The 57,671-nt window shown below is 35.7% G+C and carries 47 protein-coding genes, 2 tRNA genes and 2 rRNA genes (2 of these 51 only partly in view); 33 read left to right on the top strand and 18 right to left on the bottom strand.

The genetic code is table 11. The features are described 5' to 3' along the window. Positions 1-150: the beginning of a DNA repair protein RecO gene (recO, locus tag CGC52_RS01910; RefSeq protein WP_095893285.1), read on the bottom strand. 567 nt of this gene lie to the left of the window's left edge; only the first 150 of its 717 coding nucleotides appear in the window; its start codon is at positions 148-150; its stop codon lies beyond the left edge, outside the window. Positions 151-255: 105 nt separating this feature from the next. Between recO and CGC52_RS01905 the strand changes: the two genes are divergently transcribed. The 9 genes from CGC52_RS01905 (at position 256) to CGC52_RS01865 (ending at position 13,996) form a co-directional block, all read left to right on the top strand. Then, a complete protein-coding gene (locus CGC52_RS01905; protein WP_095893284.1) occupies positions 256-5,706 on the top strand; it encodes an alpha-2-macroglobulin in 5,451 nt (1,816 codons plus the stop codon). Positions 5,707-5,924: 218 nt separating this feature from the next. Further along, the gene (locus CGC52_RS01900) at positions 5,925-6,443 is read left to right on the top strand and encodes an inorganic diphosphatase (protein WP_042007953.1); all 519 of its coding nucleotides are present in this window, start codon (positions 5,925-5,927) and stop codon (positions 6,441-6,443) included. Positions 6,444-6,460: 17 nt separating this feature from the next. Next, entirely contained in the window at positions 6,461-7,543 is a 1,083-nt protein-coding gene (gene gcvT / locus CGC52_RS01895) for a glycine cleavage system aminomethyltransferase GcvT (RefSeq protein ID WP_095893283.1), read from the top strand. A 510-nt stretch (positions 7,544-8,053) separates the two neighbouring features. Next, positions 8,054-8,254 carry a cbb3-type cytochrome oxidase assembly protein CcoS gene (ccoS, locus tag CGC52_RS01890; protein ID WP_042009732.1) on the top strand — a complete coding sequence of 67 codons (201 nt, stop codon included), beginning with the start codon at positions 8,054-8,056 and terminating at the stop codon, positions 8,252-8,254. Positions 8,255-8,266: 12 nt separating this feature from the next. Next, entirely contained in the window at positions 8,267-10,444 is a 2,178-nt protein-coding gene (gene ccoN, locus CGC52_RS01885) for a cytochrome-c oxidase, cbb3-type subunit I (protein WP_095893282.1), read from the top strand. A 6-nt stretch (positions 10,445-10,450) separates the two neighbouring features. Then, positions 10,451-10,648, top strand: coding sequence for a cytochrome c oxidase subunit IV (locus CGC52_RS01880; RefSeq protein ID WP_042009728.1), 198 nt, complete (start codon positions 10,451-10,453; stop codon positions 10,646-10,648). After that, positions 10,645-11,475 (top strand): cbb3-type cytochrome c oxidase N-terminal domain-containing protein, encoded by an 831-nt coding sequence (locus CGC52_RS01875; protein ID WP_095893281.1) that lies wholly within the window; start codon positions 10,645-10,647, stop codon positions 11,473-11,475. The genes CGC52_RS01880 and CGC52_RS01875 overlap by 4 nt, the downstream gene beginning before the upstream one ends. Before the next feature lie 236 nt (positions 11,476-11,711). Continuing rightward, on the top strand, positions 11,712-13,136 hold the full coding sequence (gene ccoG / locus CGC52_RS01870) for a cytochrome c oxidase accessory protein CcoG (protein WP_095893280.1): 1,425 nt from the start codon (positions 11,712-11,714) through the stop codon (positions 13,134-13,136). Positions 13,137-13,624: 488 nt separating this feature from the next. Further along, positions 13,625-13,996 carry a hypothetical protein gene (locus CGC52_RS01865; protein ID WP_095893279.1) on the top strand — a complete coding sequence of 124 codons (372 nt, stop codon included), beginning with the start codon at positions 13,625-13,627 and terminating at the stop codon, positions 13,994-13,996. 391 nt (positions 13,997-14,387) lie between these two features. Here CGC52_RS01865 and CGC52_RS01860 read toward each other — a convergent pair whose 3' ends face one another. From CGC52_RS01860 to metF, 3 genes are all read right to left on the bottom strand, one after another. Continuing rightward, positions 14,388-15,362 carry a transposase gene (locus CGC52_RS01860; RefSeq protein WP_095893278.1) on the bottom strand — a complete coding sequence of 325 codons (975 nt, stop codon included), beginning with the start codon at positions 15,360-15,362 and terminating at the stop codon, positions 14,388-14,390. 149 nt (positions 15,363-15,511) lie between these two features. After that, positions 15,512-17,815: a 5-methyltetrahydropteroyltriglutamate--homocysteine S-methyltransferase gene (gene metE / locus CGC52_RS01855; RefSeq protein ID WP_095893277.1), complete on the bottom strand. Its 2,304-nt coding sequence runs from the start codon at positions 17,813-17,815 to the stop codon at positions 15,512-15,514. Positions 17,816-17,875: 60 nt separating this feature from the next. Then, complete coding sequence (gene metF / locus CGC52_RS01850; RefSeq protein WP_042009719.1) at positions 17,876-18,832, bottom strand: methylenetetrahydrofolate reductase [NAD(P)H]; 957 nt, start codon at positions 18,830-18,832, stop codon at positions 17,876-17,878. A 346-nt stretch (positions 18,833-19,178) separates the two neighbouring features. Between metF and CGC52_RS01845 the strand changes: the two genes are divergently transcribed. The 3 genes from CGC52_RS01845 to mazG all read left to right on the top strand — a co-directional run bounded on the left by CGC52_RS01845 (position 19,179) and on the right by mazG (position 22,349). Further along, entirely contained in the window at positions 19,179-19,961 is a 783-nt protein-coding gene (locus tag CGC52_RS01845; RefSeq protein ID WP_095893276.1) for a Mur ligase, read from the top strand. Positions 19,962-20,051: 90 nt separating this feature from the next. Further along, positions 20,052-21,386, top strand: coding sequence for a tRNA (N(6)-L-threonylcarbamoyladenosine(37)-C(2))-methylthiotransferase MtaB (gene mtaB / locus CGC52_RS01840; protein WP_095893275.1), 1,335 nt, complete (start codon positions 20,052-20,054; stop codon positions 21,384-21,386). Between the two features lie 180 nt (positions 21,387-21,566). Further along, positions 21,567-22,349 carry a nucleoside triphosphate pyrophosphohydrolase gene (gene mazG / locus CGC52_RS01835; RefSeq protein WP_095893274.1) on the top strand — a complete coding sequence of 261 codons (783 nt, stop codon included), beginning with the start codon at positions 21,567-21,569 and terminating at the stop codon, positions 22,347-22,349. A 138-nt stretch (positions 22,350-22,487) separates the two neighbouring features. Here the strand turns inward: mazG and CGC52_RS01830 are convergent, their stop codons facing one another. Further along, the gene (locus CGC52_RS01830; protein ID WP_042344983.1) at positions 22,488-22,751 is read right to left on the bottom strand and encodes an Ada metal-binding domain-containing protein; all 264 of its coding nucleotides are present in this window, start codon (positions 22,749-22,751) and stop codon (positions 22,488-22,490) included. A 250-nt stretch (positions 22,752-23,001) separates the two neighbouring features. On the opposite strand from CGC52_RS01830, the gene CGC52_RS01825 reads away from it, so the two are divergent. Further along, entirely contained in the window at positions 23,002-23,292 is a 291-nt protein-coding gene (locus CGC52_RS01825) for a DUF493 family protein (RefSeq protein WP_095893273.1), read from the top strand. A gap of 109 nt (positions 23,293-23,401) precedes the next feature. Continuing rightward, positions 23,402-24,325 carry a gliding motility-associated ABC transporter ATP-binding subunit GldA gene (gldA, locus tag CGC52_RS01820; protein ID WP_095893272.1) on the top strand — a complete coding sequence of 308 codons (924 nt, stop codon included), beginning with the start codon at positions 23,402-23,404 and terminating at the stop codon, positions 24,323-24,325. Here the strand turns inward: gldA and CGC52_RS01815 are convergent. The 7 genes from CGC52_RS01815 to panC all read right to left on the bottom strand — a co-directional run bounded on the left by CGC52_RS01815 (position 24,322) and on the right by panC (position 31,589). Continuing rightward, entirely contained in the window at positions 24,322-25,842 is a 1,521-nt protein-coding gene (locus tag CGC52_RS01815; protein WP_042009706.1) for a sulfatase, read from the bottom strand. The genes gldA and CGC52_RS01815 overlap by 4 nt on opposite strands. Positions 25,843-25,974: 132 nt before the next feature. After that, the gene (locus CGC52_RS01810; protein ID WP_095893271.1) at positions 25,975-27,255 is read right to left on the bottom strand and encodes a replication-associated recombination protein A; all 1,281 of its coding nucleotides are present in this window, start codon (positions 27,253-27,255) and stop codon (positions 25,975-25,977) included. Between the two features lie 12 nt (positions 27,256-27,267). Beyond that, the gene (locus CGC52_RS01805) at positions 27,268-27,588 is read right to left on the bottom strand and encodes a translation initiation factor (RefSeq protein ID WP_042009700.1); all 321 of its coding nucleotides are present in this window, start codon (positions 27,586-27,588) and stop codon (positions 27,268-27,270) included. A gap of 5 nt (positions 27,589-27,593) precedes the next feature. Beyond that, positions 27,594-27,881: a hypothetical protein gene (locus tag CGC52_RS01800; RefSeq protein WP_042009698.1), complete on the bottom strand. Its 288-nt coding sequence runs from the start codon at positions 27,879-27,881 to the stop codon at positions 27,594-27,596. Between the two features lie 8 nt (positions 27,882-27,889). Then, positions 27,890-28,849 (bottom strand): ribonucleotide-diphosphate reductase subunit beta, encoded by a 960-nt coding sequence (locus CGC52_RS01795; RefSeq protein ID WP_095893270.1) that lies wholly within the window; start codon positions 28,847-28,849, stop codon positions 27,890-27,892. Between the two features lie 212 nt (positions 28,850-29,061). Next, positions 29,062-30,540, bottom strand: a complete 1,479-nt coding sequence (gene proS / locus CGC52_RS01790) for a proline--tRNA ligase (protein WP_095893269.1) — start codon at positions 30,538-30,540, stop codon at positions 29,062-29,064. 206 nt (positions 30,541-30,746) lie between these two features. After that, positions 30,747-31,589: a pantoate--beta-alanine ligase gene (gene panC / locus CGC52_RS01785; RefSeq protein ID WP_095894420.1), complete on the bottom strand. Its 843-nt coding sequence runs from the start codon at positions 31,587-31,589 to the stop codon at positions 30,747-30,749. 109 nt (positions 31,590-31,698) lie between these two features. On the opposite strand from panC, the gene CGC52_RS01780 reads away from it, so the two are divergent. The 5 genes from CGC52_RS01780 to CGC52_RS01760 all read left to right on the top strand — a co-directional run bounded on the left by CGC52_RS01780 (position 31,699) and on the right by CGC52_RS01760 (position 37,231). Then, the gene (locus tag CGC52_RS01780; protein ID WP_042009687.1) at positions 31,699-32,505 is read left to right on the top strand and encodes a glycogen/starch synthase; all 807 of its coding nucleotides are present in this window, start codon (positions 31,699-31,701) and stop codon (positions 32,503-32,505) included. Between the two features lie 32 nt (positions 32,506-32,537). Next, on the top strand, positions 32,538-34,121 hold the full coding sequence (locus CGC52_RS01775) for a DUF4270 domain-containing protein (protein ID WP_042009684.1): 1,584 nt from the start codon (positions 32,538-32,540) through the stop codon (positions 34,119-34,121). A gap of 94 nt (positions 34,122-34,215) precedes the next feature. Continuing rightward, positions 34,216-34,935, top strand: coding sequence for an ABC transporter permease subunit (locus tag CGC52_RS01770; RefSeq protein ID WP_095893268.1), 720 nt, complete (start codon positions 34,216-34,218; stop codon positions 34,933-34,935). Next, on the top strand, positions 34,932-36,608 hold the full coding sequence (gene gldG, locus CGC52_RS01765) for a gliding motility-associated ABC transporter substrate-binding protein GldG (RefSeq protein ID WP_095893267.1): 1,677 nt from the start codon (positions 34,932-34,934) through the stop codon (positions 36,606-36,608). The genes CGC52_RS01770 and gldG overlap by 4 nt, the downstream gene beginning before the upstream one ends. A gap of 86 nt (positions 36,609-36,694) precedes the next feature. Beyond that, entirely contained in the window at positions 36,695-37,231 is a 537-nt protein-coding gene (locus CGC52_RS01760) for a DUF4199 domain-containing protein (protein ID WP_095893266.1), read from the top strand. A 478-nt stretch (positions 37,232-37,709) separates the two neighbouring features. On the opposite strand, the gene CGC52_RS01755 is transcribed toward CGC52_RS01760, so the two are convergent. The 4 genes from CGC52_RS01755 to CGC52_RS01740 form a co-directional block, all read right to left on the bottom strand. Continuing rightward, a complete protein-coding gene (locus CGC52_RS01755; RefSeq protein ID WP_095893265.1) occupies positions 37,710-38,255 on the bottom strand; it encodes a DUF4252 domain-containing protein in 546 nt (181 codons plus the stop codon). Positions 38,256-38,269: 14 nt separating this feature from the next. After that, positions 38,270-38,770 (bottom strand): DUF4252 domain-containing protein, encoded by a 501-nt coding sequence (locus tag CGC52_RS01750; protein WP_042345769.1) that lies wholly within the window; start codon positions 38,768-38,770, stop codon positions 38,270-38,272. 18 nt (positions 38,771-38,788) lie between these two features. Beyond that, positions 38,789-39,217, bottom strand: a complete 429-nt coding sequence (locus CGC52_RS01745; RefSeq protein ID WP_095893264.1) for a hypothetical protein — start codon at positions 39,215-39,217, stop codon at positions 38,789-38,791. Positions 39,218-39,278: 61 nt separating this feature from the next. Beyond that, positions 39,279-39,806, bottom strand: coding sequence for an RNA polymerase sigma factor (locus tag CGC52_RS01740; RefSeq protein ID WP_042009668.1), 528 nt, complete (start codon positions 39,804-39,806; stop codon positions 39,279-39,281). 78 nt (positions 39,807-39,884) lie between these two features. Between CGC52_RS01740 and CGC52_RS01735 the strand changes: the two genes are divergently transcribed. The 6 genes from CGC52_RS01735 to bcp all read left to right on the top strand — a co-directional run bounded on the left by CGC52_RS01735 (position 39,885) and on the right by bcp (position 47,508). Then, positions 39,885-41,396, top strand: coding sequence for a S41 family peptidase (locus CGC52_RS01735; protein ID WP_095893263.1), 1,512 nt, complete (start codon positions 39,885-39,887; stop codon positions 41,394-41,396). A 103-nt stretch (positions 41,397-41,499) separates the two neighbouring features. After that, entirely contained in the window at positions 41,500-42,540 is a 1,041-nt protein-coding gene (locus CGC52_RS01730; protein WP_095893262.1) for a ferredoxin--NADP reductase, read from the top strand. Positions 42,541-42,686: 146 nt separating this feature from the next. Continuing rightward, the gene (locus tag CGC52_RS01725) at positions 42,687-43,262 is read left to right on the top strand and encodes a DUF3365 domain-containing protein (protein ID WP_095893261.1); all 576 of its coding nucleotides are present in this window, start codon (positions 42,687-42,689) and stop codon (positions 43,260-43,262) included. A 66-nt stretch (positions 43,263-43,328) separates the two neighbouring features. Next, positions 43,329-44,627 (top strand): Fe-S cluster assembly protein SufD, encoded by a 1,299-nt coding sequence (gene sufD / locus CGC52_RS01720; RefSeq protein ID WP_095893260.1) that lies wholly within the window; start codon positions 43,329-43,331, stop codon positions 44,625-44,627. Between the two features lie 321 nt (positions 44,628-44,948). Then, a complete protein-coding gene (locus CGC52_RS01715) occupies positions 44,949-46,844 on the top strand; it encodes an SLC13 family permease (RefSeq protein ID WP_095893259.1) in 1,896 nt (631 codons plus the stop codon). Positions 46,845-47,046: 202 nt separating this feature from the next. Beyond that, complete coding sequence (gene bcp / locus CGC52_RS01705; protein WP_095893257.1) at positions 47,047-47,508, top strand: thioredoxin-dependent thiol peroxidase; 462 nt, start codon at positions 47,047-47,049, stop codon at positions 47,506-47,508. 90 nt (positions 47,509-47,598) lie between these two features. Here bcp and hemG read toward each other — a convergent pair whose 3' ends face one another. Together hemG and hemH are read right to left on the bottom strand one after the other, a co-directional pair. Beyond that, positions 47,599-48,123, bottom strand: a complete 525-nt coding sequence (gene hemG, locus CGC52_RS01700; protein ID WP_042345396.1) for a menaquinone-dependent protoporphyrinogen IX dehydrogenase — start codon at positions 48,121-48,123, stop codon at positions 47,599-47,601. Positions 48,124-48,132: 9 nt separating this feature from the next. Next, the gene (hemH, locus tag CGC52_RS01695; protein ID WP_042346782.1) at positions 48,133-49,155 is read right to left on the bottom strand and encodes a ferrochelatase; all 1,023 of its coding nucleotides are present in this window, start codon (positions 49,153-49,155) and stop codon (positions 48,133-48,135) included. A 334-nt stretch (positions 49,156-49,489) separates the two neighbouring features. Between hemH and CGC52_RS01690 the strand changes: the two genes are divergently transcribed. From CGC52_RS01690 to CGC52_RS01655, 8 genes are all read left to right on the top strand, one after another. Continuing rightward, positions 49,490-51,130 carry a CTP synthase gene (locus CGC52_RS01690; RefSeq protein WP_042005816.1) on the top strand — a complete coding sequence of 547 codons (1,641 nt, stop codon included), beginning with the start codon at positions 49,490-49,492 and terminating at the stop codon, positions 51,128-51,130. 132 nt (positions 51,131-51,262) lie between these two features. Beyond that, entirely contained in the window at positions 51,263-53,128 is a 1,866-nt protein-coding gene (gene yidC / locus CGC52_RS01685; protein ID WP_095893256.1) for a membrane protein insertase YidC, read from the top strand. 148 nt (positions 53,129-53,276) lie between these two features. Continuing rightward, a complete protein-coding gene (gene gpmA / locus CGC52_RS01680) occupies positions 53,277-54,023 on the top strand; it encodes a 2,3-diphosphoglycerate-dependent phosphoglycerate mutase (RefSeq protein ID WP_042344794.1) in 747 nt (248 codons plus the stop codon). A gap of 307 nt (positions 54,024-54,330) precedes the next feature. Next, positions 54,331-54,591: a DUF6567 family protein gene (locus CGC52_RS01675; protein ID WP_095893255.1), complete on the top strand. Its 261-nt coding sequence runs from the start codon at positions 54,331-54,333 to the stop codon at positions 54,589-54,591. 579 nt (positions 54,592-55,170) lie between these two features. Next, positions 55,171-56,688 (top strand): 16S ribosomal RNA (locus CGC52_RS01670). Between the two features lie 143 nt (positions 56,689-56,831). Further along, positions 56,832-56,905 (top strand) — tRNA-Ile (locus CGC52_RS01665). A gap of 163 nt (positions 56,906-57,068) precedes the next feature. Further along, positions 57,069-57,142: transfer RNA gene (locus CGC52_RS01660), tRNA-Ala, on the top strand. Between the two features lie 172 nt (positions 57,143-57,314). After that, a 23S ribosomal RNA gene (locus CGC52_RS01655) occupies positions 57,315-57,671 on the top strand (it continues 2,477 nt past the right edge of the window). The 16S and 23S rRNA genes sit together here with 2 tRNA genes alongside, the layout of an rRNA operon.

Here is a 57,671-nt window from a genome sequence, read left to right as displayed (position 1 = left end):
AGCTATCTTTAAAGTTGTTTTCTTTGAGGATAATACACCTTGTAGCAGATAACTACGCATACCATATTCCTTTGTAAAACATTTGACAATCAAACTACTGTCAGTATATTTCATAGAGGAAATAACAATAGCATCGGTTTTTATATACATCGGTAGGATAAAACTTTGGTGGCAAAGATACAACTTTTTGTAACACTTTTCTTTGAGATTTTGATATTTTCTCGTACCTTTACGGCTCTTTTAAAAATAATCATTATGAAAAATAGTTTTATCATCTTATTCATCTTCTTTACAGCCTTGGGATGTAAAAAGGACGGTGCAAATTTTAACAGTAATCCATTGATTTACAAGGATTACATTACAGGATTTTCTAATGGATTAGTCTCTGCCGAATCTCACTTCAAAGTAACGCTGAATGAGGCTATCTCTCAGGAAAAGTTGGACAAAATTGATAATCTAAAACTTTTTGATATTTCTCCAAGAGTGAAAGGAAAGGTTGTGGCATTGAATAACCGACACATTGAATTTGTCCCAGAAGAACGTCTGAGTCAGGACACTGAATACAAAATTTCGTTTCAGTTGAAAAAATTATTTGACGTATCATCTGATTTAGAAGTATTTAACTTTACTGTTAAAACTTTTCAACAGGCATATAAAATTAAACAAGGAGATTTGCAGTCTTACAACGAAAACTTGTGTTTCTTAAATGCCGAATTGCTTACCAATGATGCACTTGCATATGAAGAGGTGCAGAAATTAGTAACTGCAAAAGTAGGAGACAAAAGCATTTCAGTTAAAGTATCACCACAGACGAGTGAGAATCGTTATCCAATTATTTTTGATAGTATCCCACGCACGGACAAAGAACAACGCTTGGTAGTGTCGTGGCGTAACGACCAAGTAGCCGAAGAAAACAAAGAACCTTTTGATTATTTGATTCCTGAAAAGGGAAATTTTAAAGTACTATCAATAGTTGTTGACGATAAAACCAACAAATCGTTTTCGGTGAATTTTTCAGAACCTTTGGAAAGAAACCAAAATTTTAATGGATTAGTTTCAAGTGTTTTAGGAACGGAACAAAAATACAGCACCAATGGGAATATACTGAAAGTATTTTTAGACGCTCCTGCTGAAGGCGATTACAAGTTATCTGTTTTTCAAGGTATTAAAAGTGTTTATAATAAACGTTTACGAACAGACTACACCACTAATATTTCTTTTTTACAACAGAAACCTGATTTGCGTTTTATTAAAAATGGTACAATTTTACCAAGTTCTGAAAATTTGAAAGTTAACTTTCAAGCAATCAACCTACGTGCAGTTCACGTAACAGTCTATCGTATCTACGAAAATAATGTACTTCAATTTCTACAAGAAAACTCTTTACAGTCAAGCAATTCCATTTACAGAGTAGGAAAACCTGTAGCTCGAAAAGTTATTGAATTGACTGAAAGTGCATTATATCCACTGAAGGAGTGGAACACCTATGCTGTAGACTTGTCATCAATCATCATGCCTGAACCAGGAGCTATCTATCGTGTTGAATTGGGAATGAAAAAGAATTACGCTCTTTATGGCTGTGGCAAAGATGATGAACCTTTGGATTATTCTTTTGAAGATGAACCTCTTGAAAAAGATAATTTCTATGATGATGACTATTACTATTGGGAAGGTAGTGACGATCCTTGTGAAGAATCATATTACACATATAGAAGTAAAACAACCAACATCTTAGCTTCCGATCTGGGAGTAATCGCTAAAAAAGGACAAAATAATAATTACACCATCGTAGTTAATAACATTTTGACTACTGAACCTGTAGCTGGAGCTTTGGTAGAAGTATTTGATTATCAACAGCAAAAAATCAATGAAGCGAAAACCGATAAAAAGGGAATTGCTAACTTTGATTTGTCATCACGAGCGTTCTTTGCAGCTATTAAGAAGGATAATAGCACAACCTACATTAAAATGGATGATGCTATTCCTCAGTCAGTTAGTAAATACGATGTAGATGGAATGCGTTTGCAAAAGGGATTGAATGGATTTGTTTATACAGAGCGTGGTGTTTGGCGTCCGGGAGATAGTATTTACGTTGGATTTGTACTTAACGATTTTGCTCAGAAAAACCCTGAGAAATTACCTGTAAAATTAACATTTACAGACCCTTATGGAAAAGTAGTTGCTGAACGTATGCAAAATAGCAATGAATCGAATCACTACATGTTTGGTTTAAGCACCTCACAAGATGCTCCAACTGGGAATTGGAGCGTAAATATTGCAGCAGGAGCTTCTCGCTATACCAAACAAATTAAGATTGAGACAATTAAACCTAACCGATTAAAAATAGAAAACAGTTTGCATGGACAACAAATTTCAGCACGAGGTTCCAACGCTCATTTACGTGTATCATGGTTACATGGAACACCTGCAGGAAATACCCAAGTGAGTATGAAAGCAAAATTCTATCCGATGGAAACTCTTTTCAAAGGATATGAAGAATATATATTTAACAACGAAGCATACCAGTTTGAAAATCAAGAAATTGATGTGTACGAAGGAAAAACTGATGAAACAGGGAATACTAGTTTCTTCTTTAAAACGGAGAATTTGGAAGCTCCTGGAATGTTGCGTGTCAATCTATTGACACAGGCTAGTGAAAGTGGTGGTGATTTCAGTACAGATGTTAGTACAGCGTCTTTTTCGCCATACAACAATTATGTTGGATTGGGTTTACCAGAGGTGAACAAATACGGATATTATGGTACCGAAAAAAAACATACATTCGAAACAATTGTAGTCTCTGAACAAGGTCAGCCATTACGTAACAAACACGTATCGGTTGCTATTTACAAAGTAGGTTGGAATTGGTGGTGGGATGCTTCTAATCAAAATATTTCAACTTACAACAGTTCAAGCAGTAATTCACTGTATGCAACTACTAGACTAACGACTGATGCCAGTGGAAAAGCTTCTTTTGACATAGAAATTCCTGACTCGGATTGGGGCAGATATTTCGTCTTACTTTCTAATGAAGACAGTGGACATAAGTCTGGAACTTCTGTTTATTTTGATTGGGATTCATGGAGTGGAAAATCACGTAATGTAAGTGGCGATGAGGCTGTAATGCTTACATTAGGAAGTAATAAAAAAGAATATAATGTTGGCGAAAAAGCTACTATTTCGTTCCCTTCAGATGAGGGAGGAAGAGCCTTGATTTCTGTTGAAAACGGAAGCAACGTTTTGGAAACATATTGGGTAGAAACGGACAAAAACGAAACAACCTATGATATTTCTATTACTGATAAAATGGGGCCAAATGTCTATGTTTACGTAACTTTGCTCCAACCTCATGCTAACACTGTAAATGATTCGCCTATACGCCTGTACGGAATTTTACCAATCTCAGTGATTGATAAAGAGACACAACTTACACCTGAGATAAAAATGCCTGAAGTATTGCGTCCAGAACAAAAAACGACTATCAAAGTAAGTGAAAAATCAGGAAAACCAATGACTTATTCTTTGATGATTGTAGAAGATGGTTTATTAAATTTAACAAGGTTCTCAACCCCAAATCCGTGGAAAACTTTCTTTTCAAAAACCGCTTTAGGAGTGAAAACTTGGGATGTTTATAACGATGTGATTGGTGCTTATGGAGGTACTATTAATCAAGCGTTTAGTATTGGTGGAGACGAAGATTTAGGAGGAGCTGAAGCTCAGAAAGCTAACCGATTCAAGCCTTTTGTAATCGTAAAAGGACCTTTTAAACTCAAAAAAGGAGGGACAAATGCACACGATATTCAAATTCCTAATTACATAGGATCAGCACGTGTGATGATTGTAGCATCGAATGTGGAGAAAAATGCGTATGGTTTTGCTGAGAAAAAAGAAGTGCCAGTTCGCAGTCCACTAATGTTATTAGGTTCACTGCCTCGCAAAGCCGTTCCAGGAGAGCGTATTACCTTACCTGTAACTGTATTTACAATGGAAAATAACATCAAAAATGTGTCTATATCCGTTGAAACTAATGAACAGTTCAAGGTGGTTAGTGATCGTTCACAATCCTTATACTTTGAAAAACCAGCTGAAAAAATGGCTTATTTCGAATTAGAAACCACAGCAGCTATGGGCATAGGAAGGGTTAAGATTACAGCTTCATCTGGTAACGAAAAAGCAGTTTATGAAGTGGAAATGGATGTTTATAATCCAAATCCAATGACATATCACATCAGTAAGGAAGTGATTAGCGAAGGAAAAACAGCTAATTTCTCAATGAAGGCGTTTGGTGATAAAGCCAATGCTGTATTGGAAATTTCGAGTTTCCCTGGAATTAATTTGCACCAGCGATTGAACTATTTGATTTCCTATCCACACGGATGTGCCGAACAGATTACTTCAGGAGCATTTCCTCAGTTATTCTTAACTGATTTTATGAATCTTACATCTGAAAAAATCGAAGAAACTAAGCGAAATGTAACTGCTGCAATTAGTAAACTGCACGAAAACCAACTTACTAACGGAGGATTTTCGTACTGGAAAGGTAGCAACTACGCCGATGATTGGGCAACATCCTATATTGGCCAATTTTTTATTGAGGCTGAAAAACGAGGATACGTGCTTCCTTCAGGAAGTAAAAATAAATGGTTGACTTACCAAAACAATGCAGTACGTCAATGGAAACACGAACCACGTTATAGCAATGATTTTGCCCAAGCATATCGCTTATATACGTTGGCTTTGGCGGGAAATCCAAATATAGGTGCAATGAATCGTTTACGTGAAATGAAAGAAATTTCAGTCAAAACTAAACGTATGTTAGCTTCTGCGTACGCTGTAGCGGGACAGAAGAAAACGGCTGAAAATCTGTTCCAAACGATGAGTACAGACAATGATGGAGACTATTACTACTATGGTTCGGAACTTCGCAATAAAGCGATGGCATTAGAAACAGCCTTACTTATCGGTAAAAAACAGGAGGCTGCAGAATGGGCTTTCCAAATCGCAGAAAAATTGTCTTCGACAGATTGGTTGAGTACGCAAACCACCGCCTATTCGTTGTATGCAATGGCAAAATACGTGGCTGTGAACAAAAGTGGTTCTGATTTTTCAGCAGCATATGTGCTTAACGGGAAAACCGAAAATATAAAATCTGACGAGCCCATGGCGTCAATCACTTTACCAGTCAAAGGTGAAAAACAAACCGTTCAGGTAAAAAATAATTCAAAACAAACTTTGTATGCTAAATTGATTACCAGTGGTGTACTCCCTGTTGGGGAGGAATTAGCTATGCAAAACGGATTAGCAATTTCAACTACATTCCGAACTAAAGGTCAAAACACCGATATTAGCCAATTGCAACAAAGTACCGAATTTACAGCAATTATTGAAGTTAGAAATTTGACGCAAGATTATGTAAATAATATAGCCTTAACACAATTAATTCCATCCGGATGGGAAATTGTCAATACTCGATTTACGGACTATGGAGGAACTGAACAAAATAATCTTGATTATGTTGATTTTAGAGACGATAGAGCAAACTTCTATTTTTCATTACGAGGACAGGAAGTAAAAGTAATTCAATTGAAGTTAAACGCTTCTTACGCAGGAAAATACTATTTACCTGGAACCTATGCGGAAGGAATGTACGACAATCGTTACAATACTCGAACCGAAGGCAAATGGGTAGAAGTAATAAGAAAATAATATTTAAGGGGTAAATTCTTAAAATAATCTAAAAAAAATATATATTTTTGCGGGTAAAAAGTTCTAAATAACCTTTCTGAGGAGAGGGCATAATCTCAATTAACATCAATTTTAGTTGTAATTGGAATTATTTCCTCTCCTTGGTGTTGGGGTGGGGGAGATGCAACTGCAATTCGCCCGAGTAAACGAAAACAATTATTAACATATAAAATAAAAAAATGTCTAAACAAGAAAAACTATCATTCGATGTGTTAATCGAAATTCCAAAAGGAAGTAGAAACAAATATGAATATGATTTTGATTTGAAAAAAATACGTTATGATCGTATGATTTTCTCTTCCATGATGTATCCAGCCGACTACGGTTTTGTACCTGAAACCTTAGCATTAGACTCTGACCCTTTGGATGTGTTGGTTTTGGTTTCTGAACCAACTTTCCCTGGTTGTGTTATGGAAGTTAAACCATTGGGAGTCTTCCATATGGCAGATGAAAAAGGGCCTGATGAAAAAATGATTTGTGTACCAGTTTCTGATCCAGTTTGGAGTAAATTAAACACCTTAGAAGATGTTAATCCACACTTGATAATGGAAATTGAACATTTCTTTCAAGTGTACAAAGATTTAGAAAAAAAGAAAGTAGCTGTCAATGGTTGGGGAAATTTAGATGAAGCAATCGAGATTTACCACGAGTGTAGAAAACGCTATGAAACGAGTGAAAAGAAATATTCTATTCGATAATTTAATAAAAATATAAAATGAAAAATACAACTTTAACCGATGTACACATTGCTTTAGGAGCTAAGATGGTTCCCTTTGCTGGGTATAACATGCCTGTTCAGTATGAGGGGGTAAATATCGAACACGAAACCGTTCGTAATGGTGTTGGAGTGTTTGATGTAAGCCACATGGGAGAATTTTTCCTAAAAGGAAAACACGCTCTAGATTTAATTCAAAAAGTAACCTCAAACGATGCTTCAACGTTATTTGACGGACGTGCTCAGTACAGTTGCTTACCAAACAACGAAGGCGGAATTGTAGATGATTTAATTGTTTACAAAATAGCTGACGAACATTATTTACTGGTCGTTAATGCTTCAAATATCGAAAAAGATTGGGACTGGATTAGTAAACACAATACTTGGGGTGTGGATATGGAAAATGCTTCTGACCAGTATTCTTTATTAGCAATTCAAGGGCCAAAAGCCATAGAAGCAATGCAAAAACTTACACCTGTGAATCTTGGGGACATTAAATATTATCACTTCGTTATTGGAGAATTTGCAGGAGTTCAAGACGTGATTATCTCCGCAACTGGCTACACAGGAAGTGGAGGAATTGAAATATATGTTAAAAATGAGCATATTAAATATGTTTGGGATAAAGTTTTTGAGGCAGGAGCTTCATTTGGGATCAAACCAATTGGACTAGCAGCACGGGACACCTTACGTCTGGAAATGGGCTTCTGTTTGTACGGAAATGATATTGACGATACCACCTCTCCAATTGAAGCAGGACTTGGTTGGATTACCAAATTCAACAAAGAGTTTGTAAACTGTGAAACCATCAAAGCACACAAAGAAAACGGTGTAAGCAGAAAATTGGTAGGTTTTGAAATGCAAGAGAAAGCAATTCCTCGGCATGACTACGAAATTGTTGATGCAGATGGCAATATCATAGGAAAAGTTACCAGTGGAACCATGGCTCCTTCATTAGGCAAAGGTATTGGTTTAGGCTATGTACCTACTGAATTTTCCAAACCTGGAAGTCAAATTTTTATCCAAATTCGTAAAAACAGAGTACCTGCCACAGTAGTCAAATTACCGTTCTACAAAGTATAGAATCTAAAAAAGAATTTAAAAAATTTATTCAAAAATCTTAGAATACTGAAAGGAGCAAATAAATTGCGTACATTTAATAAGTTTTAACACTTTGGTAATTCATAAATTAAATGTAATTTATCAAAAAAAACTTGAATAAATTCTTAAATCAACATACCTAAACGGAATTAAAAAATAAAAACATCATTATTCATGATTGTTGTAGTTTTTTGGTTCCGTTTTTTTTGGGGTACTGCTCACTGTTACCTATAGAAACTAATAGATAAGAACGATAAAAACTTTTTTTATTTATAAAACACACAATAACAATAATTTAATCAGTTAAAAAGGATATAAACAAAATATACCTTTGAACTGCTTATGCTATACGGATAAGGCATAAAGAGCATATGTAGAGCCGCTTCTTTTTTAGATTTATTCAAAATAGCAAAAAAGTGATTAAAATCATTTTTTTTACTGATTAAGATTGTGTACTTTTGCCACATCTATTATTCTGAATTTGATTTAACAATGAGTGTTATTTATATGTTAATAACTATAAGTATTGCTGTAGCGTTACTATTTTTCTTTCTGTTCATAACGGCAGTTCGTCGTGGTCAGTTTGATGATAGTCATACCCCAGCTGTGCGTATGTTATTTGAGGATGAGCTTGTTGGTTCGGAAGATACAGAAAGTAAACAATCTAAAACAGAGAAACTAACAGATAATTAATTTCAATAAATAATGGAGAAGCAACAATTTTACTATGACAACAAAATTGTAAGGAAGTTTCTTTTCGCTACCCTTGCTTGGGGAGTAGTGGGAACATTAGTTGGGCTTTGGTTAGCCTACCTATTTTTATTTCCGAATATGTCGAATGAAATTCCATGGTTGAGTTTCGGACGACTGCGTCCATTGCACACCAACGCGGTGATTTTTGCGTTCGTGGGTAATGCGATTTTTGCAGGGGTTTACTACTCTATGCAACGCCTTTTGAAAGCTCGTATGTACAGCGACTTTCTAAGTAACCTTAACTTCTGGGGGTGGCAACTCATCATCGTGGCAGCTGCTATTACCCTTCCGTTGGGTTACACTTCTTCCAAAGAGTACGCCGAATTGGAATGGCCTATTGACATTGCTATTGCTGTGGTTTGGGTGGCTTTTGGAGTGAATATGATTGGAACGCTTCTCAAAAGAAGACAACGCCACATCTATGTTGCTATTTGGTTCTACTTGGCAACATTTGTAACCGTTGCTGTGTTACACATATTCAATAACTTAGAGCTTCCAGTGACCATGTGGAAATCCTACTCTGTGTATGCAGGAGTACAAGATGCTTTGGTACAGTGGTGGTATGGACACAATGCGGTTGCGTTCTTCTTGACAACACCTTTCTTGGGACTAATGTACTATTTCGTTCCGAAAGCAGCAAACAGACCTGTTTATTCTTACCGTCTATCAATTATCCACTTTTGGAGTTTGATTTTTATTTACATTTGGGCAGGACCTCACCACTTGTTGTATACGGCTCTACCAGAATGGGCTCAGAACTTAGGTGTTGTATTCTCTGTGATGTTGATTGCTCCGTCTTGGGGAGGTATGATCAACGGATTGCTAACTCTTCGTGGAGCTTGGGACAGAGTTCGTGAAAATCCAACTTTAAAATTCATGGTTGTTGCTATCACAGGTTATGGTATGGCAACTTTTGAAGGGCCTATGCTTTCATTGAAAAACGTGAATGCTATTGCACACTTTACTGATTGGATTATTGCTCACGTTCATATAGGAGCTTTGGCTTGGAACGGATTCTTGGCATTCGGTATGATTTACTATATCGTTCCTAAAATGTGGAAAACAAACCTTTACTCAATGAAATTGGCTAACTTCCATTTTTGGATAGGTACACTGGGAATTGTTTTCTATTGTCTTCCGTTATACGTGGCTGGATTCGTTCAAGCATCTATGTGGAAAGAGTTTAATCCAGATGGAACATTGGTTTATGGAAACTTTTTGGAAACCGTAACGCAAATCATACCAATGTACTGGATGCGTGCTATTGGAGGTACATTCTATGTTACAGGGGTAATAGTAGGAGCTTATAACGTTATCAAAACCTTGCAAACAGCTCCGAAATTACAAGATGAATTGGCAGAGGCTCCTGCATTGACCAAAATAAGCAATGGTAGATTGCAAGGAGAAACTTTCCACACTTGGTTAGAAAGAAAACCTATCCAAATGACTATTTGGGCTACGGTTGCGATCTTAATAGGTGGTGTCGTTCAAATTGTTCCTACTATTTTTGTAAAATCTAATATTCCAACTATTTCAAGTGTGAAACCGTATACTCCATTAGAGTTAGAAGGTCGCGATCTTTATATTCGTGAGGGGTGTGTGAGTTGTCATAGCCAAATGGTACGTCCGTTCCGCAGTGAAGTTGAACGTTACGGTGAATATGCAAAGGCGGGTGAATTTATTTATGATCGTCCATTCTTGTGGGGAAGTAAACGTACAGGTCCAGATTTGTTACGTTTGGGAGGAAAATACTCTGATAACTGGCATTTCAACCATATGTATGATCCCACAAGTACATCACCAAACAGTATAATGCCTGCTTATCCTTGGTTGACAAGAAATAAACACGACCGAAGCGATATCGAAGCTAAGATGCGTGCTTTAGTTAAGTTAGGAGTTCCTTACACCGAGGAAGATATTGCCAATGCTCACGTTTCTATGGAGGCTCAAGCTGCTAAAATTGAGCAAAATCTGCATAATGATCCTGATTTCGTGAAACAATACGAAGGGGCTAAAGCAAGTGCTCAACAAGCAGGAAAAGAATTTGTTCCGATGAAAGACCGAGAAATCGTTGCTTTAATCGCGTACTTACAGCGATTGGGAACAGATATTAAGTTGGAAAAAAAGTAACAAACAATGCTCAAATTTATTAAGGAACATATGGCGACGATTGATGGGATTGAAATTTTTCCCATCATATCTTTCCTGATATTTTTTATCTTTTTCTTAGCACTCTTCTGGTGGGTGTTCGGATATAAGAAAGAAACTATCGATACGATGAATAATATTCCTTTTGATAATGATGAGGACGAAAATAACAATACCTTACAATGAAAAAGAATTTAATACCATTTTTACGAGTAGTAACCATCGTTGGTGTTGTGGCTCTTTTCATAGAGTTGCTCTATGGAACTAAAGAAAGTACAGCATTTGCTAAATACTATCAAGTTCCGTTGTTTTTGACTTTCTTGTTCTTCTTACTTGTTTTTACAGAAGTAGTCTTGAAAGCAGTTCAGAACCTGATTTCGGGTATCAAATCTAGGTCAGGTGCAGAAGAAGGAACGCTTTGGCGGCGTTTTTATGCAGGAATGGTGGAACAAGTGCCTCTTGAAAAAGAGGGAGATATCCTTTTGGAGCATGAACACGATGGCATTCGTGAATTAGATAATACTTTACCACCTTGGTGGGTGTACCTTTTCTATGCTACTATTGTGTTCATGGTTATTTACTTGGTACGATTCGAGGTTCTAAAAGATGATAATCAAATTGACGAGTATAACAAAGATGTAGCTCGTTCAAAAATTGAAGTTGCAGAGTATAAGAAAAATAATCCTTTCGAAGTACGCTTGTTGGTAGATGATGCTTCAGTTGTTGAAGCAGGAAAAAAAGTATTCCAAACCAATTGTGTTGCATGTCACGCAATGGATGGTGGAGGTGGTATCGGACCTAATTTAACGGACGACCATTGGATTTTAGGAGGAAATATCAAAGATATCTACAATACTATATCAGAAGGTGGACGTGATGGAAAAGGAATGGTTGCTTGGAAATCACTATTGAAGCCTACTGAAATTGAGCAAGTAGCAAACTATATTAAAACACTGAAAGGAACCAAACCTGCAAATCCAAAAGGACCTGAAGGTGATCTGTACACCGAGTAAAAGTGTTTTCAAAACTTAATATTGGCAATAGGGAAATAGACCATATTCGCAATCGGATAAAAGCTATTGCCTATTGCCTATATTTTTTATTAAAAAAGAACTCGAGTGGAGTTTTTGTTTCATAGTAATCTTACAAACGACGGATGCTCCACCATCGCATTTAAAATCCTTTTATCAAAAATAGATATTATATTTCTTCCCAAAAGAAGCAAGATTCTCTATAAAAAACACTACACATGGAAGAACAAGATAAAGAAATATTCCGAGATTCCATCGGAACCATTGACAAGGAAGGAAAAAGGGCGTGGGTATTCCCTAAAAAACCATCTGGACGTTTCTATAGATATAGAAAATACGTCAGCTATGTACTTTTGATTTTTTTATTGGTCAGCCCGTGGGTGAAAATAAACGGTAACCAATTTTTGTTGTTTAATATTCTCGATCGTAAATTCAATATCTTCGGATTGCCTTTTTGGCCACAAGATTTCTATCTATTTGTGATTTCGATGATTATCGGAGTTGTGTTTCTTGCACTTTTTACGGTTGTTTTCGGACGTATTTTTTGTGGATGGATTTGCCCACAAACCATATTTATGGAGATGGTTTTCCGTCGTATTGAATATTGGATTGAAGGAGATCGAGGTTCACAAATGCGACTTGATAAACAGGCATGGGACAAGGAAAAAATCAGAAAAAAAACACTCAAATGGAGTCTATTCTTTTTGATTTCTTTCTCGGTAGCAAACACTTTTTTAGCATATTTAATAGGTTCTGATGTTTTGTTAACCTACATCAAAGAAGGCCCAATAAACCACTGGGGAACGTTCATAGCATTGTTTATATTTACTTGTATTTTTTACTTCATTTTTACATGGTTCAGAGAACAAGTATGTATAATAGCTTGTCCTTATGGACGCTTACAAGGGGTTTTGTTGGACAATCGTTCTATCATCGTAGCCTATGACTATGTTCGAGGAGAATCGGATAATGGACGTAAAAAATTCCGAAAGAATGAAGATCGTCAAGCCTTGGGACATGGTGACTGTATTGATTGTATGCAGTGTGTACATGTATGTCCAACAGGAATTGACATTAGAAATGGAACTCAATTGGAGTGTGTGAACTGTACGGCTTGTATTGATGCTTGTGATGAGGTAATGGACAAAGTTGGTTTCAAGAGAGGGTTGATTCGTTTTGCAAGTGAGGAAAACATAGCTAAAAAAGCTCCTTTTAAATTTGATTTACGCATGAAAGGCTACACAGCTGTACTTACAATTCTGATTGGAATACTTATAGGAATGCTATTCATCAGAACAGATGTTCAGGCTGATATTTTACGTTTGCCTGGACAACTATATCAACATGAGGAAAATGGAGTGATTAGCAACGTTTACACTTATAAAATTATCAATAAAACTACTCGTGATTTTGAAAATGTAACGGTTAAAGTGGTTGGTTCTTTGGATGCTGAAGTAGTTATCGTCGGTAAAAATTCTATTTTCGTCCCAAAACAAGGTCTGGCGGAAGGTACACTATTCGTAAGAATAAAAGAATCTTCCTTGAAAGAAGAAAAGTTGAAGGTTCTTTTGGAGGTATATAGTAATGGCAATAAAATCGGTTCAACAAAAACGATTTTCTTAGGGCCAAGAACATTCCGATAAAATATAGGATTTGCTTTTTTGAATAATCATAAACTTTTAAAAAATGTTTTGATAAGGATGAAGGGTTGTTCATAGGAGGCTGTCTGAAAAGTTTGATGACATTACTAAATTGGAGGTGATGTAAAAAGTATGTTGCCTTAAAAAAGAAGTTTTTTTGTCAGGCTGAGCGTAGTTGAAGCCTCGTAATTACAGGGCTTCGACTACGCTCAGCCTGACAATCAGAACTAACATTATACTTTTATAACACTATCTTGATTTTAGTTATTTGATAGTAAAATATTGAAAAACAATAGATTGTTTTTTGGGACAAATCTTTTTGGACAGTTTCGAACAACATTCAATAGCCGTAAGAATGAAGAATGTTTCGCATCTATAACGAAACCGTACAGGTAAAATAAACATTTTTTCATGTGTAAGTAACACCACTAAAATCTAAAAGCAAACAATGAATTGTCACAGTAAAATAGAACAAAAAACTAACTCCTTAAATGTTTAGAAAAGATTATATAAAACGACAAATAGACCTGTTTTTTCAAGAACTGGCAAACCTTTTGAGTAAGAAAGTACCCAAAGAGGAAAAATTAAAAGAATTGGCAAATATGTCAGAGCGGTTTACGGGTAATTTATTAGTACATTTGCAGGAAAGGTCAGCAGAGGAATTGGTAAATACCTTTGAAAATGATTTGGATACGATAGAAATCATTTCAGAATTGTTATATCATTCCGAAGAAGAGAATACTAAAAATAATCTTTTAAAGGTAAAAAGTCTTTTGTTTTATATAAACCAAAAAAGTGCTGCTTTTTCGCTCAATAGAGACCAAAAAATGCAAGAAATTGAGCGAAAATTAAAGGAATTGTAATGTAGAAATGTTTGTCTCACTGTAAATATGCGATTTATTAGAGGCTTATTGTATAAAGCAAAACACGAAAAGGTCGTATAGAAATATTATTTACCAATTTTAAGAGACTGTCCGAAAAGATTGACTTTTTCGGACAGCTTCTAAAAGGCAATGTGGTAAAAAATGGTGCTTTTTTAATTGATAAAAAATGCTTATATTTCGCACATTGATTGGAAGAGGAAACAAGCTCTGCTGAGGAATAAGCGAGAAAAAGCGAATAGCTTTTACGAAGGTTACGAACATAGTTCATTGTCAGCAATACAATCAATGTTCAAAACGATAGTTTTAGGGGTGAGTTTTTCTCACCCTTTTTTATTAAAACTATCGGATGAACCCTATGGCTAAAAAAACCTTATCCCCCTTGATTTTTAAAATATAAATACCATTTTATAAAGTTCTTTTTAGCCTCAAAACGAAGTCCTCTATGCAAGGTTAATTTCTCTTTCAAATGCGTAAAATAGGCTTCTAAACGATTGGTAGTATAAGGGATTTCACTATCTTGCAGATATGCAAACATATTGGGTAAGGCATTGATAATATGATAAGTAGCTAAGTGTAGATTTTTATGTTTAAACCACTGAAATCCAGATTCTTCATTCATTGATTTTTCTTCTATAAAATATTGATTTTCAACATACCACTGGTAAAATCTATTTACCCAATCGTTAGCCTGTTCATTGGTTTTTAGATGCATAATTTCTTTGGATAAACACAAAAGCTGTTGGCTAATAAAATGTTTTGGGCTACCACTTAAATAGTTCTTAATCTGTCGTTTAATATGTACTAAACATCTTTGGATAACCGCCTGAGGAAACACCTTCTTTACCGCTCCTAAAATAGATTTATGCCCATCGCAGGTTACACTGTAAACTGCCACATTCAGCTTCTTTAAGTTTTCCAAATCTTGCTTTATATCACGAAGTTTTTCCTTGTTGGTTTGGCGGTAAAGTTGCACATATCGAATGTCATAATCGTAGTAGAGTATCAGGCATAATCCATTGGAAAAGTAGGTGCCATCAATCAAGAGATGAACCTTTGTCTTGCTTTTGATGCTGAGGGTAGGAACTTGTGAAAGGTAATGTTTAAAGAGGTTTTGAAGGGTAGATTGGCTCATTGTGCTATCCCTCGAAAGGGTTTTATAGACTTGCCTTTCCATTATCCATTTTCTGAACCAAATGAATTGATTATTTCTTTTTACACCAATGTTTTTAATGGTAAAATTTGCCTGACAATCTCCACATTGAAAGCGTTGTTTTCCATTTCTTTTTCCTTTCTTGATGATGTGATTAGAACCACAAACTGGACATTTTTTATTCGTTTTGGACATAAAATAAGAGTTATAATGAAACCACTTTCATTATAACTCTTATAAGTCTATAAAATACAATGCTTTACAAGGTTTTTAAGCACCATTTTTTGTTATATTGTCCAATAAAAAAACTGCCTAAAAAATTTCCAGACAGTTTTTGATTATTTCTAAGCGTTGTATTTGGTTCGCAAATCTTTTGCTGTATTGACCATAGCAATGAGTGCCTTTTTGGTTTCTTCCCAATGGCGAGTTTTAAGCCCACAGTCAGGGTTAATCCACAAGTTGCGTTTAGGAATTACCCCAATGGCTTTTTCCATCAAGAAAGTCATCTCCTCCACCGATGGAACTCGTGGTGAGTGAATGTCATAAACTCCTGGTCCAATTTCATTTGGGTATTTAAACTCCGCAAATACATCTAATAATTCCATTTGCGAGCGAGAACATTCAATGGTAATTACGTCAGCATCCATATCAGCTATTGCTTCAATCATATCATTGAATTCGGAATAGCACATGTGCGTGTGAATCTGTGTGCTGTCTTCCACACCTGACGCCGAAATACGAAACGCACGAATTGCCCAATTGTAATATGCTTCCCAATCCTTACGGCGTAAAGGTAGCCCCTCTCGAACCGCTGGTTCATCAATTTGAATTACCTTGATACCTGCTTTTTCTAAATCAACCACTTCATCACGAATTGCCAACGCTATTTGGGTACATGTTACCGAACGAGGTTGATCATCACGAACGAATGACCATTGTAAAATTGTTACAGGTCCCGTTAGCATTCCTTTTACAGGCAGTGAAGTTAACGATTGAGCAAACTGTGACCAACGAACCGTCATTGGAGTTGGACGAGAGACATCCCCATAAATAATTGGTGGCTTCACACAGCGAGAACCGTAACTCTGTACCCAGCCAAACTTAGTAAATGTATATCCTTTGAGTTGCTCTCCGAAATATTCCACCATGTCATTGCGTTCGAATTCTCCGTGAACCAACACATCAATTCCTGCATCCTCTTGGAAACGAATTGACTCTTCGATTTCTTTTTTGAGTAATGTTTCATATTCTTCTAATGGAAGCACGCCTTTATTAAAATTCGCTCTCCAACTTCTAACCTCCTGTGTTTGAGGGAAAGATCCTATTGTTGTTGTAGGAAACAGTGGTAATTTTAACGCTCCTTCCTGAATAACTTGGCGTTGAGCAAATCCACTCTTACGATGTGCATCTTTTTCAGTGATTGCTCCTACGCGTGATTTAACATCCTCATCATGAATCAACTTCGATGTCTTACGATTATCATTCGCTTTTTTATTTTGAGTCACTGTTTCTCGTTGAACTTCAGTTAAATCATTAGTTACTAAAGATTTAATTGTTGATATTTCAACTAATTTTTGTTTTGCAAAAGCTAACCATTGTTTGATTTCAGGAGTAAGTATCTTTTCGTTATTCTCATGTTCCAAATTACAAGGCGAGTGTAACAAAGAACAAGAAGATGCTACCAACACGCGGTCAATACCCAAAGCTTTTTGAACTTTTTCAATCAAAGTTACTGATTTTTGGAAATCGTTGATCCAAACATTACGCCCGTCTACAACTCCAAGAGATAATTTTTTATCTTTTGGTAATTTAGATAATATTTCATCTAATTGATTTTCAGCGCGAACTAAATCAATATGCAATACATCCAACGGAAGACTTAACGCTAAATCAGTGTTATCTTCCAAAGCTCCAAAATAGGTTGTTAAAATAAATTCTGTAGTAGGGAACGCTTCTTTCAGAATAGTATACACCTGTTTATAAGCCTCTTTTTCAGTTTTTGTAAGGTCAAGTACTAAACAAGGCTCGTCAATTTGAATAGTTTTTGCTCCAGCATCTACTAAACTCTGTACGATTTGTTTGTACACAGGTAACAAATTTTCAACCAGTTCAATTCTATGGAAACCATCCTCTTTTTCTTTCCCTAAAAGCAAATATGTTATAAGACCTAAAAGCACAGGCTTCGTTTCAAATCCATTGTTTTTTGCGAATTGATATTCTGCAAGAGCTTTGTTATATCGCAATTTAAACGATTGATTTTTAGTAAACTCTGGAACTAAATAGTGATAATTCGTATCAAACCATTTGGTCATTTCCACAGCCGTGATATCAATGCCATTCTTTTGGTAGCCTCGTGCCAATGCAAAATAAAGCTCCATGTCCGACAAATTGTCAATAGGAGCAAATCTACTTGGGATTGCATTTACCGAGAATGAAAAATCTAATACTTGGTCATAAAAGGAAAAATCATTGGAAGGCAACAAATCTATATTTGCTTCTTTCTGTAATTTCCAATTGTGAATTCTGATGGTATTTGCCACATCAAACAACTCATCTTCTGATATTTTTCCTGCCCAAAAAGCTTCGTTTGCTTTTTTAAGTTCACGTTTTTCCCCTATACGAGGATAGCCTAATAAATTGGTTTTCATATAATTCGTATGTATTTTTTTGTTTATTGTTCTAAAAAACTATGCTTCAGTACTATTCAATTAAAAAACTTTGGAAACAATGTCTACAATATTGTCTGATTTGCCCATTGAATAGTAATGCAAAGTAGGCACTCCCCACAGTTTCAATTCTTTACTCTGTTCGATAGCCCATTCTATTCCAACTTGTTTTACATCTTCGTTGGTTTTACATTTTTCCAATTCGGATACTAAAATTTCCGGTAAGTCTAGTTTGAACACTTGTGGCAACAAATTCAAATGTTTCTTTGTAGTTATAGGTTTAATTCCAGGAATGATAGGAATATCAATTCCCATGAGCCGTACTTTTTCTACAAATTCGAAATACTTTTGATTATCGAAAAACATCTGGGTAACAATATAATCCGCTCCGGCATCTACTTTTTCTTTCAACCGAGCCAAATCAAACGTCATTGAAGGAGACTCTATATGTTTTTCAGGGTAACCAGCAACTCCCACACAAAAATCAGTTCCATAGTCAGTCTCTATTACATCATGCAAAAACTTTCCACGTCCTAAATCTTTGATTTGCCTGACCAAATCTACAGCATAGGTATGACCATCTTTGGTCGGCTCAAAATAACGTTCCTCTTTCCGAGCATCGCCGCGAAGTGCCATAACGTTGTCGATTCCCAAATAGAAGCAATCTACCAACAAATATTCCGTTTCTTCTTTTGTGAATCCTCCACAAAGAACATGTGGTACCGTATCTACACCATATTTGTATTGAATCGCAGAACAAATCCCTACCGTTCCAGGACGCATTCGAGTAATTTTCTTTTCTAACAGACCATTAGGATGCTGTTTGTAAAAAAATTCCTCCCGCGAAGTGGTTACATCAATAAAAGGAGGCTTAAACTCTATCAAAGGTTCAATATTTCGGTAAAGTTCTTCAATACTATTCCCTTTTTTAGGAGGAACTATCTCAAAAGAAAAAAGTGTCTTCCCTTTGGAACGAGCAATATGTTCGGTTACTTTCATTTTTGTCTTAAGTAAAAAATTATATTCACGGGGCAAAACTACGAACATTTTTTTATACTTCAAAATTATTTTAGAAAATAAATCCGTAAAAATTTTATATCACTATTTGTTTCATTGATTTTTTTAATCAAAAATAGAATATATTTCTTTTATATGTTATTTGTGCAGAAATAACATACATTTAGAGTTAGTATTTTGACCATATATGAGAAAAATCTTCTTTTTTGCAGATACCAAAAAAAACATTACTTTTGCCAGATTGATGAGGCTCATTCAAAGGATTAGGACGCAAAAAATCAAAGTATTGAGTCCGAAATAATGAGAACTAATTAAAAAAATATAGCTAATGCATATTCATTTTACATCCTATAAGGATTTTCAAGCGGATTTAGTTTCTGAACTTTTAGCAGCTAATCACACCATTTCAGAAGGTGAATTAATAAATAAAAATGCTGATTTTGTAGTTATTAATAGAAGTAGTAAAGCAGATAGTGACCTCGAAAAAGAAGCCCAATTATTAGGTTTAGCTACAGGAACGGAAAACGATTTTTTGCATACTTTTTTTAAAGATAAAACACGTGTAGTAATTGCAGGTAAAGGAAAAGAAAACGTGTTAAAAACGGTAGTACATACATTTGATTTTCACAATATTCCATTAAGTTTTTTTACCGAAAACCCAATTAAAGGAAAGTCTTTTCGTCTTTCAACCCATGCCGAATTTGTACTTTTCGACGGAAGTGAGGAAATAAATTCAATAGTTGACAAGCATCCAAAATATCTTACCTATCAACCTACTTTGGCACTATTAGAGAGCATCTCAGTGGATACAGAAAATTACGCCACTTTTGTGGATAGCATTACCAAAGGGGGGATTTTGGTATACAATGAAGAATGCGAGAATGTAATGAAAGTTGTGCAAAATACCGAGAATCCAATACGAAAAATAGCTTATAAAACTCCTGATTATGAAGAAAATAATGAATCTTTTTTCCTCATTACGGATGAAGGAGAGTTACCTCTGAACATTACCCAAAAAGAGGAAGTCCGTTATGTAGAAGCCGCCAAATGGATTTGTCAGAATATGGGAATTGATGCGGCAGATTTTTACGAAGCAATTGCTTCAATGTAAAAAAACAAATCGATCGAACATTCTATCGTACGTAGTTCATACATAACAAACTGAATACAAAATCATTAGATAGCATAGCTCATATAGAAAATGATTACATTAGAAAATAAAAAAAAGGTAGCTTTTTACACGTTGGGTTGTAAACTGAATTTTTCAGAAACTTCCACCATAGCACGTAGTTTTGAAAACGAAGGTTACCAACGTGTTGATTTTGAAGATTTTGCAGACATATACATCATCAACACCTGCTCAGTTACAGAAAATGCTGACAAGCAATTCAAACAAATTGTACGTAAAGCATTGAAAATAAACGACAAGGCTTTTGTTGCAGCTGTAGGATGTTATGCTCAACTGAAGCCTGCAGAATTAGCAGCAGTTCATGGCGTAGACTTGGTACTGGGAGCAAAAGAAAAATTCGACATCACTCAGTATATTGATGATTTGACCAAAAATAATGAAGGTCAAGTACACTCATGTGAAATTTCGGAAACAGATTTTTACGTGGGAAGCTATTCCATTGGCGATAGAACTCGTGCTTTTCTAAAAGTACAGGACGGATGCGATTACAAATGTACGTATTGCACAATCCCAATGGCACGGGGAATTTCACGTAGTGATACGATTGAAAACATTCTAAAAAATGCTCAAAAAATATCCGAGCAAGGAATTAAAGAAATTGTACTAACAGGCGTAAATATAGGTGATTACGGAAAAGGAGAGTTCGGGAATAAAAAGCATGAACACACCTTTCTGGACTTGGTACAAGCCTTAGATAAGGTCAAAGGTATTGAACGATTGCGAATTTCGTCTATTGAGCCGAATTTACTCAAAGATGAAACTATTGAATTTGTTGCACGGAGCAAAGCTTTTGTTCCTCATTTTCACGTACCTCTCCAAAGTGGAAGCAATCATATCTTGAAAAAAATGAAGCGTAGGTATTTACGAGAATTATACGTCAGCCGAGTAGCAAAAATCAAAGAAGTGATGCCACATGCTTGTATTGGAGTGGATGTTATTGTTGGATTTCCTGGTGAAACTGACGAGCTTTTTTTAGAAACATATCACTTTTTGAGTGAATTGGATATTTCGTACTTACATGTATTCACATATTCAGAACGTGACAATACGGAGGCTGTACTAATGGATGGAGTTGTTCCCGACGAAGTGAGAGCTAAACGTAGTAAAATGCTTCGTGGTTTGTCCGCTAAAAAACGTAATAATTTCTATGTAAACCAGTTAGGAACAGAAAGAACTGTACTTTTTGAAGGAGAAAACAAACAAGGTTACATCCATGGATTTACCGAAAACTACGTGAAAGTGAAAACGCCTTGGAATCCAGAGTTAGTCAACACATTGCGTCGAGTAAAACTCACTAAAATTGACTCAGATGGAATGGTTCGATTTGATTTTGTAGATAATCCATAACATAAACATCTGACAAATAAAAATTTATTAAAATTTATAACTAACCTTATTTGCATAATTCTTATATCTCTTTTAGATATTTCAGTTATGATCCTCCTACTAAAACATCAAAAGTTTCTAAGTAAAATGATGATTTTTTTGTATATCTGACTGAATTTAACTAAAAATTTTCCATTACAAATGAAAAAAAATCGCCTACAACAACTACAAGCCTTTGAACGACTACTAGATATCATGGACGACCTCAGGGAAAAATGTCCATGGGACAAAAAACAAACACTACAATCACTTCGACACCTAACGATTGAAGAAACCTATGAGTTAGGAGATGCCATTTTGGATAATGATTTAAACGAAGTAAAAAAAGAATTAGGTGATTTATTGTTACACATTGTGTTCTACGCAAAAATAGGTAGTGAAACCAACGATTTTGATATTGCCGATGTGGCAAATACGGTTTGCAATAAACTCATTGAGCGACATCCACATATCTACGGAAATGTGAAAGTTGAAAATGAGGATGATGTTAAACGCAACTGGGAAAAAATTAAACTTAAAGAAGGTAAAAAAAGCGTATTGGAAGGCGTACCAAAAAGTTTACCTGCTTTGGTTAAAGCCACACGCATACAAGATAAAGTCGCTGGTGTAGGCTTCGATTGGGATTCTATTGATGGTGTTTTTGACAAAATCAAGGAGGAAATCAATGAATTACACCATGAAGTTACTCACAAAAATAAAGAAAATATCGAAAAAGAATTAGGCGACGTATTTTTCAGTTTAATCAATTACAGTCGATTTTTAAAAGTAAATCCCGAAGATGCCTTAGAAAAAACGAATAAGAAATTTATCAAACGATTTCAATACTTAGAAAACAAGGCTCAAGAACAGCACAAATCACTAAAAAACATGACCTTAGCTGAAATGGAAGCATTTTGGCAAGAGGCTAAAAAGTTTGATTTGTAAATTCCTTTGTAAAAAAGCGAAATTTTGATTTTAAGAAAAAATAACTGTTAACCTTTTTAATCTCATCTCTTAACTGATATCCATAAAGCAAAATTCGTCCTTAAGGCTGATTTTTAATGGCTTGTCAGTAAACATTATCTAAGGTTTACAGATTTTACAAGGAACATACCCTTGTTCGATGGCTGTTTTTCTGTTCTTTAACTTGGTTTTATTTTTATCTTTTATCTTATAAACTGAATTACAGTCAGTTCTGTGAAACTTTTTAGTATTTCGATTACCTACATAACTCTGCTGAATTTTTTCAACACATCCAATAACCGACTCATTACCATCAAGTGGAGCTACTTGTCGAATAAATGAGAGGTTGAAAATGAAAAGTAAAAAGAATATTTTCTTGAACATAGATTAATTTTATAGACTCCACGAAGGTACAAAAAATACTGATAAAATTCAAGTTTAAAACTTGTATCGTACTACAAAAATCCAATATCTTTGCGGAAAGAATGAAAATAAATATTTAATTTAATGGCTTTACGATTATTTTGTATACGTTATAAAATATTGTAAAACAATCATATAAAAAATTCATCGAATGCTAAAAAGCGTATTTTAAACTAATTCAAATTATTAATCATAGAAGTAATAGAATAAAATGAAAACAGAGCAAGAACAAAAAGAATTTTACGAGCGTTTAAAAAAAGAATTAGAAGAAACTTCTCAGTGGCCTTCAACCTATCTGTACAAATTCATCATACCTAACGATACTGAAAAAAAGCACACTCTGGAAGCTATTTTCGAAGGAAAAAAAGCTGATATCAAAACGCGTACATCATCAAATGGAAAATACACAAGTGTTTCGATTTCAATATTATTGCAAAACCCTGATGAAGTAATTGCATACTACAGAGAAGCTGGAAAAATTGAAGGTATTTTATCTTTATAAACCATCCTTCTTCATCTGTTAATCGCGCCAAGGATTATACGAAAAAAGATATTCTTAAAATAAAACTATTCAAGAATTTTCTTGAATCTTTTAGAAAACTAACGAAAATATGTCGATAGAAGTAAAACAACTAACAAAAACTTACGGCAAACAAGTAGCTGTTAATCAAATCAATTTTTCGCTAAATAAAGGTGAAATTACGGGTTTTTTAGGGCCAAACGGAGCAGGAAAATCCACTACGATGAAGATGATTACAGGGTCATTAATACCAACTAATGGGGAAATTTTTGTCAATGGGATAGATATGATCAAAAATCCGATTGAGGCTCAACGAAATCTTGGCTACCTACCAGAGCACAATCCTCTGTATTTAGAAATGTACGTACGCGAATACCTTTGGTTCATGGGAAAATTATACAAAAACATTTCGAAAAAAAGAATTGAAGAAATCATTGAAATTACGGGACTTACACCTGAAAGTAACAAAAAAATTGAGCAGCTATCCAAAGGTTATCGTCAGCGTGTAGGACTGGCATCGGCACTGATTCACGATCCTGAAATTTTGATTTTAGATGAACCTACCACAGGTCTTGACCCTAATCAGTTAGTTGAAATACGTGGCATCATCAAAGAATTTGGAAAGAACAAAACCATTCTGTTATCATCGCATATTATGCAAGAAATTCAAGCAGTTTGCGACCGAGTGATTGTTATCAACAAAGGGAACATTGTCTTGGATCAGTCAATGAAAAACCTTCAAAATAAGGAACAAACCATTGAAGTAGCGTTTGACTTACGCGTGGAAGAACGTTTTTTACGACAAATTCCTATGCTAAAATCGGTAGTGAACATACACGAGTTCTTGTACCATATGGTATTTGACACACAAGAGGACATGCGTCCCAAACTGTTTGACTTTGCTAATGAAAATGGACTTAAAATACTGCAAATCAACCACAGACATAAGGATTTGGAGCAGTTATTCAGTGAACTAACACGAGATCAAACGAAAACTGCTCCAAAATGTATTTAATTCGATGAATGAAATACTTCTAAAGCTGTAGTGTCATCCAAAGCCTTAATTTCTTTTAATAATATGGATTTCATTCGCTTAGTTAACTTCTCTGTGGAACGTTTTCCATAAATATTATTCATCTCCTTAGGATCTTTCTTCAAGTCGTAGAGTTCCCATCCATTATGTCGCTTGTAGAACCGAATGAGTTTGTACCGTTTATTTTTAATTCCAAAATGTGGCGAAACAGCATGTTCCCCATTTTCATAGTAATGGTAATAAACTGTTTCACGAGAAGGTCTCTTAGAGCCTTTCAACACATTCAAAAACGATTTCCCCTGAATATCAGCTGGAATTGGAATACCTGCTGCCTCCAAAAGAGTTGGAGCTATGTCCACATTCATCACAAAACTATCTGTTGACTTATTTCTTTTGATATATGTAGGGTACTTTATAACCATGGGTGTTCTAAAGGATTCCTCATACATCCATCTTTTATCATACCAGCCGTGTTCTCCCATGTAAAATCCTTGATCTGAGAGATATATGAATATTGTGTTATCGGCTAAATTATTTTTATGCAAATAGTCATTCATTCTTCCTATGTTTCTATCAAGAGAAACCGCCGTTGCATAATAATCTCTCATATAACGCTGAAACTTCCATTCGGTAAGAGCCTTTCCTGTCAATTTTTGACTCTCAAATTCTTTTTGAATTTGGTGATAGAAATCATTATAGGCTTTACGTTGTGATGGCGTCATCCGATTGAAGTTACCATCTTTTTCTTCTTGATTAGGGGGAAACATTTTCAGGTCATAACCCATCTGTAAATCTTTAGCGATGGTCATTTCTTGCATGGTAGCAGGAATTCGCCCCTTATAATCATCGTAAAAATTGTCGGGAAGTGGAAAGTTTACTTTCTCAAAGCTTCCTAAATCTTGAATATCGGGCATCCATGTGCGATGGGTAGCCTTATGCCCTACTATGAGACAAAAAGGCTTACTCTTGTCACGGTTATCCAGCCACTGTTCGGCTTCATTTTCAACAATATCAGTCACGTACCCTTCTTCACGAACAACTTTTCCTCCAGGAACATAGAAATCGGGGTTAAAATAATGCCCTTGTCCGATTAAAATTTTAAAAAAATCAAATCCTTTTGGATCTTTTCCTAAGTGATATTTTCCAATCCACGCTGTTTGATAACCGTTTTCTTGCAAAATATTCACAAATTGCTGCTGATTTGAATTGTAGCGTGAAGTTTCATTATCGGTATATCCGTTCTTATGGCTAAACTTACCCGTAAGGATACAGGCTCGACTTGGGCCACATATTGAATTAGCCACATACGCCTTATTGAAAGTCATCCCCTGCTCTGAAAGTTTATCGATGTGGGGTGTATAAGAAGTTTTCCCTTCGTTGTATGCTCCTATGGATTGAAAGGAATGATCATCGGAAATAATAATCACAATATTAGGCCTTTGCTGTGCTAAAACCACACAAGAAAAGAAAAAACTACATAAAAAAAATACTTTTTTCATTTTGATTTTTTATAAAATTTAATTAAACAAAACTTGAAGTGCCGACAAAGTTACAAAAAATATATATTTAGCACGATATTTTTTACGAATAATGAGACGAAAACAAAGTTCGAAGCACTACCCTAGCTTCTTTCAATATCCGTATCTTTTGCCCCATAGGTTTCTCAAATATTCTCTTAACCCATTTTCGCGAACGTTATCTGCGGGTTCATAAAAACGATACCCTTGTAACTCTTCGGGTAAAAAATCCTGAAAAACAAAACTTTGTGCATAGTCATGGGAATATTTATAATCTTTCCCGTAGTTGAGTTCTTTCATCAATTTAGTAGGAGCATTCCGCAGATGAATCGGTACAGAAAGATCTCCTGTTTGTTTAACAATTTGTTGTGCGGTGTTTATAGCCTTATACGACGCATTACTTTTGGGTGAAGAAGCCAAATAGATCGCACATTGACTCAAAATGATTCTCGCTTCCGGATATCCGATAGTAGTTACTGCCTGAAAGGTATTGTTTGCCAAGATTAACGCTGTAGGGTTGGCATTGCCAATATCTTCTGATGCTAAAATAAGCATCCGACGAGCGATGAATTTGACATCTTCACCTCCTTCAATCATACGTGCTAACCAGTAAACTGCTCCATTAGGATCGCTTCCTCGTATGGATTTGATAAATGCTGAAGTCAAGTCGTAATGCTGTTCACCTGTTTTGTCGTACAACACCGTATTCTTTTGAACAATTTGCGTCACTTTCTCATTAGTAATTTCGATGGTTTCACCTTCTGAAAAAGCATTTACAATAAGTTCGAAGGTATTTAGTAATTTTCTACCGTCACCTCCTGACAATCGAAACAGGGCTTCCTTCTCTGTGAGTTGTATCTTTTTTGTTCGTAAAATACTATCTTTCTCAATTGCATTTTTAAGCAATTTTTCCAAATCTGCCTGATCAAAAGCATTTAGTACATACACCTGACAACGCGACAACAAGGCTGGAATAACCTCAAAACTTGGGTTCTCAGTAGTAGCTCCAACCAATGTTATCCAACCTTTTTCAACGGCTTGTAACAAAGAGTCCTGCTGAGTTTTATTGAAACGATGAATTTCATCAATAAATACAATAGGATTCTTAGCCGTAAACAAACCACTGCTATTTTTAGACTGCTCAATGACTTCGCGTACCTCTTTAATACCTGAACTGATAGCACTTAGCGTAAAAAAAGCTCGTTTGCTTTCCAAAGCGATAATGTTTGCCAATGTAGTTTTACCAGTTCCAGGAGGCCCCCAAAAAATCAACGATGGAAGCCAACCACTTTCAATTTGTTTCCGAAGAGATCCATTTTCTCCTACCAAATGTGTTTGTCCTACATAGCTCGACAGAGAATTTGGACGCATACGTTCCGCTAATGGTACATTCATCATTTCATGGATTTATCCTCCAACTCTTTTTACTTTAAATCCTTTATTTCTAAGGAATTGCATAATCTTATCTCGGTAATCTCCTTGAATGATAATTTTCTCGTTTTTCACCGAGCCTCCAACTCCTAAAAAAGTTTTCAATTCTTTCGATAAGATTTTAAAATCACTGTCTGCCCCATTGTACTCTTCAATAATGGTAACAGGCTTACCATTCCTTTTCTCATATTTACAAATCAAAGGATCGTCTTGCAACCAGACATTAGATGCTTCCTTTTCAGGGATTTCCTCTTCAACATGATTCGGAAATAAGTTTTTCAATTGATCTCGTAACATAAAAATTAATTGAATTCCAACATCAAAATCACTAAGGCTAATATCATAGAAGCCATGATAACACCTTTTGCTCTATTATCCTGCCCTAACCGTAAAAGAACAAAAAAAGAAGCCAAATCAAGCAATCCTCCTAAGGCAATCAACGCTCCTAAATATCCCTTAACATAAGCATCTCTTATTGTTAACTCAATGCTATGCCGTGAAAAAATTAGTATGTAGAGTAGAATACCTAAAGCATTAGCTATCAGCCCTACAAATAGACCAATGATGATATCTTTTTGATGTTTTTTCATCGTATAAATTAAAATAAATCATTTGCACTAATACTCTTATCGTGCTTTGTATAATCTACTGGACGTTTGGCAAAAAAATCATCTAACGAATTTGAAAAAACTTCTTCCTCAAACCACAGCATGGGCTTTGCTTGATCAGTTGTAATACCAAAAGGTTTCCCGAAACCAAGTTGTGTCAAGGAATCATCCAAGCGATAACGCATATAATTTGCCAAATCTTCTTTGGAAAAAAACTCAATTTCTCCTTCTTCAAAAATCCAATCTAACATTTTATCCTCCAACTGGATATAATTTCTTATGAACTCAGTTGCTTCCGTTTGAGCATGTTCTTTCATTACAGGATTTTCTTCAAATATTTTTTTGAGAATGTATATTCCTGCGTTGGCATGTAGTTGCTCATCAACTGAAGTCCAAGCGATGATATTCGCTACATTTTTCATATATCCTTTAAAGCGTGTGAAAGACAAAATGGTAGCAAATTGACTAAAAAGAGAAGCGTTTTCGATGATAAGTGTAAAAAACAGGATACGTTGCATAGCATTTTCCTTATTTTTTGCCAAATATTCCTTTAAAACTAGATTTCTTTCCTTAAAAATAGGCACTTCCAACAAATTTTCAAATTCATTATTATAGCCCAACACTTCTAACAGACGAGAATATGCCTCACTATGCCGAAATTCGCATTCAGCAAAAGTAGCTCCTAATCCATTGAACTCAGGTTTAGGGAAAAGATCATAAAGATCACCCCAAAATGTTTTAACAGAAACTTCCACTTGGGCTATTCCCAACAAAGCTCTTTTCACAGCTTCTTTTTCTACTATGGACAAGTTGGCTTTAAAATCCTGAATGTCTGCCGTAAATTCCACTTCTGAATGCACCCAAAATGATTTGTGCATTGCATTTACAAATTCCATAACCTCCGGATATTCAAAAGGTTTGTAACTTTCGCGTTTATCAAATATTCCCATAATGTATATTCTTTTTGACTGCGAAGATACAAGTTTTTTAGCCTTTAAAACAAATTTAAAATGCCATTAAAATGTTAATTTTTTTAATAACATGTTTTTTAGGAAGTTATGTTTTCGTAGACAAATTTACATTTTCCTGAGTTTTAAAAACACCAAAGCAGAAACTGAATTGTTCAATTTCTGCTTTGATTTTTTTATGATTTAATCATGTACTAATACGCCTTTGCAAATAAAACTCTTTTTGCGGAAGGCTTACCCGTTACCATACAAACTCCTGCTTCTTCTTTGGCTTCCAACGGAATACAACGTATAGTTGCTTTGGTTTCTTCCTGAATACGCTGTTCGGTTTCAGTAGTACCATCCCAATGAGCTGCAATAAACCCTCCTTTGCTTTCTAAAACCTCTTTGAACTCTTGGTATGAATTTACTTCGGTAATATGTGCATTTCTATAATCCAAGGCTTTTTTATAAATATTCTCTTGAATTTCCTGTAAGAGTTTCTCAATGTATTCTACGATGCTATCTCCAGAAACAGTTTCTTTGGTTAGTGTATCACGACGAGCGACCTCGAAGGTATTGTTTTCCAAATCACGTTGTCCAACTGCTAAACGTACAGGTACCCCTTTCAGCTCATATTCATTGAATTTGAATCCTGGTTTATGGGTATCTCTATCGTCAAATTTTACAGAAATACCTTGTTTTTTGAGTGTTGCCATTAGTGGTAGTACACGCTCACGAACAGCTTCTAACTGCTCCTCCCCTTTGTAAATAGGAATGATTACTACTTGAATAGGAGCTAATTTAGGTGGAAGTACCAATCCATTATCATCACTATGCGTCATAATCAATGCACCCATGAGTCGGGTAGATACCCCCCATGAGGTCGCCCAAACATAGTCCAATGTGCCTTCTTTGGAAGCAAACTTCACATCAAATGCTTTAGCGAAATTCTGTCCCAAAAAATGTGAGGTTCCTGCTTGTAGGGCTTTTCCATCCTGCATCAAAGCCTCAATACAATAGGTTTCATCAGCTCCTGCAAAGCGTTCCGATTCGGTTTTAAACCCCTTAATAACAGGAACACACATGAAGTTTTCTACAAACTCGGCATATACTTCTAACATTTTTTCAGCTTCCTCAAGAGCCTCTGCTTTGGAGGCATGAGCTGTATGTCCCTCTTGCCATAAAAATTCAGCAGTACGCAAGAATAAACGTGTACGCATCTCCCAACGTACTACGTTTGCCCATTGATTGATAAGAATTGGCAAATCACGATAGGACTGAATCCAGTTTTTGTACGTATTCCAAATGATTGCTTCCGATGTGGGGCGAACTACTAATTCCTCTTCCAATTTAGCTTCGGGATCAACCATGAGTTTTCCTTTTGCGTTTGGATCTGTTTTCAATCGATAGTGAGTTACAACAGCACATTCTTTGGCAAAACCTTCAGCGTTTTTCTCTTCTGCTTCGAAAAAACTACGGGGTACAAACAACGGAAAATAAGCATTCACGTGTCCAGTTTCCTTAAACATACGGTCAAGTTCAGCTTGCATTTTTTCCCATATCGCGTATCCGTATGGTTTGATAACCATACAACCACGTACACCTGAATTTTCTGCCAATTCAGCTTTTACTACTAACTCGTTATACCACTTTGAGTAGTCCTCACTTCGTCTTGTTAAATCTTTACTCATATTTTTACTTGTAGATTTTTTTGTCTGTTATGCCTCTTCTCACAAAAATATCACTAACAGGAGTTAAGTTGTTTTACTCATGGTAGAATATCTCACACAGGCAAATTTATAAAATTATTGGATACTGTATGTTTTTTGTTTGACTTTTTTAATGTTCCTCAAAAGTTAATTGCCAAAATAATATATGAAAAAACAAATAATCCTCTTTAAAGTTCCATGTTGTCTATAAGGCGTACTCCCTCAGCATAAACGGCAATGAAAGCTCGGTATCTTTTGCCTATTTCTTTAGCTGTAGCTGTTTGTAAGGTATCGGCTTCGGCTATGGTGAAATATTCTAATTCAAAATCCTTATCATCGGTAAAAGCTTTTGTTACATATTCGTTAATTTCAATAATATTTTTTGTAATAAACAGCTCTTTAACCTCTTGCAAAATTTTGTAAATGAATGTTGCTTTTCTTCGCATATATTCACTAAGCAATTGATTTCTAGAACTTAAAGCTAACCCATCTGCATTTCTAACTATAGGGCACCCGATAATTTCAACTGGTAATTGAGTGATTTCTACCATCTTTTTAACGATAAGTAGTTGTTGATAGTCCTTCTGACCGAAATAAGCTTTTGTAGGAGTCACAATCTCAAAAAGTTTTTTAACAACTGTACCTACACCGTCAAAGTGTCCTGGGCGGAAAGCTCCCTCCATAACGCGATCTAATCCATGAAAATCAAAAAAATCTGAGCTTACATTCGTTCCATAGATATCCGAAATTTCAGGCGAATACACCAAAATATCTTTGCTGATAGTAGCTATTTTTTCAACATCAGCTCCCAATGTTCGAGGATATTTCTCCAAATCTTTTGGGTTGTTAAACTGAGTTGGATTTACAAAAATACTAACCACAACAACATCGTTTTCTTCCAATGCTTTTTTCATTAGAGATAGGTGTCCGTTGTGTAAAGCTCCCATAGTAGGGACAAAACCGATGCTTTTTCCCGCCTTTTTAAAATCAGAAATCACGGTATTTAGTTTCTTCTGCTGAGTGTATATCATCATCATCCAAATATTAAAAAATGCAAACTTATAAGTTTTTTATGGATTTCTGCATATTTTTTTGTACTTTTGTGGCTTCCAAAGCTAACGAAAAAACAATTTACTTTTTATGACTGACAAAAAAGTGCTTTTTGTTTCCTCTGAGGTATTACCATATTCTCCTGAAAATGAAATCTCTAAGATGTCATTTGAGACCCCCAGAATGGTCAATAGTTACGGAGGACAGATACGGATATTTATGCCACGTTTCGGGAGTATCAATGAAAGACGACATCAGTTACACGAGGTCATTCGGCTTTCAGGAATGAATATTGTTATCAACGATATTGATGTGCCTTTAATCATAAAAGTGGCATCAATTCCGAAAGAGCGTATCCAAGTCTACTTCATCGACAATGACGAGTATTTCAAGCGAAAAGCTACGTTTGTTGATGAGGATGGGGTCTTATTCGCTGACAATGATGAACGTTGTATTTTTTTCGCAAAAGGAGTTGTTGAAACCGTTAAGAAATTGAATTGGCTGCCTGATATCATCCATGTTCACGGATGGTTAGCTTCGCTACTACCTTTATATTTAAGAACTTACTACAAAGACGAACCTATTTTTTCAGAGAGTAAAATCATAACTTCGGTTTTCAATCAAGATTTTGAAGGCTCTTTAAGATCCGATATCACTAGCAAGGTAGCTTTTGATGGGATCAACAAAAAAATGGCTGAACATTTGGCCGAGCCTAACTATTTCAATATGATGCGTGTAGCTTCTAAATATTCGGATGGAGTCATTGTTGTTGGCGACAACGTGCCTGAAGATTTCAGCTCCTACATAAACGGATTAAAAAAACCTGTCCTTTTTAATTCCGACATGGAAACCTTCCAAGCTTCATACAGAGAATTTTACCAACAATTTTTAAAATAAAAACACTAAAATCAATAATATAGCATAATTATATGAATAAATCCAAATATGCAGGTATTTTTTCCTTTTTGGGATTGACCATCTTATTATCGTCTTGTACAGATGATTCTTTCAAAGAAATTAAGAGTGATTTACTGAAAGACCCTAATTTTGAAACAGCGGTGTTCGACGCCTCTGTGTCTGTCGAAAATATTGCTAAAAATAGAGTACAAACTAATGGGTTGGGTGGTTACCTATTAGGGGAGTACACGCAGAAGCCTTTTGGAAAGAAAAAAGCTAGTATCATAGCTCAAGTGCAGTTGCCTTCGGTAAGTCCCATCTTCGGTGATAAAGCTCAGAGTTCTGAGAATACGGATAATAAACCAGAAAAAGAAACTGTGACGGAAGCGTATCTGTATCTACCATATTTTAACCCATACAGCACTCGAAGCAACACGGCATATGTTACTGAAACGGAATATGCTCTTGATTCTATTTACGGGAATACAAAGGCATCATTCAAAGTAAATGTACAAGAATTAACCTATTTTTTGAGAGACATTGATCCTGCTCAAAATTTAGCTCCTCAGCGTTACTATTCTGATTTTGAAGTAAGTAATCATTTAGGTACTACTCTAACAAACGTAAATAATGCTGAAACTGTAACCATATCTAAAAAATCAATCACACGCAATCAGTTCGACAATCCAACTACCCCTGATGACGAATCAAAAGGCGTTGCAGATGTCTTAGCTCCAGGAATTAGAATTGCTTTAGACCCTGAATTTTTCCAAACGAAAATCATTAGTAAAGAGGGAACTACAGAATTAGAAAACCAAAATAACTTTAAAAATCACTTCCGTGGAATTGTAATTGATGCTGATGGTTTTTCCGATAATTTGATGATGCTTTTAGACATGTCAAAAGCTAAAATTGAGCTTGTCTACACCTATGAAACCGAATCGAATAATCAAAAGGCTACTTTGAAAAAACGATATGATATGAACGTAAATGGTATTACGTTCAATACATATACTACTGAGGATGAAAGTATCTCTTTGGAGACCGACAGTAATAACATTTCACGTATTTATTTGAGTGGAGGAATAGGTCAAATAGCTAATTTAAAACTCTTTACAGATGCTGAACTGGCTGAAATTCGGCAACGTGATGTGCTTATCACAGATGCGAGTTTGTATTTATATGTTGATCAGTCAGTTACCTACGGAAAGGAACCTGAACGTATTTTTATTTATAATGCGAAAACAGGTGCTGTTATTGCGGATTATGTCAACGACCCTACCAGCACACTCCAATCGGCTGAAGGTTCACACCTGATTCACTTAGGGAAATTACAGAAACAAAACAACAAAGGTAATTACTACCAAATCCGATTGACAACGCATGTGATCAACATTATCAAAAACAAAGTTGAGAATGTTCCTCTGGCAATTGCTGTAGCTTCAACTGTGAAAAACCCATACGTTGTAAATTATTTTGATTCTGCAAATAAAAAACGAGTAATTCCGACAACATCCGTAGTAACCCCCTTGAGTACGGTAATTTACGGAAATGACGCCAGTATTGATGACTCTAAACGTTTAAAGTTAAGAATCAATTATTCAAAATTGAGATAACACACCCATCATATTGGATGTGTTATCTTAAAGATGTTCCAAAATAGAAATTCTCACAACAAAGGATACTACTTTGATCCTATATTTCGAATTTATGTTCGCTCTATTTAACAAAGAAATACGGTATTTTTTTACATCTGCCATTGGCTTTACAGTCATAGGGCTGTTCATAGTTTTGAATGGGATTTTCCTTTGGATTCTAAAAACTGACTATAATATTTTCAACGGCAATTCCGCTGATTTATTACCTTTTTTTCGTTTATCATCGTGGATTTTTGTCTTTTTAGTACCTGCACTCACCATGCGAAGCATCTCCGAAGAAAAACGTAGTGGGATGTTACAGTTACTTTTTACTAAACCGATTAGTATATTTCAGATTGTTTTAGGAAAATATTTAGGAATCTTATTCCTGTTATTTGTTACCTTACTCCCTTCATTATTGTACGTTTACATCATATGGATTTTAGGTAATCCTGTTGGGAATTTGGACATAGCAAGCACAGTCGGCTCCTATATCGCTTTATTTCTGTTGTCAGCAACCTTTGGTGCAGTAGGTCTGTGGTCATCCTCAGTGAGTAATAACCAAGTGATTTCCTTTATGTTAGCAGCATTCCTATGTTTTTTCTTTTTCTTTGGATTGGATCAGACAGCTATGTTACTCTTCCCTGACAGTGTTACAGCTTTTGGGTTTCAATCTCATTTTGATGCTATTAGCCGTGGAGTGATTGATACTCGTAATGTGTTCTATTTCCTTTCGTTTATTGCTTTTTTCTTATACACAACTACTTTATCATTAAAATACTACAAGCTATGAAAACATTTATTGATAAAATAGGAAGCAAAATCGGTATTGCCTTTATCATGCTACTTGTTTTCAATTGGATAATCTCACAATGGTACATTCGTTGGGATTTGACTCATGATAAACGCTATACACTCTCGGAAACTACGCGAAAAACATTACTAAAAATCAATCAACCTGTGGTGATTGATGTACTTCTGAAAGGAAATATCCCCATAGAGTTTAAAAAATTACAAACCGAAACCCTACAATTGTTAGAAGAATATGTCGCACAAAATAAAAATATTCATCTCAACTTTGTAAATCCTTTAGAAGAAGGAAATGACCCTCAACAAACCATTAATGAACTGATACAATTTGGATTAAATCCATTACAAATTTCGCAAACCGAAGCCGGAATGTCCTCAATTGAGTATATTTTTCCTTGGGCTGTGATTAGCGATAGTATTCAGTCGCAAAAAGTGTCATTGTTCGTCAATAAAATAGGGACAACAGATCAAGAGCGTGTACAAAATTCAGTTCAACTATTGGAATACAATATAACGGATGCACTCCACAAATTAACACTCAAAAAACATAAAAAAATAGCTATACTCAAAAGTAATGGTACATTAAACGATACGTACATAGCTGATTTTTTGAAAACTATGAAGGACTACTATCTGATTGCTCCATTCACATTGGATTCAGTACCCACCCAACCCGAAAAAACTTTAGCTCATCTGCAATCGTATGATTTACTGATAGTTCCTAAACCAACAACCCCATTCACTGACCCTCAAAAGCAAGTGTTGGACCAATTTGTGATGAATGGAGGACGTGCCCTCTGGCTTATCGACCATGTAGGCATAGATATTCAGGATTTGTACACTCAAAACGGAACTGCCGTAGCGATGCCTATGAATCTGAATTTAGGAGATATGTTCTTTCAATACGGATTTCGAGTGAACTATACACTCATCAATGATCTGTATTTTTCTGACTTAATGATTGCCACAGGAGAAGGCAGTCAAACACGTTATATTCCAATTCCTTGGGTCTATAATCCCATGATACTATCACAAAACAACCACTTGATTAACAATAATTTAGATGCAATTCGTTTGCAATTTTCAAACAGTATTGATACTTTAAAAAATGGTATACAGAAACGTGTATTACTAACAAGTTCACCAATTTCAAAAGCCGATGGAACGCCTCGAGAGGTCACGCTAAATGTAGATACCAAAAAGATGGACAAAAACGCTTATAAAAGTGGAAACATCCCCGTAGCAGTGCTTCTCGAAGGAGAATTTTCATCGGTTTATAAGGACAGAATAACACCTATTGAACTGAAAAACAACTTACAAACCAGTAAACCTACTAAAATGATCGTCATTGCTGATGGCGATATTATCAAAAATGACCTTAGCAACAACACTCCTTTGGAACTAGGACTTGACAAATGGACTAATCGATTTTATGACAACAAAGCCTTTTTACAGAATTCTGTTAACTACCTCTTGGACGACACTGACTTCTTATCCCTACGAAATAAAAAAGTACAATTAGCATTTTTAAACAAAGAAAAAGTAGCTGATTATCAATCAAGTTGGAAAATAAAAAGTATACTCTATCCTCTGTTGTTCCTCATTTTCACAATCCTTGGGATTCGAATAATTTACCAACGGAAATATAAAATTTAACTTTTTATAGTGTATTCTTCACACTGCCTTTGGAGATTTCATTTTTTTATATTAGTTTTGGGCTGTAAATTTTAATATTTTTTATCATGGAAATTAGAAAAACAGTCAACGCAAAAGACATTATGCTGAAGTACGGGATGTATTTTGGTGTTGGTCTCGTTGCTATTAGCGTGGTAATGTATACCACAGGAATGATTTATTCGAAAAGTATGATGGTTGGATTAGCTGCCTCTGCATTAAACCTATTAGTTTCTATCTTAGCAATTGTTTATGGCATTAAAGCCTTTAAAACAAGGAATGGAGGCTTTTTAGCTATGGGGGAAGCTCTAAAAATTGGGGTTGGGATCGCTCTGATTGGAGGAATTATTTCCGTATTGTACACCTACGTTTTTGTGAACTATATTGAGCCCGATTTCATGCGAAAAATGACAGAATTGCAGTTTGAAAACATGGGAGAATTAGGTATGGATATGTCCAATGTAGATATAGATGCTACAGTAGAAATGAGTAATAAAATGAGTGCTTTGACCTATATTTCCTCGTTAGTTGGATATTTGCTTTTAGGACTTATCGTTTCGGCAATCGCTGGAGCTGTAATGAAAAAACAAGAACAAGTTTATTAATAAACTTCATAAAAAATAAAAAAGAAGCTGTCTGAAAAGGCAGTTTCTTTTGTTTTTTAGGTACAAAAAAAATGAAACTTCCTATAACCATTTCTGAAAATTAAAAATTCACTTCAATGATTTATTTTTAGAATTCAATTTCTTTAAAAAAACACGGACCCTCTTTCGCTTTAATCTACTTTTTTCATTTTTTGTGATTTTCTGAAGCTAATGCCTAATAACCATTAGTAGAAATGAATTTCTACTTTTTTATAATCTTATTGTTGCTTATTTAGTTGATTTTAGTTTTTACTTATTTCTGGTATTTTTTTCACGAAGTTTTTCATAAAAATTTTACTAATGCCGTTATATTTAGGGTTTATAATAAGGTTTATTAGAAAAGTTTAAACAGGTTCATTGTTGAAATATTTTTCAATAAAAACTTTGTCAAACCTAAAAAAGTTTGACAAAGTTTAAAATTGTAAGAGATTTTCTGGTGTTAATACAAAAGTTGTCTGATTTCAGAGATGACATTATGAGCTTTGTCATGATCCACAGAATTTCCAATATCGGTCAAATCAGAAGAAAGTTTGGAGAGTTCATCAATATTTAAATTTTGAGTAATCATACGCATCAAAGCAAATTTTTCTTTGTTTTGGCTTACTAATAAAATTACTTCTTTAATGTTATCATCACTCCCAACGTAGTTTACATTGATTTTATACTCTTTGTTTGAAATTTGTATCAACTCTTCATATTTGTCCGTTTTCAGGAGTTGTTTCACTTCTTGATATTCCTTTTGAAAATCTCCATTGTTTTTCTTTTCATACATAAGAATATGAACATTCTCTATAACATTCAAAATATTTTTTTCATCAACACTGCTTCCTCCCAATTTTAAAAAATCTTTTGGAGAAAAGGTAACTGATTTAAAATCCTTATTTTCAGAATTTTTAACGATGTAACTTTGTAAACTGTTCGAATTACAGGATATTATTGAAACACTGATAAGAAAAAACAATAAAAGATAAACTATTTTTTTCATAGTATAAGAGAGTATTAAATTTGGTTCATTTCTTTAGGCAATATGTTGATGTTTTTGGATAACACTCCGATTTTATTCAAATCAACTTCACCTGTTAGAATCATCAATACAGTTTCTTTGTCTTCCTGAACAAACATCACCAATTCCGAAACAATGTCTTTTGTTTTTCCCTCTTTGACGTAGAATTTCACATTTGTATTTTTTTCTTTCACACGCATAAATTCCGAAAGACTACCTCCTTTTACATAGCTTTCTACTTCCTTTTTCATTTGTTGCGAAACACTTGCAGTTTCGGTAGAAAAGATTTTCAACGCTTTAAGTTTGTTAGCTATTTCCATAAACTCCTTAGTGTCAGGGTCGTTACTGTCTATTTTTGATAGCATCTGAAACATCTTTTGTGAGATGACTACGGTGGTTATATTTTCATTATCTTCATATTTGTCGAATATGGATTGACCAAATAATGCTGCGTTGCAAAATAAAAAGCTTACTAAAAATAAAAATCTTGTTTTCATCGTATAATAATTTTAAAGTTACTCTAAGTTTTTGAATATTTTTTTTGTGTTTTTATCAAATTCGCCGAGATATACTATTTTTTCCGTACCTTTATTGTAGTTTACCGAAACAAGTTCCAAGGCGTATTTCACTTGCTGATAAATCAACTCGGCTTCTTGCTGTTCTCTTTGTTCTTTTACGTAAAACCATCCGAAAACGGCTGGAAAAATAGTTGCAGCGATTCCGATTTTCCAAAACAAAGAACGATTTTTAGGTGTTTTTACCGAAAATTCTTTCACAAGTCGCTCTTCTCTATTAGTTTTGAAATATGCAAACATCGGTTGATAATGTTTCAAATCTGATGCCACATTTTCAGAATTGAAATAGGTCTGTAAGGTTCTTTCTTCTTCGATTGAAGTTGTACCCTCGAAATATTTTTCTATTAATTCGTGTATTTTTTCGCTCATATTTTTTGTTAAATTGTTTTTTATTTTCTGCTGGGAAAATTTTTCATTATTATTTTTTCGGTTAATAAACTCGTGTTTGCTCTATCTTTGTTGTTAATTCTCCACGCAAGGATTCTCGGATGGTCTTTCTGGCTCGTGAGAGGATTACCCGAATAGTAGCCTCTTTAATTCCTGTAATTTTTTCGATTTCCTCAAATTCATATTGCTCAATATCACGTAATTGCATGATCATCCGCTGTTGCTCACTCAATCCATTGATTATGTTTTTTACTTGTTCCAAAAGATCTCTTGCTTCTACTTGTTTTTGCAAAGATATTTCATTTTCGGCTTGATAAGTAATATGGCTTAGTGAAATATTATCTGAACTTTTAGCTTTCAGCCTATCATAGCACAAATTTTTAGTAAGCGTCATGGCATAAGCTTCCCAATTCTTGATGGTTTCCATGGTGTTGCGTTGTTGCCACAACTTCATCAAGATGTCTTGCGACACATCTTCCGCCTCATCAGAGGATAGAAGCAAACGTTTTGCAAATCGGAAAATCTTATCTTGAAAAGGACGGATGCCATCTAAAAATGTTTGGTGTGTCATAACAAAAATAACTATTTTCTTTACTAAGAAGACGAATATATAAAAAAAATGTTACATTTGTGGTAAAAAAAATATGTTATGAGAAAAATATTATCTATTACTTTGTTGATTTTCAGTGTTTTTTCGTGTAAAAAAGATATTGATGATACACCTAACGGAGGATTGATATCTCAACTGACTCCTGAGCAGCAAGTAGATTTACAGATAAAAAATTTTATTTGGAAAGGATTAAATTCATATTATTTGTGGCAGGCGGATGTTCCGAATTTGGCGGACACGCGTTTTGCTCCTTCGTTGGCTCAAACCAATTTTAGTAATAAAGAATATGTTGATTTTTTAAGAGGAAGCCAAGCCCCCGATGATTTTTTCCATTCATTGCTAAACAAGTCAAGTAAATTTTATAAAGAAGGGTATATAGACAGGTTCAGTTTTATTACGAATGATTACCTTGCATTGGAACAAAGTTTTGCGGGCGTGGTGTACAGTTCAGGAATGGATTTTGCTCTTTCACGTTATGGTTCTCAAGGAGGAGTTTTTGGTGTTGTTCGCTATGTACTTCCCGATACGGATGCGGCACAGAAAGGCATAAAGCGTGGAGATGTTTTCATTCAGGTCGATGGGCAAGCTCTTACGGTAAACAATTATCGACAATTGTTGTTCAATGACAAAACATCTATGGTTATTGATATTAATCGTATTCAAATGGTTAATAATCAGCCAACTATTGTTTCGGAAAATAGAACCGTTACAATGGAGAAAAAAAGTATTAAAGAAAATCCTGTGCATATTTCAAAAGTGATTGAAAAGGGAAATCACAAGGTGGGGTATCTAATGTATAACAGTTTCGTTGCGGATTTTGATTTGCAACTCAATGAGGCATTTGCTGTGTTTAAATCTGAGGGAATCACGGATTTAGTGTTAGATTTACGATACAATGGAGGAGGACGTGTGTCATCAGCGGTGTATTTAGCATCGATGATTACGGGACTTTCAAAAGAAAACGTTTTTGCGAGAGAACGTTGGAATGACAAATTGCAACCTGCGTTTAAAGACAGTGATATAACTAATTATTTTGCCGATAAAATCATAAAAGAAGGCGTAAGCTATCCCATCAACAGTCTTTCAGGCTTGTCACGAATTTATATCTTAACCACAAATAGAACGGCTTCTGCCAGTGAGTTGGTTATTAACGGGTTAAAACCTTATATGTCAGTGATTCAAATCGGGGGAACTACCACAGGGAAAAATCAAGGGTCAATCACGTTGTACGACAGCCCTGCGGGATATAACAAAAAAGACATCAATCCGAATCACAAATGGGCGATGCAACCATTGGTGTTGAAAATCGTAAACAAAGATGGAAAAGGGGACTATACCAATGGTATCACTCCTGATTACATCATTGAGGAAGATTGGGCAAACTTTGGTGAGTTGGGGCAAGAGACAGAACCGTTTTTAGCCAAAGCCTTAGAATTAATCACAGGAATCAATGTTTCAGGAAAATCAATGCCAACCCAGCCGTTGATGCCTGCCAAACCGTTAGCTGATTCAAAAACATACAATTTCGGAGCAAACGAAATGTATAAATAAAACAAAAAATCAGTAGGAAAACAAAGTTGTTCATGATAATTGTTGTATTTTTGCAACCACTAAAAGAAATCTTTGTTAAAAACTCAGTGGCTAATCGATTAAAATGAATAAGTTTTATCAACTAACCGTAACAAAAATAGAAAAACTTACAGCTTCCTCTGTGAAAATTACTTTTGAGGTGCCCGACCTTTTGCGTAAAGTGTTTTCCTATGAAGCAGGTGAGTATCTTACCTTACAGCAAACGATTGATAATCAAAAAGTAAGGAGAGCCTATTCTATTTGTTCGGGTGTAAACGAAAACGAACTCAGTGTAGCGGTGAAGAGAGTTCCAAACGGAATCTTTTCAACATATGCCACCACCCAGCTTAAGGAAGGTGACACCTTGGAAGTGATGCCTTCAAAAGGAGCTTTTGTTTTCTTTTACGATATATTTGGTAATAAGGATATTATGCTATTTTCGGCGGGAAGTGGCGTAACGCCCATGATGAGCATCGCAAAAACAGCTTTGGCAAAAACGAATATAAAAGTGGTGTTCGTCTACGGAAATAAATCAAAGGAAGAGACTTTGTTTTTTGATGAAATAGAGTCTTTACGAGCCACGTATCCCGACCGATTTTTAGTACATTACGTGTTTAGCCAAGAGATGTGGGGGGACAATCTTTCGGGACGTATTAATGATCAGGTAGTGTCTTATATTTTTGAAAAATATAAGGATTTGAATTGGGGACGCTACTATGTTTGTGGGCCTAATCAAATGGTAGTAAACGTTAAAGAAAATATCCTCAATCGAGGAATTACGAAGGATCGTATTTTTACCGAATTATTTGAAGCGGAACCTGCCAGTAATGATTTTACACAATTGAAAGGAAACGTAACCGTTTTTTCGACACTTTCGGGGAAAGAAATCGTTTTTGAAAGTCCTAAAAATCAGCCCTTACTCAATGCGTTGCTTTCACAAGGTGTTGACGCACCTTACTCCTGTTTGAACGGTGTGTGTAGCAGTTGTATCGGCAAAGTCACTGAGGGCGAGGTCAAAATGGCGAAGAACGAAACTTTGGTAGAAAAAGAAATTTCCGAAGGATTGGTACTTACCTGCCAAGCCTACGCAATGAGTGATGTGGTGAGAGTTACTTTTGATTATTAATGGTGGATATTTTATTTCTATGTACATACGGAAGTCAAGTAATAAAAGCTAATTTTTTCCGTAATAACCTTCAGATTTTCCCGTCATAATTTCGATAACAAATTTTTAAATAACAACAAATCATTCAAAAACAGAGAATCTAATTTATGAAAAAACTGTATTTTATTTTAATAGCTTTATTATTAGTAAGTTGCGTTAATACTCCTAAACCTCTTACGGAAGCTCAACGGACGGAATATATCGCTTTAGCGGATAGTGTAACCACTGAAACTCAGAAACTTCTTTTAATGAATGTTTCTAAAAAAATTGCAGAAGTAGGTTTTGTTGGAGCAGTCGATTTTTGCAATGAAAATGCTGTTCCATTGACAAATTCATTCGCAGACAACAGGTTTGAAATTAAGCGTTTATCGAATAAAAATAGAAATTCCGATAACGCTATAGCTACTGACATTGATCTTCAGGCATGGAATGAAATCACAGCCTTGATGGGAGACAAAAACCAGCCTAAACATATCCTGTTCGAGGAAGAGAATAAGATTTATTTTTACAAGGCTATTCCGTTAGGTATGCCTACTTGTTTAGCTTGTCACGGAAATACTCAAGGAGATATAACCGCTGAGGTTCAGAAAGTTATAGCAGATAAATATCCAAATGATAAAGCCGTTAATTATACCATGGGAGAACTTCGTGGTTTGTGGAAGATTACATTTGAAAGACAATAAAAAAGGTGTATATTTGCACCGTTTTTGAAAAAAAATACTAACATAATAAAGATAAAATCACAGTAGATGAGTTTACAGAAAAAATGGGTTGATTCATTTCAATTGTTTGAAAATAAGGAAGATATATTAAAAAATAAACGTCAAGAGGCAATTATTTTTTTTGAACAAAAGGGGTTTCCAACCAAAAAAGACGAAGCGTGGAAATATACCTCGCTTTCCACATTGTTAAAAAATGATTTTGAGATATTAGTTTCAAAACAAACATCATTGACATCTGAGGATGTGCGTCCATTTTGGATTCAAGAGGATAGTCACAAAGTAGTGTTTGTAGATGGGGTTTATTCATCGGAACTCTCTCAGGTACAGGCTGATAGTTTTATGGTTTCTTCATTCCGAGAGATATTAAAATCAGAGGATGCAGCTGATTTTACCTCAAAGTATTTTGATCGTGAGACTCGCAAGGACGATGTGTTTACAGCCCTCAATACAGCTTTTTCGAAAGATGGAATTTGTATCTATATTCCTAAAAATAAGGTGGTTGAAAAACCAATAGAATTACTTTTCATTGCTACAGACTTAGGGAAAGCCATGTGTTATCAGCCTCGAAACATTATCGAAGTAGGGGAGAATGCGCAGGTGAAAATCATTGAAATGCATCATAATTTATCAACTCAAAAAGTGCTAACTAACGTAGTTACAGAGATTTTTGTAGATAAAAACGCTATTTTGGATTATTACAAAATTCAAAATGATAGTTTGACATCTTCAATGATTGATAATACCTATATCTCTCAAGAAGGAAACAGTAATGCTTCCGTGCATACGTTTTCTTTTGGAGGAGAACTTACGCGTAACAACCTTAATTTTTATCACCATGGAGAGCGCTTGGAGTCTACTTTGAAAGGGGTTACCATTCTTTCAGGTACACAACATGTTGATAATTACACACTTGTGAATCATGCAGAGCCAAACTGCGAAAGTCATCAGGATTACAAAGCTATTTTGTCCGACAATAGCGCAGGAGTGTTCAACGGAAAAATTATGGTAGAAAAAATCGCTCAGAAAACAAATGCTTATCAACAAAACGATACCATTTTACTTTCGGAAAAGGCTACCATAAATACCAAACCTCAGCTTGAGATTTTTGCCGATGATGTGAAATGTTCACATGGTTGTACTGTAGGTGAATTGGATAAAGATGCACTTTTCTATCTTCAAACTCGCGGAATCCCGAAAAAAGAAGGGGAGGCATTACTTACGTATGCTTTTGCAAATACTGTTTTGGAAAGTGTTCGTATTCCTGCGTTAGAGGATCGTGTTAGTGAAATGATTTCGGTTAAATTAGGTACTGGAGTTTTGATATAATTCCGTAAAATAGAAAATCATAAAATTGCGGAAATAATAACCCTAAGATCTACATTTTTGTAGATTTTAGGGTTGTTTTTTTGAAAAATATTTATTACCTTTGGTGTCAAAATTGTTCTTTCATCGTCAACACTACCATATTATGAAAGGAAAATTAACTGAACCAAAGAAAAGTAATATATCAATAAAAAGCAAAGGGTAAAGTCTTATTGTTTGTTTTATACATCTTTTAATAAGATATAAAGCAGACATTGAGACTTTTTCTATTTTAATGTATTGTTAATTAGCTGATTATGTAAATTAATTATAAAAAATACAAGTATGATTTCGTTAAGCAGTACAATTTTAGGGTTTGATGCCTACGCTACTTTGGCAATTTTATTAGTAGCCGCGGTTTTTTTTGTCAGTGGGAAGGTGCGTGCCGACTTAGTTGCAGTATGTTCTTTAGTGCTTCTAATTACCTTTGGGATTCTTTCGCCCAAAGATGCCCTTTCAGGATTTTCTAATCCAGTAGTGATTATGATGTTAGGGCTTTTCATTGTTGGAGGGGCGATTTTTCAGACAGGATTAGCCAAAATGATTAGTAGCTATTTTCTCAAATTGGCAGGAGATAGTGAGATTAAATTGTTGATAATAATAATGTTGGTCACAGCCTCTATCGGAGCTTTTGTTAGTAATACAGGAACGGTGGCTTTGATGCTCCCCATTGTGATTAGCTTAGCTATGGCGAGTAACAAAATTAATATCAGTCGCTTGTTGATGCCGATGGCGTTTGCTAGTAGTTTAGGAGGGGTAATGACCTTGATTGGTACGCCTCCCAACTTGGTTATTGATGAAGTATTGATTGAAAAGGGATATCCACAATTGACATTTTTTTCGTTCACTTCTGTGGGAGTCATTGGATTGGTCGTAGGAATGTTGGTCATCATACCGCTGAGTAAAATTTTGATTAAAAAGAAAGAAAAAGTAGGGGAGGGAAGTGAAAAAAACGACAAAACTCCTTATGATTTAGTTCGAGAATATAAACTATCGAAAAATTTGTACAAAGTTCAGGTTCAAAAAGACTCTCCTTTTGTCGATAAAAGTTTAAAAGAGTTGCATACAACCGAGAAATATCATATCAATATATTAGAAATACGCCATAAATCACCTTTAGGAGCGCCTTTTTTTGAAAGTAATCATCAGGAGGTAGTAAATGCTAACTCAGTGATTTATGAAGGAGATATTCTTTATATTCAAGGAAAGAAAGACGATGTTCAGCAATTAATTGATGATAACAAATTACAACTTCTGGAGTTAAAAGGAAACAAAGATGAAACTGAAGTGCTAAAATTCTCAGATATTGGTATCGCTGAAGTATTGGTGATGCCTGCTTCAAAATTGGTTAATGTACCTGTTAAAAAAAGTCGTTTACGAGAGCACTTTGGATTAAACATTTTGGGAATTCAACGGCAAGATACGTATCTTTTACAGGATATTAAAGATGAAAAAATACATACAGGAGATATTCTTTTGGTACAGGGAACGTGGGACAATATTGTGAAGTTAGGAGCTGAACGTAGTCAATTAGTAGTATTAGGGCATCCACTTGAGGAGGCTTCAAAAGTCACGTTGACACACAAAGCGCCTATCGCAGCAGTAATTATGATTGCCATGGTAGTAGCTATGATGTTTGATTTTATTCCGATTGCACCAGTAACGGCCGTAATCATAGCTTCAATTTTGATGGTTGTTTCCGGAGCATTGCGAAACGTTGAAGCTGCCTACCAGACTATAAATTGGGAAAGTTTGGTACTTATTGCAGGAATGTTACCCATGGCAATGGCATTGGAAAAGACAGGAGTCTCACATTATGTTTCTGAAATGTTGGCACAGAATTTAGGGAATAATCCTTACATACTATTGGCAGGTATCTATTTTACAACTTCTGTATTAACACTTTTTATCAGCAATACAGCAACAGCCGTATTATTAGCTCCTATTGCATTTGAATCAGCTGTTTCCTTGAATTTCAGTCCATATCCTTTCTTATTTGCTGTGGCTGTAGCAGCAAGTTTGGCGTTTGCATCGCCTTTTGCTACGCCTCCTAATGCTTTGGTAATGTCCGCAGGACGTTATAAATTTATGGACTATGTCAAATTAGGGTTGCCGTTGCAAATTATTGTCGGAATTATTATGATTTTTGTATTACCTTTAATTTTCCCGTTGAATCCATAACATTGATTCGAGATAATAAAAATTTATTTTATCACAATGAGGCTTTCCGTAAAAGTTAGTTTGAATTAGTTGTTTCATTTTAATTCTTTGATTTTTAGTTTTTTTTGGGCAGAAATATTCAAATTCCATTTTTTTTCGGATAGTTTCATTGTGATTTTTAACTATCAGTTTTGTAAATAAATTGTGCATAAAATATTAAAATATGAATACTGTAAAAAAAGGAGATCAAATTCAAGATTTTCAGGGTACTGATCAACATGGAAATGTAGTGAAACTTTCGGATTTCCAAGGTAAAAAAGTGATAGTTTTTTTCTATCCGAAAGCCAGTACGCCGGGGTGTACTGCTGAGGCATGTAGTTTAGAAAGTGGTTATGAAATTCTAAAGCAGAAAGGATACGCCTTGCTTGGAGTGAGTGCTGATTCGGTAAAGCGACAAGCCAACTTCGCTACTAAAAATAAATTAAGCTATCCACTCATCGCTGATGAAGAAAAGAAAATCATTCAGCAATTTGGCGTATGGGGTCCTAAAAAGTTTATGGGGATGGAATTTGATGGTATCCACCGAAAGACTTTCGTTTTAAATGAAAATCATGTAGTTACTCATGTGATCGACAAGGTTAAAACAAAAAATCATACAGAACAACTTCTAGAATTTTTAGAATAATTGAACTTGTTTTGAACTTTCCGCAACTTTTAGGTTAGGACAATAAGTAAATAACGATGATTATTTGCTATTTGTTCTTTAACTTATTATCTACAGTTCTGCAAAATCGTTTGCAAAGCGTTTCACTTCGTCCCAATTTGTATAGTCAATTTCGGTAGGGGAGCTTGTAGGTCCTTTGGTGATAAACATAATAAGTTTGATGATTATTCTATCAAAAAAACCGTATATTTTGTAGTTTAATTTTCCTGCAAACACTTTGACTACAGAAGGCTTCCATTCAATATTTTTTAGAAATTTCACAACATATGGATTTGTCGTTTCTGTACTCTTCTCGGGTTTTCGAGCTACTAAGTTTACGGATATGAACGCTGCTTTTTTTATATTCAATACAGCGTAGTTTTCATTGATAAGTTTCAGAATGTCAGTATGATGCTTCCCATACCGGATGCTCGAAGCTATCAGAATTTTATCAAAAAAATGCAAGTTGCCATCAAAGGTTTGCACTGGTATTAACTGTACCTCTTTTTGTTTTGAAGAAAGCACTTCGTGTATGCTATCGCATATTTTTTTTGTATGTCCGTCAACAGTTGCATAAATAATTCCAATTTTTTCCATAGCTCAAATTTATTTGTTCTGCCATTCTTGAATCCAGGTAACTAAAGCACTTACCCAACTGTCGTCATCGTTCAAACAAGGAATCATTTTAAACTCTTCACCACCATTATGTAAGAAATCCTCACCCGCCTCCATTTCAATTTCCTCAAGTGTTTCGATACAGTCCGCCACAAAGGCTGGGGTTATGACAGCTAATTTTTTAGTCCCGCTCTTAGCAAGTTCTTCGACTCTGTCCGAGGTAAAAGGTTCCAGCCATTTGTCTATTCCTAAACGCGATTGAAACGCCTGGCTGTAGGTACCCTCTTGTAATCCAAGTTTTTCAACTAACAGACGCGTGGTTTCAAAGCAATGTGTTCTATAACAGTATTTTGACTCTTCTGATTCTGGTGCACAGCAATATTCGTGATCAACGATTTTTTTATGATTTTTTGTACGCACAGTTTTGTACAGATGACGTTCAGGCACACCGTGATACGAGAACAATAAATGATCAAACTCATTAGCATCCAAATAGGTTTTGGTTACTTTCGCAAGAGCGTCAATATATTCGGTACGGTTGTAAAAAGCTGGGAATTTGGTGATTTTCATTCCTTTGAATTTTGTTTGTACCAGTTTTTCAGTCAGTACCTCAATGGTTTGGGTGGTTGCCATGGCATATTGTGGATAGAGAGGCAACAAAAGAACATCTGTAACTCCCTTATTTTTTAATTGATTCAAACCATATTCAATACTCGGATTTCCGTAACGCATAGCCATTTCTACGGGGATGGAGGTTTGTGTTTGCACTTTTTCCAGCAATCGTTTTGTGATAACAATGAGTGGAGAACCTTCTTCCCACCATATTTTTTTGTAGGCAGCGGCTGTTTTTTTGGGTCGTATACGCAAAATAATTCCGCGGACGATCAAACTTCTCAGCAAGTAAGGAAAGTCAATCACTCGTTCATCCATCAAGAACTCGTCTAAATATCGTTTAACATCTCCCACTTCCGTGGAATCAGGAGAACCTAAATTGACTAATAGTACACCTTTCATTTTATGTATTGTATATTGTATTTGAATAGTTAGTTTGCAAAGGTAGATTTTTTCTGTACAAAAAAAAGAAATTCCCATAGTTTTTATTTTTGAAGAGTCTAAAAATTATCTCTTTTTTTTGTTTAAATGTTTATAATGAGCTACTTAGAGTCCATTATTTTGTTTCTTCTAAAAATGTTACAGTTGTTTGTGTGTTTCATGAATAGTTTGTATTATTTTTTTAGTAGCTACACTTAAAGCAGAATCTGCTTGGAGGAATCCTATTTTTGTTGTTTTTTATTTCCAAATAAAAATCGTACTTTTGCCCGTTGGAATTTGAAATAACTAATAAGCTATGGCTAAGACCAAATATATTTTTGTTACAGGAGGCGTAACGTCTTCTTTAGGAAAGGGAATCATCGCAGCATCGTTGGCTAAGTTGTTACAAGCACGTGGCTATCGGGTTACGATTCAAAAGTTTGACCCTTATATCAATGTAGATCCTGGAACACTCAACCCGTATGAACATGGAGAGTGCTTCGTTACCGAAGATGGCGCAGAAACTGACTTAGACTTAGGACATTACGAACGTTTTTTGAACGTACCTACCTCTCAAGCAAACAATGTTACAACAGGTCGTGTTTACCAAAGTGTCATTGAAAAAGAACGCCGTGGGGAATTTTTAGGCAAAACAGTTCAGGTGATTCCACATATTACCAACGAAATCAAAGAACGAATGCAACTTCTGGGAAAAACGGGCGATTTTGACATTGTCATTACCGAAATTGGTGGTACGGTTGGTGATATTGAATCTTTACCTTACATTGAGTCGGTACGACAACTGTTATGGGATTTGGGAGAGAATAACGGAATTGTGGTACACTTGACCTTAGTTCCATTTTTGGCTGCAGCGGGTGAATTGAAGACTAAACCTACACAACACAGTGTTAAAACCCTGATGGAAAGTGGTATCAAAGCTGATATATTGGTTTGTCGCACAGAGCATGAACTTTCTGACGATTTACGCTATAAATTAGCTCTGTTCTGCAATGTAAAACGAGAGGCCGTTATCCAATCAATCGATGCTTCAACCATTTATGATGTGCCGAACATGATGCTTTTAGAAGGGTTGGATAAGGTAGCACTGAAAAAGTTAGATTTACCCGCACGTAATGAACCTAATTTAGTGCAGTGGAATGCGTTTTTGCAACGCCATAAAAATCCAAAGCACCGCATCAAAATTGGTTTGGTTGGTAAATACGTTGAGTTGCAGGATTCATATAAATCAATTTTGGAATCGTTTATCCATGCGGGTGCAGAAAATGAAGTTCGTGTGGATGTGGAAAGTATTCATTCTGAGTATATTGATCAAGATAATGTACACGAAAAAATAGGTCATTTAGATGGTGTTTTGGTAGCTCCTGGTTTTGGAGGTCGAGGCATCGAAGGGAAAATCATCGCGATAAAATATGTTCGAGAAAACAAAATACCATTCTTAGGAATTTGCTTGGGTATGCAAATGGCTGTGATAGAGTATGCTCGTCACAAGGCTAATTTGATCAATGCTAACTCTACTGAGATGAACCCTGAAGCTGACTATCCTGTAATTAATTTGATGGAAAGCCAAAAAGAAATAACTCAAAAAGGGGGAACTATGCGTTTGGGAGCCTGGGACTGTAAACTTAAAAAAGGTACATTGATTTATGAAGCCTATAAAAAGGAAGCTATTTCAGAACGCCATCGCCATCGCTATGAATTTAATAATGATTATAAGGAGCAATTGGAAAACGCAGGATTGCAATGTTCAGGCGTGAATCCCGAAACTAATTTGGTGGAAGTTATTGAACTTAAAAAAGAAGAGCATCCATGGTTTGTGGGGGTTCAATATCACCCTGAATACAAAAGTACGGTTGCTAATCCACATCCGTTGTTTATAGCTTTCGTAAAAGCATCTTTGGAAAATAAAATCAGTCGAGAGCCTCGACACTCATTTTAGGGAATCTTACTTAGGATGCGTTCCGTATGTGAATAAGATACAAAAGAAGAGCTATTTGAAAATTACATTTTGTATCAGTTTTCATAGCTAAACCTTTAAATAATAATTTTTTAAGCAGATAATAATCAAAAGATGGAAGAAAAAAAGATAGATTTTAAAACAATTCTTGGGTTTGGAATTATATTTTTGTTGCTCCTGTGGATGAGCTATAATAACCAACCTACAGCAGAGGAATTGGCCAAACGAGAGGCTGAAAAGGAGCGCTTGGAAGCTGAACGAAATAGTCAAAATCAACTAACTTCAACTCAAACAAAACCAGCCACTATTCCAACTGATTCGGTAGCTTTGGCTCAGTATAAGTCAACCTTGGGAGCATTTGCTTATTCAGCTTCGTTGCCATCGGCATCTGAAGGGGTAACCGTTTTGGAGAATAAGGATATTAAATTGGTTATCAGTAACAAAGGAGGACAAGTGAAACAGTTGTTCTTGAAAGAGTTTACAACTTATGATGCACAGCCTTTACATTTAATTCAAGATGACAACGTCTCATTTTCATTGAATTTCACTACAATTCAAAATCAAAACTTAGACACTAAGGACCTTTATTTTGAACCGACTACTACCGAAAAAGATGGTAAAAAAGTAGTTTCCATGAAATTGAAAGTGTCTGAAAATCAGTTTTTAGAGTATGTCTACGAGTTGAAATCCGAAGGATATATGGTCGATTTTTCAGTGCGTTCACAAGGTTTATCAGAAGTACTAAACGGTGCAAAACCTGTGGCATTACAGTGGGCTATGAAATCACGCCGTATGGAAAAAAGCGTAACGTATGAAAACCGTTACACACAGATGACCGTTCAGCATGAGGGTGACAAAATAGACCGCATGAGTGAAAGTGGAGATGATGATGAGCAATTGAAAAATGTTAACTGGGTTGCATTTAAACAGCACTTGTTTTCATCGATTTTAATCTCTGATACTCCTTTAGCGGAGGGAAAATTTGTTTCCAAAAATCTGGTCAAAGATGAAGGAGTAGATGTTCAATTTACTAAGGACTACGTAGCCTCTTTACCATTGACACTTAAAGGAGGTGAACTCGGTGAATCATTGCATTTCTATTTTGGCCCGAGTGATTACAATGTTTTAAAGCAATATGAAAATCATGACCTTACAGATTTAATTCCATTAGGTTGGGGAATCTTCGGATGGCTCAATAAATTTTTGTTTATTCCGTTGTTTAATTTACTTACTAATTATTTTTCCGTAGGAATTGCTATTATTTTAATGACCATCATTGTACGTGTTCTTCTATCGCCAATGGTGTATAAATCGTACATATCACAGGCAAAGATGAAGGTACTACGCCCTGAAATCAATGAAATTAACGAGAAATTTAAAGAACCGATGAAACGTCAGCAAGAAACGATGGATTTATATCGTAAAGCAGGTGTAAATCCGTTAAGTGGTTGTATTCCTGCGTTATTGCAGTTACCTGTTTTCTTGGCGTTGTTCAATTTCTTTCCAACAGCATTTGGGTTGAGACAACACAGCTTCCTATGGGCAGATGACCTTTCATCCTATGATGCTGTTATGGAACTTCCGTTTTCAATTCCTTTCTATGGAAGCCATATTAGTTTATTTCCAATTTTGGCATCGGTTGCTATTTTGATTTATTCTTTAATGACAATGTCGCAAAGTATGCAACAGCAACAACCAGGGATGCCTAATATGAAATTTTTGATTTATTTGTCGCCTATAATGATGTTATTTTTCTTTAACAACTACGCGAGTGGATTGAGTTTGTACTATTTTGTATCTAACTTGCTGACTATTTTGATCATGTTGGCAATCAAATACTGGATTATTGATGAGAAAAAAATCCATGCACGTATTGAAGAAAATAAAAAACAACCTAAAAAGGAAAGTAATTTCCAACGTAAAATGCGTGAAATGATGGAACAAGCCGAAGCTCAACGCAAGGCTCAACAAAAAAAATAAGTTTAGCTTAAATCAGTAGCAACTATCAATTTCATACTTAGATTGCATATTGGTGCAAAAAATGTTTCTTAGCTTAGGTGATTTCGAAAAAAAAAGGTATATTTGTCAAGTATTTTGTAGTAGCTAATAATTAAAAAGATAAAGATATATGTACAAAATTGTATTACTACGTCACGGATTGAGTGAATGGAACAAACTAAACCTATTTACAGGTTGGCAAGATGTTGATTTAACAGAACAAGGTATTGAAGAAGCTCGTGAAGCAGGACGAATCCTCAAAAAAGAAGGGTTTAAGTTTGACATAGCTTTTACTTCGGTGTTGAAAAGAGCTATCAAAACCTTAAACTATGCTTTAGAAGAGATGGGCGATTTATGGGTGCCTACTCACAAGCATTGGCGTTTAAACGAGAAGAGCTATGGAGCATTACAAGGTTTAAACAAAGCGGAGACAGCCGAAAAATATGGTGAGGATCAAGTGCTTTTATGGAGACGTTCGTACGATGTGAAACCTCCACTCATTGAAGAAACAGATGAACGTCATCCTTCACACGATCGCCGTTATGCTGACTTGCAACCCGAAGAAAAAACAGGTGGCGAAAGTTTGAAAGATACTTACGATCGTATGTTGCCTTTCTGGTTCAGTGAAATAGCTCCTGCTATTAAATCAGGGAAAAGCGTAATTATTGCAGCACACGGAAACAGTTTGCGTTCATTGGTTCAATATTTGGACGGACTTAGTGAAGAAGCTATTTTGAAACTAAATATTCCTACAGGAGTGCCATTGGTTTACGAGTTAGATGCTGATTTAAAACCTATAAAAAGCTACTACTTAGGCGACCAAGAGGCTATTGCAGCTGCCATTAACAGTGTTGCAAACCAAGGAAAAAGTAAGTAAGAAATTAATTTAAAAGAAAAACTTTGGAATCGGGACTCTCTCTATTCCAAAGTTTTTGTTTTTGAAATAGTGTAATTTTTTTTCAACAATATAGGAAATCAATTAACTATGTTAAAATTAACTAAAATTATTAACCTGTAGATGAATCTAAGACATTTAAAACTTTCGGACGGGAGTGGTGCCAAGAAAAGTTTTTATCTGTAAATTTTGCTTCATTGTCGTGAAAAATAGCAGTATTTTTAAATGTTAAACTTTTTACTTAGGTATTATTTGCTGATAGCTTTAAACTTATGTTGAGATATAAATAGTGTTATCAGTTTTGGTTATTTTTTCATTACAAATCAAAACTATAAAAGGAGAAGCTTCCGATAATAAAATTTTTGGTTTTTGGGGCTTGAAAAAATCAGTTTTAGCAGAAGCAAGACGAAATATGTTAAATCAAGCAAATTTAGAAGGATCAGCAAGAGCTGTTATCAATGAACGAATTGAAGTACATCGTTCTTATATGTTTATTTTGGAAACTTATACAATCGTTGTAACAGCAGAAGTTATTGAATTTACAGAGTAAGGTTAAAAGACTGTCATTTATAGCAGTTTTTATTTTTGTTTAATGGTTTCATAATCAGTAACATAATCAATAATTTATATGCTAACTTTGGGACGAGAGTGATTTTTTTTTGGAAAAAACTTTCCAAAACTTTTGGTGATTTATAAAAAAGTATTACTTTTGCACCCGCTTTGGAAAGGCAGTTGGCTATTAGCTTATGGCGTATAGCTTACAGCGCGAAGCAAAACGCTCAAAAAAAACATTTTGAAAAAAAAGTTTGCAAAAGTTTTGGTAGTTTAGAAAAAAGTATTACTTTTGCACCCGCTTTGGAAAAGTAGTTGGCTATTAGCTTATGGTGTATAGCTTACAGCGCGAAGCGAAAAGTTCAAAAAAAATATTTTGAAAAAAATTTGGAAGTAAAGATAAAAAGTTATTATCTTTGCACCCGCTTTGAGAGCTAATAGCTGTTAGCTAGTAGCTAAAAGCGAAGAGTGATAAAGTTCATTGAAAAAATTGTTGACAGCACAAGAATAAGATTTAAAGAATTATCCTAAGAGTCGATTACTTATTTGTTAAAGGTTACGATATTAAAGATTTTTAACGATGAAGAGTTTGATCCTGGCTCAGGATGAACGCTAGCGGCAGGCCTAACACATGCAAGTCGAGGGGTAAGGAGAGCTTGCTCTCCCTAGACCGGCGTACGGGTGCGTAACACGTGTACAATCTACCTTTTACTAAGGGATAGCCCGAAGAAATTTGGATTAATACCTTATAGTATTATTTTATGGCATCATTAAATAATTAAAGCTACGGTGGTAAAAGATGAGTACGCGTCCCATTAGCTAGTTGGAGTGGTAACGGCACACCAAGGCTACGATGGGTAGGGGTTCTGAGAGGGATGTCCCCCACACTGGTACTGAGACACGGACCAGACTCCTACGGGAGGCAGCAGTGAGGAATATTGGACAATGGTCGGAAGACTGATCCAGCCATGCCGCGTGCAGGATGACGGCCTTATGGGTTGTAAACTGCTTTTATACAGGAAGAATAAGGTCTACGAGTAGATTGATGACGGTACTGTATGAATAAGCATCGGCTAACTCCGTGCCAGCAGCCGCGGTAATACGGAGGATGCGAGCGTTATCCGGAATCATTGGGTTTAAAGGGTCCGTAGGCGGGCGTATAAGTCAGAGGTGAAAGCACTGAGCTCAACTGAGTAACTGCCTTTGAAACTGTATGTCTTGAATAGTTGTGAAGTAGCTGGAATGTGTAGTGTAGCGGTGAAATGCATAGATATTACACAGAACACCGATTGCGAAGGCATGTTACTAACGACCGATTGACGCTGATGGACGAAAGCGTGGGGAGCGAACAGGATTAGATACCCTGGTAGTCCACGCTGTAAACGATGGATACTAGCTGTTTGGTTTTCGGACTGAGTGGCTAAGCGAAAGTGATAAGTATCCCACCTGGGGAGTACGCACGCAAGTGTGAAACTCAAAGGAATTGACGGGGGCCCGCACAAGCGGTGGAGCATGTGGTTTAATTCGATGATACGCGAGGAACCTTACCAAGGTTTAAATGGGAAACGACGTATCTAGAGATAGATATTTCTTCGGACGTTTTTCAAGGTGCTGCATGGTTGTCGTCAGCTCGTGCCGTGAGGTGTCAGGTTAAGTCCTATAACGAGCGCAACCCCTGCTGTTAGTTGCTAGCGAGTTAAGTCGAGCACTCTAACGGGACTGCCGGTGCAAACCGTGAGGAAGGTGGGGATGACGTCAAATCATCACGGCCCTTACATCTTGGGCTACACACGTGCTACAATGGCCGGTACAGCGAGCAGCCACTGCGTGAGCAGGAGCGAATCTATAAAGCCGGTCACAGTTCGGATCGGAGTCTGCAACTCGACTCCGTGAAGCTGGAATCGCTAGTAATCGGATATCAGCCATGATCCGGTGAATACGTTCCCGGGCCTTGTACACACCGCCCGTCAAGCCATGGAAGCTGGGGGTACCTGAAGTCGGTTGCCGCAAGGAGCTGCCTAGGGTAAAACTAGTGACTGGGGCTAAGTCGTAACAAGGTAGCCGTACCGGAAGGTGCGGCTGGAACACCTCCTTTCTAGAGAAATACCTTTATGGGAGTAATTGTAGGGTATTCTTTAAATCTTGTGCAGTCGATATTTCTAGGCTAATTAGAGATTAGTGTTTAGAAGTTATATAGACTAATTGCTATTTGCTGATGGCTAATAGCTAAAAAGATGCAGTCTCATAGCTCAGCTGGTTAGAGCGCTACACTGATAATGTAGAGGTCGGCAGTTCGAGTCTGCCTGGGACTACAGAGCAGATAGCTAATGGCTAATATCCAATAGCTAAAAGCTAAAAAGTTCATAAAAATAGAATGAAAGGAAATTTTAGAGGTTGTTGCTTTTAAGATAGGTAAGAGTTTTGGGATTGATATAAACTATTCCCTATTGCCTAACCCCTAATACCTATATTAATGGGGAATTAGCTCAGCTGGCTAGAGCGCCTGCCTTGCACGCAGGAGGTCAAGGGTTCGACTCCCTTATTCTCCACATAATGCTTAAAGCCTTTAGCTAATGGCTAATAGCGGAAAGCTATGAAGAGTTCATTGACATATTGGGATAAAAAACACGAGAGATCAAATAAGATTGATTAAATCGAGAAATAAATAAAAGAATCAAAGAGAACGAGGTATGTTTTGCTATTGCAAAACAACTACAAGCGCAATAAGTTATGTAAGGGCGTATGGGGGATGCCTAGGCTCTCAGAGGCGAAGAAGGACGTGATAAGCTGCGAAAAGTTGCGGGGATTGGCACATACGAGGTGATCCGCAAATATCCGAATGGGGCAACCCACTGCATTGAAGGTGCAGTATCCTGTTAAGGAGGCGAACCCGCTGAACTGAAACATCTAAGTAGGCGGAGGAGAAGAAAACAAAAGTGATTCCGAGAGTAGTGGCGAGCGAAATTGGAATAGCCCAAACCTATATTGTTACGGCAATATGGGGGTTGTAGGACCCGATGTTGGTTGTTATATGGAACTAGAAGTGTTTGGAAAATCACATCATAGAGCGTGAAAGTC

Source organism: Capnocytophaga sp. H2931, from assembly GCF_002302535.1.
In the GTDB taxonomy this organism is placed as follows: Bacteria; Bacteroidota; Bacteroidia; order Flavobacteriales; family Flavobacteriaceae; genus Capnocytophaga; species Capnocytophaga canis.
This window is presented reverse-complemented; position numbering and strand designations above follow the sequence as displayed.

What these genes read in the sequence shown, in the direction of transcription:
- CGC52_RS01740 (WP_042009668.1), bottom strand. Translation starts at nt 39,806, where the DNA reads ATGACACACCAAACATTTTTAGATGGCATCCGTCCTTTTCAAGATAAG.
- ccoN (WP_095893282.1), top strand. Translation starts at nt 8,267, where the DNA reads ATGGAGAAGCAACAATTTTACTATGACAACAAAATTGTAAGGAAGTTT.
- CGC52_RS01880 (WP_042009728.1), top strand. Translation starts at nt 10,451, where the DNA reads ATGCTCAAATTTATTAAGGAACATATGGCGACGATTGATGGGATTGAA.
- CGC52_RS01825 (WP_095893273.1), top strand. Translation starts at nt 23,002, where the DNA reads ATGAAAACAGAGCAAGAACAAAAAGAATTTTACGAGCGTTTAAAAAAA.
- mazG (WP_095893274.1), top strand. Translation starts at nt 21,567, where the DNA reads ATGAAAAAAAATCGCCTACAACAACTACAAGCCTTTGAACGACTACTA.
- proS (WP_095893269.1), bottom strand. Translation starts at nt 30,540, where the DNA reads ATGAGTAAAGATTTAACAAGACGAAGTGAGGACTACTCAAAGTGGTAT.
- CGC52_RS01730 (WP_095893262.1), top strand. Translation starts at nt 41,500, where the DNA reads ATGAATAAGTTTTATCAACTAACCGTAACAAAAATAGAAAAACTTACA.
- CGC52_RS01795 (WP_095893270.1), bottom strand. Translation starts at nt 28,849, where the DNA reads ATGGGAATATTTGATAAACGCGAAAGTTACAAACCTTTTGAATATCCG.
- CGC52_RS01875 (WP_095893281.1), top strand. Translation starts at nt 10,645, where the DNA reads ATGAAAAAGAATTTAATACCATTTTTACGAGTAGTAACCATCGTTGGT.
- panC (WP_095894420.1), bottom strand. Translation starts at nt 31,589, where the DNA reads ATGATATACACTCAGCAGAAGAAACTAAATACCGTGATTTCTGATTTT.
- gcvT (WP_095893283.1), top strand. Translation starts at nt 6,461, where the DNA reads ATGAAAAATACAACTTTAACCGATGTACACATTGCTTTAGGAGCTAAG.
- gpmA (WP_042344794.1), top strand. Translation starts at nt 53,277, where the DNA reads ATGTACAAAATTGTATTACTACGTCACGGATTGAGTGAATGGAACAAA.
- CGC52_RS01775 (WP_042009684.1), top strand. Translation starts at nt 32,538, where the DNA reads ATGAATAAATCCAAATATGCAGGTATTTTTTCCTTTTTGGGATTGACC.
- CGC52_RS01780 (WP_042009687.1), top strand. Translation starts at nt 31,699, where the DNA reads ATGACTGACAAAAAAGTGCTTTTTGTTTCCTCTGAGGTATTACCATAT.
- CGC52_RS01810 (WP_095893271.1), bottom strand. Translation starts at nt 27,255, where the DNA reads ATGAATGTACCATTAGCGGAACGTATGCGTCCAAATTCTCTGTCGAGC.
- CGC52_RS01830 (WP_042344983.1), bottom strand. Translation starts at nt 22,751, where the DNA reads ATGTTCAAGAAAATATTCTTTTTACTTTTCATTTTCAACCTCTCATTT.
- CGC52_RS01690 (WP_042005816.1), top strand. Translation starts at nt 49,490, where the DNA reads ATGGCTAAGACCAAATATATTTTTGTTACAGGAGGCGTAACGTCTTCT.
- CGC52_RS01865 (WP_095893279.1), top strand. Translation starts at nt 13,625, where the DNA reads ATGTTTAGAAAAGATTATATAAAACGACAAATAGACCTGTTTTTTCAA.
- CGC52_RS01805 (WP_042009700.1), bottom strand. Translation starts at nt 27,588, where the DNA reads ATGTTACGAGATCAATTGAAAAACTTATTTCCGAATCATGTTGAAGAG.
- CGC52_RS01900 (WP_042007953.1), top strand. Translation starts at nt 5,925, where the DNA reads ATGTCTAAACAAGAAAAACTATCATTCGATGTGTTAATCGAAATTCCA.
- CGC52_RS01745 (WP_095893264.1), bottom strand. Translation starts at nt 39,217, where the DNA reads ATGAGCGAAAAAATACACGAATTAATAGAAAAATATTTCGAGGGTACA.
- CGC52_RS01905 (WP_095893284.1), top strand. Translation starts at nt 256, where the DNA reads ATGAAAAATAGTTTTATCATCTTATTCATCTTCTTTACAGCCTTGGGA.
- ccoS (WP_042009732.1), top strand. Translation starts at nt 8,054, where the DNA reads ATGAGTGTTATTTATATGTTAATAACTATAAGTATTGCTGTAGCGTTA.
- bcp (WP_095893257.1), top strand. Translation starts at nt 47,047, where the DNA reads ATGAATACTGTAAAAAAAGGAGATCAAATTCAAGATTTTCAGGGTACT.
- CGC52_RS01860 (WP_095893278.1), bottom strand. Translation starts at nt 15,362, where the DNA reads ATGTCCAAAACGAATAAAAAATGTCCAGTTTGTGGTTCTAATCACATC.
- sufD (WP_095893260.1), top strand. Translation starts at nt 43,329, where the DNA reads ATGAGTTTACAGAAAAAATGGGTTGATTCATTTCAATTGTTTGAAAAT.
- gldA (WP_095893272.1), top strand. Translation starts at nt 23,402, where the DNA reads ATGTCGATAGAAGTAAAACAACTAACAAAAACTTACGGCAAACAAGTA.
- CGC52_RS01760 (WP_095893266.1), top strand. Translation starts at nt 36,695, where the DNA reads ATGGAAATTAGAAAAACAGTCAACGCAAAAGACATTATGCTGAAGTAC.
- CGC52_RS01815 (WP_042009706.1), bottom strand. Translation starts at nt 25,842, where the DNA reads ATGAAAAAAGTATTTTTTTTATGTAGTTTTTTCTTTTCTTGTGTGGTT.
- mtaB (WP_095893275.1), top strand. Translation starts at nt 20,052, where the DNA reads ATGATTACATTAGAAAATAAAAAAAAGGTAGCTTTTTACACGTTGGGT.
- CGC52_RS01735 (WP_095893263.1), top strand. Translation starts at nt 39,885, where the DNA reads ATGAGAAAAATATTATCTATTACTTTGTTGATTTTCAGTGTTTTTTCG.
- metE (WP_095893277.1), bottom strand. Translation starts at nt 17,815, where the DNA reads ATGAAAACCAATTTATTAGGCTATCCTCGTATAGGGGAAAAACGTGAA.
- CGC52_RS01845 (WP_095893276.1), top strand. Translation starts at nt 19,179, where the DNA reads ATGCATATTCATTTTACATCCTATAAGGATTTTCAAGCGGATTTAGTT.
- CGC52_RS01800 (WP_042009698.1), bottom strand. Translation starts at nt 27,881, where the DNA reads ATGAAAAAACATCAAAAAGATATCATCATTGGTCTATTTGTAGGGCTG.
- CGC52_RS01750 (WP_042345769.1), bottom strand. Translation starts at nt 38,770, where the DNA reads ATGAAAACAAGATTTTTATTTTTAGTAAGCTTTTTATTTTGCAACGCA.
- ccoG (WP_095893280.1), top strand. Translation starts at nt 11,712, where the DNA reads ATGGAAGAACAAGATAAAGAAATATTCCGAGATTCCATCGGAACCATT.
- hemG (WP_042345396.1), bottom strand. Translation starts at nt 48,123, where the DNA reads ATGGAAAAAATTGGAATTATTTATGCAACTGTTGACGGACATACAAAA.
- metF (WP_042009719.1), bottom strand. Translation starts at nt 18,832, where the DNA reads ATGAAAGTAACCGAACATATTGCTCGTTCCAAAGGGAAGACACTTTTT.
- CGC52_RS01725 (WP_095893261.1), top strand. Translation starts at nt 42,687, where the DNA reads ATGAAAAAACTGTATTTTATTTTAATAGCTTTATTATTAGTAAGTTGC.
- yidC (WP_095893256.1), top strand. Translation starts at nt 51,263, where the DNA reads ATGGAAGAAAAAAAGATAGATTTTAAAACAATTCTTGGGTTTGGAATT.
- CGC52_RS01770 (WP_095893268.1), top strand. Translation starts at nt 34,216, where the DNA reads ATGTTCGCTCTATTTAACAAAGAAATACGGTATTTTTTTACATCTGCC.
- CGC52_RS01715 (WP_095893259.1), top strand. Translation starts at nt 44,949, where the DNA reads ATGATTTCGTTAAGCAGTACAATTTTAGGGTTTGATGCCTACGCTACT.
- gldG (WP_095893267.1), top strand. Translation starts at nt 34,932, where the DNA reads ATGAAAACATTTATTGATAAAATAGGAAGCAAAATCGGTATTGCCTTT.
- hemH (WP_042346782.1), bottom strand. Translation starts at nt 49,155, where the DNA reads ATGAAAGGTGTACTATTAGTCAATTTAGGTTCTCCTGATTCCACGGAA.
- CGC52_RS01755 (WP_095893265.1), bottom strand. Translation starts at nt 38,255, where the DNA reads ATGAAAAAAATAGTTTATCTTTTATTGTTTTTTCTTATCAGTGTTTCA.